This is a genomic window from Roseibium sp. M-1, assembly GCF_054515675.1.
The window spans coordinates 4656334-4713147 of record NZ_CM137257.1; the positions used below are offsets into that span (position 1 = coordinate 4656334).

General features: G+C 62.0%; 51 protein-coding genes (2 of these 51 cut by a window edge). 25 read left to right on the forward strand and 26 right to left on the reverse strand.

Translation table 11 applies throughout. The features are described 5' to 3' along the window. Both ACX3M4_RS21130 and ACX3M4_RS21135 read right to left on the reverse strand, forming a co-directional pair. Positions 1–599: the 5' portion of a multidrug effflux MFS transporter gene (locus tag ACX3M4_RS21130; RefSeq protein WP_459354949.1), read on the reverse strand. 613 nt of this gene lie to the left of the window's left edge; the window shows 599 of its 1212 coding nt (coding positions 1–599); the start codon lies at positions 597–599; its stop codon lies beyond the left edge, outside the window. Position 600: 1 nt separating this feature from the next. After that, complete coding sequence (locus ACX3M4_RS21135) at positions 601–1056, reverse strand: MarR family winged helix-turn-helix transcriptional regulator (protein WP_459354950.1); 456 nt, start codon at positions 1054–1056, stop codon at positions 601–603. Between the two features lie 202 nt (positions 1057–1258). Here ACX3M4_RS21135 and typA point away from each other — a divergent pair, with 202 nt between their 5' ends. From typA to ACX3M4_RS21155, 4 genes are all read left to right on the forward strand, one after another. Then, positions 1259–3082, forward strand: a complete 1824-nt coding sequence (gene typA, locus ACX3M4_RS21140; RefSeq protein WP_459354951.1) for a translational GTPase TypA — start codon at positions 1259–1261, stop codon at positions 3080–3082. 443 nt (positions 3083–3525) lie between these two features. Continuing rightward, complete coding sequence (locus ACX3M4_RS21145; RefSeq protein ID WP_459354952.1) at positions 3526–4440, forward strand: sulfurtransferase; 915 nt, start codon at positions 3526–3528, stop codon at positions 4438–4440. Positions 4441–4825: 385 nt separating this feature from the next. Then, positions 4826–5878: a MaoC family dehydratase gene (locus tag ACX3M4_RS21150; protein WP_459354953.1), complete on the forward strand. Its 1053-nt coding sequence runs from the start codon at positions 4826–4828 to the stop codon at positions 5876–5878. Positions 5879–5991: 113 nt separating this feature from the next. Then, positions 5992–6594: an HD domain-containing protein gene (locus tag ACX3M4_RS21155; RefSeq protein WP_459354954.1), complete on the forward strand. Its 603-nt coding sequence runs from the start codon at positions 5992–5994 to the stop codon at positions 6592–6594. Between the two features lie 183 nt (positions 6595–6777). Here the strand turns inward: ACX3M4_RS21155 and ACX3M4_RS21160 are convergent, their stop codons facing one another. From ACX3M4_RS21160 to ACX3M4_RS21170, 3 genes are all read right to left on the reverse strand, one after another. Further along, positions 6778–8049 carry a L,D-transpeptidase family protein gene (locus tag ACX3M4_RS21160; RefSeq protein ID WP_459354955.1) on the reverse strand — a complete coding sequence of 424 codons (1272 nt, stop codon included), beginning with the start codon at positions 8047–8049 and terminating at the stop codon, positions 6778–6780. A gap of 289 nt (positions 8050–8338) precedes the next feature. Beyond that, the gene (locus tag ACX3M4_RS21165) at positions 8339–9298 is read right to left on the reverse strand and encodes an acetyl-CoA carboxylase carboxyltransferase subunit alpha (RefSeq protein WP_459354956.1); all 960 of its coding nucleotides are present in this window, start codon (positions 9296–9298) and stop codon (positions 8339–8341) included. A 190-nt stretch (positions 9299–9488) separates the two neighbouring features. Then, a complete protein-coding gene (locus ACX3M4_RS21170) occupies positions 9489–10322 on the reverse strand; it encodes a DUF3108 domain-containing protein (RefSeq protein ID WP_459354957.1) in 834 nt (277 codons plus the stop codon). Positions 10323–10664: 342 nt separating this feature from the next. Between ACX3M4_RS21170 and rpmB the strand changes: the two genes are divergently transcribed. After that, positions 10665–10961 (forward strand): 50S ribosomal protein L28, encoded by a 297-nt coding sequence (rpmB, locus tag ACX3M4_RS21175; protein WP_459354958.1) that lies wholly within the window; start codon positions 10665–10667, stop codon positions 10959–10961. A 101-nt stretch (positions 10962–11062) separates the two neighbouring features. Then, positions 11063–11728: a VUT family protein gene (locus ACX3M4_RS21180; RefSeq protein ID WP_459354959.1), complete on the forward strand. Its 666-nt coding sequence runs from the start codon at positions 11063–11065 to the stop codon at positions 11726–11728. Between the two features lie 410 nt (positions 11729–12138). Here ACX3M4_RS21180 and ACX3M4_RS21185 read toward each other — a convergent pair whose 3' ends face one another. From ACX3M4_RS21185 to ACX3M4_RS21200, 4 genes are all read right to left on the reverse strand, one after another. Beyond that, a complete protein-coding gene (locus ACX3M4_RS21185; RefSeq protein ID WP_459354960.1) occupies positions 12139–13146 on the reverse strand; it encodes an esterase-like activity of phytase family protein in 1008 nt (335 codons plus the stop codon). Positions 13147–13374: 228 nt separating this feature from the next. Further along, the gene (gene cobT, locus ACX3M4_RS21190) at positions 13375–15288 is read right to left on the reverse strand and encodes a cobaltochelatase subunit CobT (RefSeq protein ID WP_459354961.1); all 1914 of its coding nucleotides are present in this window, start codon (positions 15286–15288) and stop codon (positions 13375–13377) included. 8 nt (positions 15289–15296) lie between these two features. Beyond that, complete coding sequence (gene cobS, locus ACX3M4_RS21195) at positions 15297–16283, reverse strand: cobaltochelatase subunit CobS (RefSeq protein WP_459354962.1); 987 nt, start codon at positions 16281–16283, stop codon at positions 15297–15299. 66 nt (positions 16284–16349) lie between these two features. Further along, entirely contained in the window at positions 16350–16940 is a 591-nt protein-coding gene (locus ACX3M4_RS21200) for a DnaJ domain-containing protein (protein ID WP_459354963.1), read from the reverse strand. 182 nt (positions 16941–17122) lie between these two features. Between ACX3M4_RS21200 and ACX3M4_RS21205 the strand changes: the two genes are divergently transcribed. After that, the gene (locus tag ACX3M4_RS21205) at positions 17123–17422 is read left to right on the forward strand and encodes a BolA family protein (protein ID WP_459354964.1); all 300 of its coding nucleotides are present in this window, start codon (positions 17123–17125) and stop codon (positions 17420–17422) included. Between the two features lie 224 nt (positions 17423–17646). On the opposite strand, the gene ACX3M4_RS21210 is transcribed toward ACX3M4_RS21205, so the two are convergent. Genes ACX3M4_RS21210 through ACX3M4_RS21220 form a run of 3 tightly spaced genes read right to left on the reverse strand, consistent with a single transcriptional unit; the run spans position 17647 to position 20798 of the window. Next, the gene (locus ACX3M4_RS21210) at positions 17647–18990 is read right to left on the reverse strand and encodes an HlyC/CorC family transporter (protein WP_459354965.1); all 1344 of its coding nucleotides are present in this window, start codon (positions 18988–18990) and stop codon (positions 17647–17649) included. Beyond that, positions 18987–20135, reverse strand: coding sequence for a 3-dehydroquinate synthase (aroB, locus tag ACX3M4_RS21215; protein ID WP_459354966.1), 1149 nt, complete (start codon positions 20133–20135; stop codon positions 18987–18989). Before aroB ends, ACX3M4_RS21210 begins: the two co-directional genes overlap by 4 nt. Positions 20136–20150: 15 nt before the next feature. Continuing rightward, a complete protein-coding gene (locus ACX3M4_RS21220; RefSeq protein WP_459354967.1) occupies positions 20151–20798 on the reverse strand; it encodes a shikimate kinase in 648 nt (215 codons plus the stop codon). A gap of 185 nt (positions 20799–20983) precedes the next feature. On the opposite strand from ACX3M4_RS21220, the gene ACX3M4_RS21225 reads away from it, so the two are divergent. Together ACX3M4_RS21225 and xerD are read left to right on the forward strand one after the other, a co-directional pair. Next, complete coding sequence (locus ACX3M4_RS21225; protein ID WP_459354968.1) at positions 20984–21127, forward strand: hypothetical protein; 144 nt, start codon at positions 20984–20986, stop codon at positions 21125–21127. A gap of 20 nt (positions 21128–21147) precedes the next feature. Next, the gene (gene xerD, locus ACX3M4_RS21230; protein ID WP_459354969.1) at positions 21148–22071 is read left to right on the forward strand and encodes a site-specific tyrosine recombinase XerD; all 924 of its coding nucleotides are present in this window, start codon (positions 21148–21150) and stop codon (positions 22069–22071) included. Positions 22072–22352: 281 nt separating this feature from the next. On the opposite strand, the gene ACX3M4_RS21235 is transcribed toward xerD, so the two are convergent. Next, entirely contained in the window at positions 22353–24311 is a 1959-nt protein-coding gene (locus ACX3M4_RS21235) for a methyl-accepting chemotaxis protein (protein ID WP_459354970.1), read from the reverse strand. A gap of 260 nt (positions 24312–24571) precedes the next feature. Continuing rightward, positions 24572–25540: a threonine dehydratase gene (locus tag ACX3M4_RS21240; protein ID WP_459359479.1), complete on the reverse strand. Its 969-nt coding sequence runs from the start codon at positions 25538–25540 to the stop codon at positions 24572–24574. A gap of 139 nt (positions 25541–25679) precedes the next feature. Here ACX3M4_RS21240 and ACX3M4_RS21245 point away from each other — a divergent pair, with 139 nt between their 5' ends. Together ACX3M4_RS21245 and ACX3M4_RS21250 are read left to right on the forward strand one after the other, a co-directional pair. After that, positions 25680–26495, forward strand: a complete 816-nt coding sequence (locus ACX3M4_RS21245) for a helix-turn-helix domain-containing protein (RefSeq protein ID WP_459354971.1) — start codon at positions 25680–25682, stop codon at positions 26493–26495. 127 nt (positions 26496–26622) lie between these two features. Continuing rightward, positions 26623–28251: an AMP-binding protein gene (locus ACX3M4_RS21250; RefSeq protein WP_459354972.1), complete on the forward strand. Its 1629-nt coding sequence runs from the start codon at positions 26623–26625 to the stop codon at positions 28249–28251. Positions 28252–28257: 6 nt separating this feature from the next. Here ACX3M4_RS21250 and ACX3M4_RS21255 read toward each other — a convergent pair whose 3' ends face one another. Further along, positions 28258–29382 carry a GNAT family N-acetyltransferase gene (locus ACX3M4_RS21255; RefSeq protein WP_459354973.1) on the reverse strand — a complete coding sequence of 375 codons (1125 nt, stop codon included), beginning with the start codon at positions 29380–29382 and terminating at the stop codon, positions 28258–28260. Then, complete coding sequence (locus ACX3M4_RS21260) at positions 29372–30796, reverse strand: lipopolysaccharide biosynthesis protein (protein ID WP_459354974.1); 1425 nt, start codon at positions 30794–30796, stop codon at positions 29372–29374. Before ACX3M4_RS21260 ends, ACX3M4_RS21255 begins: the two co-directional genes overlap by 11 nt. Positions 30797–31486: 690 nt before the next feature. Here ACX3M4_RS21260 and ACX3M4_RS21265 point away from each other — a divergent pair. Then, on the forward strand, positions 31487–33628 hold the full coding sequence (locus tag ACX3M4_RS21265; protein ID WP_459354975.1) for a methyl-accepting chemotaxis protein: 2142 nt from the start codon (positions 31487–31489) through the stop codon (positions 33626–33628). A gap of 107 nt (positions 33629–33735) precedes the next feature. On the opposite strand, the gene rlmN is transcribed toward ACX3M4_RS21265, so the two are convergent. Then, positions 33736–34956 carry a 23S rRNA (adenine(2503)-C(2))-methyltransferase RlmN gene (gene rlmN / locus ACX3M4_RS21270; RefSeq protein ID WP_459354976.1) on the reverse strand — a complete coding sequence of 407 codons (1221 nt, stop codon included), beginning with the start codon at positions 34954–34956 and terminating at the stop codon, positions 33736–33738. A 244-nt stretch (positions 34957–35200) separates the two neighbouring features. Next, positions 35201–35710 carry an invasion associated locus B family protein gene (locus ACX3M4_RS21275; RefSeq protein WP_459354977.1) on the reverse strand — a complete coding sequence of 170 codons (510 nt, stop codon included), beginning with the start codon at positions 35708–35710 and terminating at the stop codon, positions 35201–35203. Positions 35711–35973: 263 nt separating this feature from the next. On the opposite strand from ACX3M4_RS21275, the gene ACX3M4_RS21280 reads away from it, so the two are divergent. Beyond that, entirely contained in the window at positions 35974–36540 is a 567-nt protein-coding gene (locus ACX3M4_RS21280) for a sigma-70 family RNA polymerase sigma factor (protein ID WP_459354978.1), read from the forward strand. Continuing rightward, entirely contained in the window at positions 36530–37249 is a 720-nt protein-coding gene (locus tag ACX3M4_RS21285) for a M15 family metallopeptidase (RefSeq protein ID WP_459354979.1), read from the forward strand. Before ACX3M4_RS21280 ends, ACX3M4_RS21285 begins: the two co-directional genes overlap by 11 nt. 15 nt (positions 37250–37264) lie before the next feature. Here ACX3M4_RS21285 and ACX3M4_RS21290 read toward each other — a convergent pair whose 3' ends face one another. After that, positions 37265–38629 carry an NADase-type glycan-binding domain-containing protein gene (locus tag ACX3M4_RS21290; RefSeq protein WP_459354980.1) on the reverse strand — a complete coding sequence of 455 codons (1365 nt, stop codon included), beginning with the start codon at positions 38627–38629 and terminating at the stop codon, positions 37265–37267. Between the two features lie 93 nt (positions 38630–38722). Further along, complete coding sequence (locus ACX3M4_RS21295; RefSeq protein WP_459354981.1) at positions 38723–39268, reverse strand: RNA methyltransferase; 546 nt, start codon at positions 39266–39268, stop codon at positions 38723–38725. A gap of 165 nt (positions 39269–39433) precedes the next feature. On the opposite strand from ACX3M4_RS21295, the gene ACX3M4_RS21300 reads away from it, so the two are divergent. Then, a complete protein-coding gene (locus tag ACX3M4_RS21300) occupies positions 39434–40408 on the forward strand; it encodes an NADPH:quinone oxidoreductase family protein (protein WP_459354982.1) in 975 nt (324 codons plus the stop codon). Positions 40409–40600: 192 nt separating this feature from the next. Here ACX3M4_RS21300 and xth read toward each other — a convergent pair whose 3' ends face one another. Beyond that, positions 40601–41410: an exodeoxyribonuclease III gene (xth, locus tag ACX3M4_RS21305; protein WP_459354983.1), complete on the reverse strand. Its 810-nt coding sequence runs from the start codon at positions 41408–41410 to the stop codon at positions 40601–40603. A 363-nt stretch (positions 41411–41773) separates the two neighbouring features. Between xth and ACX3M4_RS21310 the strand changes: the two genes are divergently transcribed. Continuing rightward, a complete protein-coding gene (locus ACX3M4_RS21310) occupies positions 41774–42505 on the forward strand; it encodes a glycoside hydrolase family 25 protein (RefSeq protein WP_459354984.1) in 732 nt (243 codons plus the stop codon). Positions 42506–42509: 4 nt separating this feature from the next. Here the strand turns inward: ACX3M4_RS21310 and ACX3M4_RS21315 are convergent, their stop codons facing one another. After that, positions 42510–43001, reverse strand: coding sequence for a hypothetical protein (locus ACX3M4_RS21315; RefSeq protein WP_459354985.1), 492 nt, complete (start codon positions 42999–43001; stop codon positions 42510–42512). A gap of 194 nt (positions 43002–43195) precedes the next feature. On the opposite strand from ACX3M4_RS21315, the gene ACX3M4_RS21320 reads away from it, so the two are divergent. After that, complete coding sequence (locus ACX3M4_RS21320; protein WP_459354986.1) at positions 43196–43630, forward strand: SH3 domain-containing protein; 435 nt, start codon at positions 43196–43198, stop codon at positions 43628–43630. A gap of 233 nt (positions 43631–43863) precedes the next feature. After that, a complete protein-coding gene (locus ACX3M4_RS21325) occupies positions 43864–44412 on the forward strand; it encodes an SH3 domain-containing protein (RefSeq protein WP_459354987.1) in 549 nt (182 codons plus the stop codon). A 46-nt stretch (positions 44413–44458) separates the two neighbouring features. Here the strand turns inward: ACX3M4_RS21325 and ACX3M4_RS21330 are convergent, their stop codons facing one another. After that, positions 44459–44974, reverse strand: coding sequence for a CAP domain-containing protein (locus tag ACX3M4_RS21330; RefSeq protein WP_459354988.1), 516 nt, complete (start codon positions 44972–44974; stop codon positions 44459–44461). A gap of 267 nt (positions 44975–45241) precedes the next feature. Between ACX3M4_RS21330 and ACX3M4_RS21335 the strand changes: the two genes are divergently transcribed. After that, positions 45242–45910, forward strand: a complete 669-nt coding sequence (locus ACX3M4_RS21335; RefSeq protein WP_459354989.1) for a class I SAM-dependent methyltransferase — start codon at positions 45242–45244, stop codon at positions 45908–45910. A gap of 80 nt (positions 45911–45990) precedes the next feature. Here the strand turns inward: ACX3M4_RS21335 and ccrA are convergent, their stop codons facing one another. Next, positions 45991–47286, reverse strand: a complete 1296-nt coding sequence (ccrA, locus tag ACX3M4_RS21340) for a crotonyl-CoA carboxylase/reductase (RefSeq protein ID WP_459354990.1) — start codon at positions 47284–47286, stop codon at positions 45991–45993. Between the two features lie 282 nt (positions 47287–47568). On the opposite strand from ccrA, the gene ACX3M4_RS21345 reads away from it, so the two are divergent. The 6 genes from ACX3M4_RS21345 to ACX3M4_RS21370 all read left to right on the forward strand — a co-directional run bounded on the left by ACX3M4_RS21345 (position 47569) and on the right by ACX3M4_RS21370 (position 54248). Further along, on the forward strand, positions 47569–49566 hold the full coding sequence (locus ACX3M4_RS21345) for a methylmalonyl-CoA mutase family protein (RefSeq protein ID WP_459354991.1): 1998 nt from the start codon (positions 47569–47571) through the stop codon (positions 49564–49566). Between the two features lie 195 nt (positions 49567–49761). Next, positions 49762–51519: a sensor domain-containing diguanylate cyclase gene (locus ACX3M4_RS21350; RefSeq protein ID WP_459354992.1), complete on the forward strand. Its 1758-nt coding sequence runs from the start codon at positions 49762–49764 to the stop codon at positions 51517–51519. 118 nt (positions 51520–51637) lie between these two features. Then, positions 51638–52015, forward strand: coding sequence for a hypothetical protein (locus ACX3M4_RS21355; RefSeq protein WP_459354993.1), 378 nt, complete (start codon positions 51638–51640; stop codon positions 52013–52015). A gap of 143 nt (positions 52016–52158) precedes the next feature. After that, entirely contained in the window at positions 52159–53154 is a 996-nt protein-coding gene (locus ACX3M4_RS21360) for a sodium-dependent bicarbonate transport family permease (protein ID WP_459354994.1), read from the forward strand. A 4-nt stretch (positions 53155–53158) separates the two neighbouring features. Further along, positions 53159–53470, forward strand: coding sequence for a P-II family nitrogen regulator (locus tag ACX3M4_RS21365; RefSeq protein WP_459354995.1), 312 nt, complete (start codon positions 53159–53161; stop codon positions 53468–53470). Between the two features lie 139 nt (positions 53471–53609). Beyond that, on the forward strand, positions 53610–54248 hold the full coding sequence (locus ACX3M4_RS21370; RefSeq protein WP_459359480.1) for a carbonic anhydrase: 639 nt from the start codon (positions 53610–53612) through the stop codon (positions 54246–54248). Positions 54249–54284: 36 nt separating this feature from the next. On the opposite strand, the gene ACX3M4_RS21375 is transcribed toward ACX3M4_RS21370, so the two are convergent. Next, complete coding sequence (locus tag ACX3M4_RS21375) at positions 54285–55226, reverse strand: HD-GYP domain-containing protein (RefSeq protein ID WP_459354996.1); 942 nt, start codon at positions 55224–55226, stop codon at positions 54285–54287. 656 nt (positions 55227–55882) lie between these two features. Beyond that, positions 55883–56814 carry the 3' portion of a methyl-accepting chemotaxis protein gene (locus ACX3M4_RS21380; RefSeq protein WP_459354997.1) on the reverse strand. It continues 784 nt past the right edge of the window, so only the last 932 of its 1716 coding nucleotides appear in the window; the start codon falls outside the window, past its right edge — the gene reads right to left on this strand; its stop codon occupies positions 55883–55885.

Genomic DNA, 56814 nt, shown 5'->3' on the forward strand with positions numbered 1-56814 from the left:
TTCAGATGGTGCTTGCCGGGCAGGGGATTGGTTTCCACCTGGAAGACCATGACAGCCGCCATCAGCAGGGCGCCATAGATCACCATGCACCAGAAGACTTCCTTCCAGCCGAACAGTTCCAGCACGATGCCGCCGATGGTGGGCGAGATCGCGGGCCCGAGCGCCAGCATCATGGCGATGGTGTTCATGATCCTGGCGGAGGCCTGGCCGGTGAACTGGTCGCGCACGATGGCGCGCGAGACAGCTATGCCGACCGCCGCGCCCACGCCCTGCAGCGCCCGGGCGAAAATCATGAATTCGACCGTCGGTGCGAAGGTCGCCAGAAAGCTGGAGACAAGATAGAGGATCAGGAACGCGATGGTCACCGGTTTGCGGCCAAAGGCATCCGTCAGCGGTCCGCAGATGAGCTGGGTGACGGCAAAGCCCGCAAAATAGGCGGTCAGCGTCAGCTTGACGGCGGAATCCGTCGTGCCGAATGCCTCCACCAGCGCCGGCATGGCCGGTGTATAGAGCGCCATGGAAATGGGGCCGATGGCAACAAGCCCGGCCCCCAGAAGCGACGTACGTCTTGCGCTCATGATCGAGCTGTCGGCAGTCATTCTATTTTCCCTTGGAAACCTCCTGCAGCAGGCCGTCCTTCATCGTCTGCAGAAGCTGTTCCAGTATCGGCCTCTTGTCCGCCGGGATGTCCTCCAGCGCCCTGGTGCGCACGGTGTGAAGGGCAATCCCGATCCTTTCCAGAAGCGGGTCGGCCTTCTCCGTCAGCTCGACCAGCTTTGCCCGCTTGTCGCAAGGATCCGGGCAGCGTTTGATCAATCCGGCCTTTTCCAGTGTGTCGAGATATCCGACCAGGGTCATGGGTTCGACATACATGGCTTCGGCGAGAACGGTCTGCCGCTGACCGGGAAGGCGCCAGACATAAAACAGCGTACGCGCTTCCCCGGCGGTCAGACCGGTATCGACCCTGGTTAATTCCGCTTCGAAATTCCGCCGGAGCAACCGTGCCAGATCCACGATCAGCATTGTGACGCCGACATTCGGAGAAGAAAGATCCATCTCACCTCAAAATAGTAAGGTTACCTTACGAATATGGCCCTTGCCGCGATTCTGTCAATCCGCACTTGTGACATTGCATTGCACAAACCCTTCGGGCCACGTATAAAGGCGCCAAATTCGGCAGGGCTGCCGATCCAAGCTGATCAACTTCCAGACAGGTTACGGGTCCGAAAAGGGCCCGTTCTGTCTTTTGGAGCCTCCTATGAACCTTCGTAATATTGCCATTATCGCGCACGTTGACCATGGCAAAACCACTCTCATTGACGTTCTTTTGAAGCAGTCCGGCGCGTTCCGCGACAACCAGCGCACCGAAGAACGGATGATGGATTCCAACGACATCGAGCGCGAGCGCGGCATCACCATTCTGGCGAAGGTCACTTCGCTGGTCTGGAAAGACACCCGCATCAACATCGTCGACACGCCTGGCCACGCCGACTTCGGCGGCGAGGTGGAGCGTATCCTGCATATGGTCGACGGCGTCATCCTGCTGGTGGACGCGGCCGAAGGCCCGATGCCGCAGACCAAGTTCGTGCTCGGCAAGGCGCTGAAGCTCGGCCTGAAGCCGATCGTCGCCATCAACAAGATCGACAAGCCGGAACAGCGCGCCGACGAAGTGCTGGACGAGGTGTTCGACCTCTTCGCCGCCCTCGACGCCAACGAAGACCAGCTCGACTTCCCGGTGCTTTACGGCTCCGCCAAGCAGGAATGGATGGCGCTGGAGCCGGGTGGGCCGCAGGCCGGCATGGACCCGCTCTTCGACATGGTCCTCGACAAGGTCGCTCCGCCGGAAGCAAAGCCGGGCGAGTTCCGCATCCTGGCAACCACCATCGAAGCCGACCCGTTCCTTGGCCGCATCCTGACCGGCCGCATCGTTTCCGGCACCGCCCTGCCGAACATGCCGATCAAGGCGCTTGATCGTGACGGCAGCCTGGTGGAAAACGGCCGTATCTCCAAGATCCTCGCCTTCCGCGGCCTGGAACGCCAGCCGATCGAAAAGGGTGAAGCGGGCGACATCGTCGCGATTGCGGGCCTGACCAAGGCGACCGTTGCCGACACGCTCTGCGCGCCGTCCGTCAACGAACCGCTGCAGGCCCAGCCGATCGATCCGCCGACGCTCTCCATGACCTTCCGCGTCAACGACAGTCCGCTCGCCGGTACCGAAGGTTCCAAGGTTCAGTCCCGCGTCATCCGCGAGCGCCTGATGAAGGAAGCCGAGGGCAACGTTGCCCTGAAGGTGGAAGAAACCGACGAGCCGGACGCCTTTGTCGTTTCCGGCCGCGGCGAACTGCTGCTTGCGATCCTGATCGAGAACATGCGCCGCGAAGGCTTCGAGCTCGGCGTCGGCCGTCCGCGCGTCGTCTATCAGTATGATGAGGCGAACAACCGCCTGGAGCCGATCGAGGAAGTCATCATCGACGTCGATGAAGAGCATTCCGGCGTCGTCGTCCAGAAGCTGCAGGAACGCAAGGCCGACCTTCTGGAAATGAAGCCGTCCGGCGGCGGCCGCACCCGTCTGGTGTTCCACGCCCCGACCCGCGGCCTTATTGGCTACCAGTCCGAGCTTCTGTCCGATACCCGCGGCACGGCGATCTTCAACCGGCTGTTCCACGGCTACGAGCCGTACAAGGGCCCGATCCAGGGCCGCCACACCGGCGTGCTCTTGTCGAACGGCACCGGTGAAGCGGTTGCCTACGCGCTCTTCAACCTGGAAGACCGCGGCCCGATGATGATCGATCCGGGCACCAAGGTGTATCCGGGCATGATCATCGGCGAGCACACCCGCGGCAACGACCTTGAAGTGAACGTCCTGAAAGGCAAGCAGCTCACCAACGTGCGCGCCGCCGGCAAGGACGACGCAGTGAAGCTGACGACGCCGAAGAAGCTGACCCTGGAAGCGGCCCTTTCCTACATCTCCGACGACGAGCTCGTGGAAGTGACGCCGGAATCCATTCGCCTCCGCAAGGCCATCCTCGACCCGCATGAGCGCAAGCGCGCCGAACGCGCGGCGAACAAGGAATCGGCATAAGCCCGATTGACGCGATCAACGAAGAGCCCGGGCAGTGCCCCGGGCTTTTTCATGCCTCACCGGTACCCTCTCGGGTCGTCATCCGGCCAAGCGAAGCGCGAGCCGGGACCGGGGAGGCAGTGCGCGGCGTTTTCCCCAAATCAATCGATAGCCTCCGGGCTCCCGGTCTCGGATCTTCGCTGCGCTGCGTCCGGAAGGCGCCGTGAGGGAGTGCCTCTCGGCAGAACCTGTTTGGCAGAACTTGGCCATTGCCCGGGCTTTCGCCTGAGGAAAATCAGCAAGCGCCTGCCAAGATCGGGGCATTGCTTGGGTCAAAATGTCAGACTTCGCACCAACTTTGGAATGCCATCCCTCGTTCCCTCACTTGGGAGCACTTAAATTCAGTCAGCTATGAACCGGAGGTCCGTCTGCCAGATGGGCTGCCGCTACGGAAAGCCGATCCGATGAAACAGTTTGTTCTTGCCCTTGCCCTGACCGCAGGCCTTGCCACGCCGGCCGTTGCCGGAACGTTCGGCCCGCTGGTGGAAGCCGATGAGCTGGCCGCAGCGCTCGACAGTGCAGAGCCGGTGCTGCTCGACATCCGCAATGCGGGCTATGAGCAGGGCCATGCCGAAGGCGCGCTGTTCGCGCCATACCGCATGTTCCGCGGACCGGAAAAGAACCCCGGCGCCCTGATCGACCTCACCAAGTTCGAAGCCGAGCTGGAAGAACTCGGGCTGGAGTTGGACACGCCGATCGTGATCCTCGCCGAGGGCAAGACCGATACCGATTTCGGCTCGGCCGCCCGGGTCTACTGGACGTTGAAATCAACCGGCTTCACCGATCTGACGATCCTCAACGGCGGTCTCGAAGCCTGGAAGGCCGCGGGCCTGCCGGTGGATGCCAATGTGGAATCCGCCTTTCCGAGCGAGCTTGACCTGAGCTTCAGTTCTGAATGGCTGGCAACGACGGCCGATGTTGCCGCAGTGGCCTCCGGAGAAGCAAAAGCCCTGCTGGTCGATGCCCGTCCGGTGGAGTTCTACTCCGGCAAGGAAAAGCACGAGCAGGCTGCTCGCCCGGGCACCGTGCCGGGCGCGATCAGCCATGCCTATACGGCCTTCTTCAAGGACGGTTCGCCGAAGATTTCTTCCGGTTTCGACCCGGAAGCGCTGAAAGCCAAGCTGGGTGTCGAAGACGACCGGGAAACCGTCTTCTTCTGCAACACCGGTCACTGGGCGGCAAGCGAATGGTTCGCGGCTTCGGAAATTGCCGGTATCTCGAACACCAAGCTCTATGCCGGCTCCGTCGTCGAATATTCGAACGCCGGATACGAGCTGGAGAACACGCCGGCTGCCGAGGGCACACAGGTCACCAACTGACGTCGCTGACGCGGCCAATACGGTGTATGTCCCGAATTTCTAGCTTCCTTAGGAAGCAGAACAATCGCCTATGGCACGCTCCAACTCCCTCTCCCGTTGGGAGAGGGTTGGGGTGAGGGGACAAACCTCTCGGAAACACGCAAATGTCTGCCCCCTCACCCGGCGCCGTCGCGCCGACCTCTCCCAACGGGAGAGGTTATTTGGGGGCTATTCCGCCTCTACATTCAAACGCGATCACCCTTGCTTGGGCGGAAAACCAACCAGCTTGACTGGTCGCCTCGTGCAGAGATGCGGTTGTTATGTCCCATCGGCAAAACGTCTGACTTGCCTGCGTGCCGTGCGGCGGGCTTAATCCTCCCCGGCAAATCAGAACCGGGAGGCAGAGGTGAGCAAGACCAATCGCGGCAATTTCTTCGAGGACTTCAAGGTGGGTCAGGTGATCCGCCATGCGACGCCGCGCACCGTGACCAGCGGCGACCAGGCACTCTATACCGCCCTCTACGGCTCCCGCTTCGCCGTGCAGTCCTCCGACGCCTTTGCCCGGAAGATCGGCTATGCCCATGCGCCCGTCGACGACCTTCTGACCTTCCACATCGTCTTCGGCAAGACCGTGCCGGATATTTCGCTGAACGCGGTCGCCAATCTCGGCTATGCGGGCGGGCGTTTCCTGGCGCCAGTCTTCCCCGGCGATACGATCTCGACGATTTCGGAGGTGATCGGCAAGAAGGAAAATTCCAACGGTAAGACCGGCGTCGTCTATGTGCGCTCCACCGGCTACACGGCAAACGGCACCGAGGTGCTGGACTATGTGCGCTGGGTGATGGTCAACAAGCGCGTTGCCGCCAATCCGGCGCCGGAAGCGGTGGTGCCGGAATTGCCTGCCGCCCTCGACCCGCAATCCCTTGGCACGGCAGTGCCGCTGCTCGATACCGCCGACTGGGACAACGACCTCGCCGGGTCGCCCTACCGGTTCGCCGATTACGAGATCGGCGAGAAGATCGACCATGTCGACGGCATGACGGTGGAGGAGGCCGAGCACCAGATGGCGACGCGGCTTTATCAGAACACCGCCAAGGTGCATTTCAACCATCACACGGAAGTCCATAACCGTTTCGGCCACCGGCTGGTCTATGGCGGCCACGTGATTTCCATCGCAAGGGCGCTCTCCTTCAACGGGCTTGCCAACGCGTTCCATATCGCCGGCATCAATGGCGGGCGACACGTTGGGCCGCTGGCAGCAGGCGACACCGTCTATGCCTGGTCGGAAGTGCTGGACAAGGCCGATATCGAGGGGCGGAGCGATGTCGGCGCCCTGCGCCTGCGGCTTGTCGCCACCAAGAACCGGCCCTGCCACGACTTCCCGGGCCAGGACCACGAGGACAATTACCTTCCGGAAGTCGTGCTCGACTTCGACTACTGGGCGTTGATGCCGAAGTAGGCACCGCCATTCAAATGTTCGCCGCCGCGTCGCCTTCCAGCAAGAAGGCGGCGCGGTTTGTCTTTACGGCGTGGATTGCCGCGCGCACAGTCGGGGAAACGGGAGAGTGCGCCATGAAGACTGTTTCCTTCACCCAGATGAAAGACGGTACCAGGGAAGACTATGAATTCCTGGCCGAGGCCGAGCGGCCCTATCACGCCCTGACGGCGGACAGAGTGCTGGCGGAACTCAAGCGGCAGAACGAGGATACGCTGTCGGGCTACAAGATCACGCGCATGCAACACGGCCTGCAGGCGGCAACGCGGGCACGGCGTGACGGCGCGGATATCGACTGGGTCGTCGGCGCGCTGCTGCATGACATCGGCGACGGACTGGCACCGCAGAACCACGACAGGTTCTCAGCCGAGGTCATCCGCCCCTTCGTGCGCGACGAGGTTGCCTGGGTGGTGGAGCATCACGGCATCTTCCAGATGCTTTATTACGGTCGCCACTACGGCTGGGACGAGAATGCCCGCGACGCGTTCAAGGACCACATCCATTTCCAGGCCTGCGCCGACTTCTGCGAACGCTGGGACCAGTCGTCCTTCGATCCGGACTATGAAATGGATCCGCTGGAGAGCTTCGATCCGCTGGTGCGCCAGGTCTTTTCCCGCAAGGCCTACGATCCGGCGGTCACGCAGGAAGGTGTCTCGAAGGGGCTGCCGACGCCGGAGTGAATTTTCAGGGGGAGGTTTCAGCCCTTATTACGACCTCATCCTGAGGAGGACCGTCAGGTCCGTCTCGAAGGATGGGCCGCTTGCACCTGTATTTGCCGCCCATCCTTCGAGACAGCGCTAACGCGCTTCCTCAGGATGAGGTGGTGGGTTGAAAATCGCGATGGTTCCTGAGACAGGACCCGCTTAGTTCGGCTTGGCGGCCGGCACGATTTCGGTCTGGATCGGGCTGACAGAGGCGCCCTCGTCCGAGGCCTTTGCGCCGAAGGGAACCCAGCGCTTGAAGAACCCGCCGACGGAGCTGCCCTTGGTGTCTTCCTGAGGGGCAAAGGCGGTTTCGACCGCGGTGCCCGGACGCTGTTGTGCTTCCGGCGCTTCTGCTGCCGCGGTTGCGGTTTCAACCGGCTGGGAGGCTGGTGTCTCGGCAGCAGGCGTTTCCGTCTTCGCCGTTTCCACCGGCGGATTGTCGGCATTTGCGGTGCCAAGCGTCTCGGCAATGCGGCTTGAGCGCTCGTCCCAGCGCTTCTGGCGTTCGTCGCGCGCGTCGTAGCGGGCGGCCAGCTGCTGGAATTTCTCGTTGTCCCGGCGCTGCTTGGCGGCAACGGCCGAGGCGAGGCCCGGGGTTACCTGGTAGTCCGGACATTTGGCGCTGGCACGGAAGGGTACGCCCTGGACCAGCGTGGTCGCGTCGAAAACGTATTTCTTTTCGCAGACGGAAACCTGCGGCGGCGTGCCGGCCACCTCGAAATGGTCGTACCCCGTCTTCAGCATCTTCCAGAAGTCAAGATGCTCGCTGTCACGGTGCATGGCCATGTTTTCCGGCGTCATGCGGAAGGGGAAAGCCTGCACCTGGAAGGAGCGCTGGCCACCTTTGAAGCTGTCGCGGGCAAGGGCGTAGATGTCCTGGACCTGCTCGTCGGTCATGGCGTAGCAGCCGCGGGACGAGCAGGCGCCGTGCACCATCAGGTGCGAACCGGTGCGGCCGTGCGAGCGGTCATAGGTGTTCGGGTAGCCCAGATTGAAGGCCAGATGGTAGCTGGAGTTGGGGTTCATCAGCGCGGGCGTGATTTCGTAGAACCCTTCGGGAGCCTGCCGGTCGCCTTCCTTGATCTTGGGTCCAAGCCCGCCAGACCATTTGCAGATCTCGAATTCTTCCAGGAGCTTGTATTTGCCGGTGCGGGTCTGTTTCCAGACTTCCAGCGTGTTCTCCTGCTTGAAGATGCGGATCATGATCGGCGAGGCGGCGCTCATGTTCAGGTCCGACATCTTGCGCTTTACCGCAGAGCTTACCGGTTCGTTCGCCTTGTTGGGGCCGGCGCTGAATTCGTCGGCCTGGCACGATGCCAGGATCCCCGCAGCCAGAAGCGCTGCGCCAAGCCGGGCCGCTTTGCGGCCTCGCTGGCTGCCTGCGCCCTGATGGAGGCCGGCTGACGATGTCAAAAGGCGCCGAAACAACATGATACTATCCCAAACTCGACGGAAAGCGTCTGGCCTGGTTCTGCCGAACCGGCCGTCGCATTTCCTGCGTCCTCGCCCCCGCCAAAGGCTAGGGAATGATGGTTGACGATAAGTTACTGAAACCGGTTTGCCCCGGCGACCCAAATTCCGGTGATAGGAACAAAAACTTTCAATCTGGTCCGAACCCCGTCCCATCCTTGCCTGAATGACGGCAAATTCTGGCCACAGAATGGCAAAAGGGCCGCTTCAAACGCGGCCCCCTGAACTTTTTTCGTGTAATTCCGGCAAATTAGCTGAGAGTTCTGCCGATCGAGATGAATTTCTCGCGGCGCTGCTTGCGCAGCTCGGCCGGGGACAGGCCGTCCAGCTCCTTCAGGGCCGCCTCGATGGCCTTGCCGGCATTGTCGATGACGATCTCGCGCGCCCGGTGGGCGCCGCCGACCGGTTCCTTGACGATGTCGTCGATCACGCCGAGCTGCTTCAGGTCCTGGGCGGTGATCTTCAGGGCCGTCGCAGCGTCCTGGGCCTTGGCGCTGTCGCGCCAGAGGATCGAGGCCGCACCTTCCGGCGAGATCACCGAATAGATGGCATGCTCCATCATCAGCACCTTGTTGGCGGTCGCGATCGCGATCGCCCCGCCCGAACCGCCTTCGCCGATGACGACGGAAACGGACGGTGTGCCAAGGCCGAGGCCGACATCGGTGGAGCGGGCAATCGCTTCGGACTGGCCGCGCTCTTCAGCGCCGCGGCCCGGATACGCACCGGAGGTGTCGACGAAACTGATGAGCGGCAGGCCGAAACGCTCGGCCATTTCCATGACGCGCACGGCCTTGCGGTAGCCTTCCGGGCGGACCATGCCGAAATTGTGCTTCAGGCGGGTTTCCGTATCGTGGCCCTTTTCCTGGGCGAGCACGGCGACGGACTGGCCGCGGAACCGGCCGATGCCGGCGATCAGCGCGGCGTCCTCGGCGAACTTGCGGTCACCGGCGAGCGGGGTGAAGTCCTCGATCAGGCCTGCGATATAGGCGACCGCATGCGGGCGGTCCGGATGGCGGGCGACGAGGGTCTTCTGCCATGGCGTCAGCTTGGCATAGAGTTCCTGCAGCGTCTGCGAGGATTTCGTTTTCAGCCGGTCGATTTCGCTGTCCACGTTGACGGCTTCACCATCTTCCCCGGCGAGCGCCCGCAGTTCCTGGATCTTGCCTTCGATGTCTGCAACGGGCTTTTCGAATTCCAAATAGCTGTGCATGTACTCGGTTACCTGAACAATCCGGCGCCACCTTGGAGACCGGCGGCCGTTCCGGGAAATCTGGTCGGACACGCGTGGCGCGCCTCGATGCGTATGGTGGAGGGCTGTATCAAGAGACGCAAGAGGGCGCAAGCCTCGGCTGCAAGGCTGCGCCTCTTAATCGGCAGCAGGCAGGCTGCCGGGGAAGTCTTCAGTCGGCGGAGGCCTGGTCGCTGCCGGCGCCGTCGATATTCAGCTTGGCGGCTTCCACGACGAGGCGGCCGCTCGAGGAATCCACTTCGATACGGTAGGGGATCAGCACGTTTTCGCGGCCCATCGGTGCGATCCAGACCTCGATGTTGGCCCGGGCCATTTCCTTGACGGAATCCTTCGACGGGCGATGGCCGGCAACGGGAACCCAGCGGGCCTTGCAGACCACAACCGGGCCGTCATAGCCATGGCCGGACACTTCCTTCGTGCCTGCATAGCTGAGCTTGATGTCGAAACGGGTCCAGCCGTCGAAGACCGGAAGCTTGCGCGAGCAGGCCTTGGGGCCAAGGCTGTCGCGGGCCGAGCCGACCGGCATCAATGCGGCGCTCAAGGGGTCGATGGCATTGCGGGTGTGGCGGTTGGTCACCTGGATGCGTTCGGGATTGGGCCGCAGTTGCGGCGTCACGTCCATGGAGCGGATGCTGCCGGATCCCTGGTTCAGGTTCACGGCCATGTCGAAGCTGGCATAGCGCGAGGCCATGCGGTACTTGGACGGCACCACCTTGGAACCGACCAGCCAGCCGGACGCTTCCGCGCCGCCCTTGCCGGTGGTGAAGAGCGTCCCGATACCGGCCGGTTCCATGCTGACCTTGGCCGAATAGGCGTTGCCCTGCATGACGAGGGACAGGGTGCCGCGACCGATCTTGAAGCCGGCAATCGACATGTTATAGAGGCCGTTGACGCTGCTTTTCTTGGCTTCCGCAGGCGTCGTCAGCAGTGCCGCAGCAAGCAGCGGCAGGGCGATCAGGCGCCCGAAAGACGTCAATCCAAACACTTCAAAACCTCCGGACTGCCTGTCAGGCAGCGAACTGCGCCCCCGCGCCATGAGTGTTCCGCAACGGAAAGAATAGCATGAATCTGCGTCGCCGAACGACCCCAATCATTCAAAATTATGGTAACTCACTGGTTAACGCGGCCGGTTGGCGCAAATAAAAGCAGTGAATCTCCGCAAAGCGGGGGAGATGTCTTGACGTTGGCGCGCGCTGCCTTTATAGCGGAGCAACTTTTTCCGAGAAATGCCGGAGACGTTGTCGCCGGGCCTCAGGTCCGCGCCGCTTCCGGTTGGACTTGCTGGGTTCCAGGTAACGGCCCAGCCACGAAAACAAAAGGTGATATCATGGCACGCCGTTGCGAACTCTCCGGCAAAGATGTGATGACGGGCAACAACGTCTCTCACGCTAACAACAAATCCCGCCGCCGGTTCCTGCCGAACCTGTGCAATGTCTCCCTGATCAGCGACACGCTGGGCGAGACCTTCAAGCTGCGCGTCAGCGCCCACGCCCTGCGCTCTGTCGAGCACCGTGGCGGCCTGGATGCATATCTCCTGAAGTCCAACGACGACGACCTGTCCGACGCAGCGCGCAAGATCAAGGTCAGCGTCAAGCGCAAGCAGGCTGAAGCCGCTGCCGCTTGAGTAGCTGCAAGTCCTGCGGCGCAAGGCTGCAGGCTTTAAGGATCGACATTTTGAACGCTCAATCGGTCTCGATTGGGCGTTCGTCGTTATGAGGTGAAGCCATGTCCGACATCCGGGCCTTTTCCGCCGGTCATCATGTGATCGCGATCGTGGCGATGGCCATTGTCGTCGTCGCATCGAATTTCCTGGTGCAGTATCCGGTCGACCATGTCGTCGGCAGCGTCAATCTTGCCGATACGCTGACCTGGGGCGCCTTCACCTATCCGGTCGCCTTTCTGGTCACCGATCTCACCAACCGGCGCTTCGGCCCGGCAGCCGCCCGCAAGGTGGTGATCGCCGGTTTCGTGATCGCCGTCGTGCTGTCGATCTGGCTGGCAACGCCGCGCATCGCGATTGCTTCCGGCACGGCCTTCCTCGTCGCCCAGTTGCTGGACGTCACCATTTTCGACCGCATGCGCCGGCTGACCTGGTGGAAGGCGCCGATCGTCTCGTCCTTCATCGGCTCGGTGATCGACACGATCCTGTTCTTCGGCATCGCCTTCTCGGCCACCTTCGGCTTCATCGATGTCCTCTTCGGCATGGAAGACAGCTCGCTTGCCTTCCCGGTGCCGTTCCTCGGTATCAGCGACGAGACCCAGGTCCTGCTGTGGACTTCGCTCGCCGTCGGCGACTTCTGCGTGAAGATGCTGGTGGCCGTCCTCATGCTGGCGCCCTACCGCATCGTGCTCAGCCTCTTCCGGGCAATGCCGGACGGACGGGCGGCGTGAGGCTCTCTAGTGGTTCGATTCTGACATTTGCATCCTCCTGCTGCTAGCGCTGGAGCAAATGTCAGAATCATAAGAACCGCTAGATAAATATATAATTCTAGTGGAGCTTTTGAATTTGACATTTGAGCATCAGCCTAGCCGCGAGCGGGACTCAAATGTCAAATTCGCTCCACTAGGGACGATGTGATTGAATTAAGGCGCCTTAGGGCGCCTTTTTGTTTTGAAGCTTGCTCGGCGTAAGTCCGCTTGTGCAGGCGAAGCTCCCCTCCCCCTTGTGGGGAGGGGTTGGGGGTGGGGGTAAGCCGCATCGCAAAGTGTGGGTTACGGCTTCGCCGTTTACCCCCATCCCTAGCCCTTCCCCACAAGGGGGAAGGGGACAGATCCGGATACGTGGATGGCGTTGAAAGAAATTATTCCTCCAGCCGGAACCGCAAAAAAAGCGTCCGCTGCAGGATCGAGCGGTTGTTGTCGGAGAGAAGCGTCAGGATGGTGTCGCCGGTTTCGGATTGGTGGACAGCAAGGGCTTCCATGTTGTCGATCTGGTCGTTGAAACCGGCTTCCAGCAGCGTCTCGCCGTCCAGGACCGCGCCGGGCGCAATCTCCGACCCGTTGAAGCGGCGCAGGCGCAGGCCGATGAGGTCGCGCAGGCTGAAGCGGCGTTCCATCAACAGGAAATCACCGCCGGGCAGAAAAGCGGCGTCGGTGGCGTCGAACCGGTCGGTCCGGCGGATGGTGAAGGTCTCAGTCCCGTCCGGGCCGATGATGAAACCGGAGAGGTCGTGGAAGTCGCTGGGAGAGGATTCCGCCACCGCGACGAGCTTGCCCGCAAGCGGGCCATCTTCCGGCGCGGCGGCGAGGGACTCCAGGCCGGTGTTGCGGGGCAGGTCGCGGATTGCGTCCGGCACGGCCACCTCGCCGATCATTTTTTCCTTTCCCGTCGCGACCGGCCAGGGAAAGCGGTAGATCGCGTTGCGGGTTTCCGCGGTGACATAAAGACCCGAGCCGGACAGCGTCAACGCTTCCGTGTCATGGCCCCAGCGGGCATTCAGGGTCTTGCCATCGGCTCCCAGAAGCGGCGCGAAGCGGATATTTTCAAGGTCGCGCGGCTTGCCATCCGGCGCCTGCTCGACCTCCCCGGTCACCCAGTGGCCGTTGTCCGTCACGGCCAGAAAGCGGCTGCCGCCCTCAAGGCTGATGAGGCCTGACAGACCGCCGATCTTGCGGTCGGAGGCCAGCAGTTCCAGTCCGCCGAGAAAGACAAGCTTGCCGAAGCGCGTTGCCGTGGTGCCGATTTGAAAGGTTTCGATGGGCTTTGTGCGCGTTGTGACAGGCTGCCCCTCGCTCAGAAGCGCCTGCGCGGCGACGGGAGCCGTCCAGAGGCCCACAGCAAGGCTGAGCGCAGCCGCTATTTTTGCCACTGCAAGTCTTCTGTCCGGTGCCCGTTCACTCCGCGCGTTCGCCATGGTGCCGGTCCGGCCGTCTAGTGGAGCGAATTTGACATTTGAGTCCCGCTCGCGGCTAGGCTGATGCTCAAATGTCAAATTCAAAAGCTCCACTAGAATCATAAATTTATCTAGTGGTTCTTATGATTCTGACATTTGCTCCAGCGCTAGCAGCAGGGGGATGCAAATGTCAGAATCGAACCACTAGCGGCGGCCGCCGGCGCGCTTGCGCCGCCCGCGTGACTGGGAGGCCAGGATGGCCTCGTCGTCGAAGAGGTTGGCAAGCTGGTCGGTCATCGCACCCGCCAGTTCTTCCGCATCGACGATGGTGACCGCGCGGCGGTAGTAGCGGGTGACGTCGTGGCCGATGCCGATGGCGATCAGTTCCACGGGCGAGCGGGTCTCGATTTCCTCAATGACGTAGCGCAGGTGCCGCTCCAGATAGTTGCCCGGGTTGACCGACAGGGTGGTGTCGTCGACCGGAGCCCCGTCCGAGATCATCATCAGGATGCGGCGCTGTTCCGGCCGGGCCAGCAGCCGGTCATGGGCCCACAGCAGCGCTTCGCCGTCGATGTTTTCCTTGAGCAGCCCCTCGCGCATCATCAGGCCAAGATTGCGCCGGGCACGCCGCCAGGGCGCATCCGCGGACTTGTAGATGATGTGGCGCAGGTCGTTCAGACGGCCAGGCGTCGGCGGTTTGCCAGCGCCGATCCAGCTCTCGCGGGACTGGCCGCCTTTCCAGGCCTTGGTGGTGAAGCCGAGGATCTCGACCTTGACGCCGCAGCGCTCCAGCGTGCGGGCCAGGATATCGGCGCAGGTCGCTGCGACCGTGATCGGCCGGCCGCGCATGGAGCCGGAATTATCGAGCAGCAGCGTCACCACCGTGTCGCGGAAGTTGGTGTCGCGTTCCTGCTTGAAAGCAAGCGGTGCCATCGGGTCTGTGACCGCGCGGGTGAGGCGGGCCGTGTCCAGCAGGCCTTCTTCCAGGTCGAAATCCCAAGCGCGGTTCTGCTGCGCCATCAGCTTTCTCTGCAGCCGGTTGGCGAGCCGCGCAACCGCGCCCTGCAGATGGGTCAGCTGCTTGTCGAGGAAACCGCGCAGCCGGTCGAGCTCGGCCATATCGCAAAGCTCTTCCGCCGTCACCGTCTCGTCGAACTGGGTGGTGAAGACGCGGTAGTCGGTCTCCGGCCGGTTGGAGAAGGGCAGGTCCGGGCGTTCGCTCTCGCCGGGCTCTTCGGAATCCTCCGCCATGTCCTGTTCGGCGAAGTCCTCCATGTCGGCTTCGGCGGCGTCCGTGTCGCCGCTGTCCTCTTCCTCGCCGGAGAGTTCCATCTCCTGCGGGGAAGCTTCCTGTTCGCCGCTGTCGTCTTCGCTGTCTTCTCCGGCTTCCGCCTCGTCGTTGTTGCCCTGGTCCTCGCTCTCGTCCGGATCCATGTCCTGGTCGAGATCACCAAGCTCGTCGCCCATGTCGAGGGATTTGAGGACGTCGCGGAGGCGCGAGGCAAAGGTGTTCTGGTCCTCGACCTCGGCTTCCAGCCGGTCGAGATCCGCCCCGGCCTTGTCCTCGATCCAGCCGCGCCACATGTCGACGAGCTTGCTGGCACTTTCCGGCGGCCTGGCGCCGGTCAGGCGTTCGCGCACCATCAGCGACAGGGCATCCTGAAGCGGGGCTTCCTCGCGGGACGAAATGTCCGGTGCGCCGGACTTGCGGAACCGGTCGTCCAGCATCACCGACAGATTGTCGGCGACACCCTGCATGCGCCGGGCACCGACAGCCTCGCAGCGGGCCTGTTCGACCGCCTCGAAGATTGCTCGCGCATCCGGGCCCTGGGGCATGTTCTTCGCATGCACCGCCTTGTCGTGGCAGGCAATGCGCAGGGCCATGGAATCCGACAGGCCGCGCGTTACCGCGATTTCGCGCGCATTCACCTTGCGCGAAGGTTCGGGCAGGCGGGCCGACAGGCCGCTGAGGCCCGGGCGGTCACCGGAAAAGATGACTTCCAGTTCCGCTTCGCCGGCAATCGCCCGCATGGTGCCGCTCACCGACTGCTTGAAGGGCTCGGTGGAGGGGGCGGGCTTGTTGCCCGGAAGGGAATTGTGACCTGGCCGCGGTGCCATTCGGAACCTCAGCTCATGACGACGTTGACGGAGGATTCCGGCAAGTCCTCGCCAAAGCAGCGCTGGTAGAATTCTGCCACCAGGGACTGTTCCATGTCATCGCATTTGTTGAGGAAGGTCAGGCGGAAGGCAAAGCCGACATCGCCGAAGATCTCCGCGTTTTCCGCCCAGGTGATGACCGTGCGTGGGCTCATCACGGTGGAGAGGTCGCCGTTGATGAAGGCGTTGCGGGTCATGTCGGCGAGACGCACCATCTTGGAGACGATGTTGCGGCCCTCGTCGGTCTGGAAGTGCTTGGCCTTCGACAGGACGATGTCGACCTCGTTGTCGTGCGGCAGGTAGTTCAGCGTGGTAACGATCGACCAGCGGTCCATCTGGGCCTGGTTGATCTGCTGGGTGCCGTGATAGAGGCCGGAGGTGTCGCCGAGGCCGACCGTGTTGGCGGTGGCGAACAGGCGGAAGGCGGCGTGCGGCCGAATGACGCGGCTCTGGTCGAGCAGGGTCAGGCGGCCGGAGGATTCCAGAATACGCTGGATCACGAACATCACGTCCGGACGGCCGGCATCGTATTCGTCGAAGACCAGCGCGACATTGTGCTGATAGGCCCAGGGTAGGATGCCGTCCCGGAATTCGGTGATCTGGAGGCCGTCCTTGATGACGATGGCATCCTTGCCGACCAGGTCGATACGGGAGATGTGGCTGTCGAGGTTGACGCGGATACACGGCCAGTTCAGGCGGGCGGCGACCTGTTCGATATGGGTCGATTTGCCGGTGCCGTGATAGCCGGTCACCATCACGCGGCGGTTATGGGCAAAACCGGCCAGGATCGCGAGCGTGGTCGCTCTGTCGAACAGGTAATCGTTGTCCCGCTCGGGCACATGCTCGGACGGCGCGGAAAATGCAGGAACCTTGAGGCCGGACTTGAAACCGAAAACCTCTTCTACAGAAACCTCAGTGTCCGGCATGGCCATGGCCGCAGTCGTCGTCTCAGTCATCAGTCCTCCGCAATCCCGGGCGGCCGGGAAGGGTCTTTGGGAAAAGCCGGCAGGACCCTGCAGGCTCTAAAGGAAACCGGCTTTTTTCAGAACGTTATACGCCTGAATGATTTCCCGCAGGCGGTCTTCGGAAGACCTGTCACCGCCATTGGCATCCGGATGGTTCAGTTTGACCAGCTCCTTATAGCGCGCTTTGATTTCGGCGCCACGGGCTGTGTAGGGGAGATTGAGCACATCCAGGGAACGTTTTTCAAGCGTTAGTAGCTTTCTTTCGCGCGGCCGGCGCATCTGTTCAGTACGCCGTTGCGCGTTTGCACGCATGTTGGATCGTGCATCGAAGCCGTCCGGACCGTCTGCGGCCTGCTTGTTGACACCCATCTTCCAAGTCGGCCGGTGCCCGGTGAGGCTGTCCTTCTGGTAGGAGCGCACGTCGTCGTCGCCCATGCCGGTGAAGTAGTTGTAGGACTTGTTGTATTCGCGTACGTGGTCGACGCAGAAATGGAAATACTGGCCCTCCCGGTTGCGCCCCTTGGGCGCCCGGTGCATGCCCGGCCGTTCGCAGCCGGGATGGTCGCACACCGGATGACGGTCCTGCTCGACCCGTTCCTTGTCCGGCTTAACGCGAATGCTGTCGAAGAGTTTGGAGTCCAGTTTCATGCGTCAGAATATCGAAGTCCGAGTGAGCACGGGCAAGCCCGCGGGGAGTTGCATTGTCCCGGTATCCAAAGCTAATTTCCGGGCGTCGGATGGCCAGGGCACTGGCAAGCCCGACACTTTATCAGCCGGGGTCGGGCCATGAAAGACTTGACCTTTGAGAATACCCACCCAACGTGAGCCTTATGAGCACAAAACAGACGATTTCCGCAAAGCTGACCGAAGCCTTCTCCCCGTCCTTTCTGAATGTCATCGACGAATCGGAAAAACACCGGGGTCATGGCGGCTGGCGCGAGGGCGGCGAGACCCATTTTCGGGTGCAGATCGCCTCAGCAGCCTTCGAAGGCATGAACCGGGTGGCGCGGCACCGGGCGATCAACGATCTTCTGGCCGAGGAACTGGCCGGCGGTGTTCACGCCCTCGCCCTCGAAATCCGCGCCGACAGCGAACCGGATCCGCGTGCCGCCCGGGTGGCGGACGTCTGACGGGCCTCCAATTCGGACGTAACTTTTCTGAGGCGTGGCCGCGAACCCCCACCCCTAGCCCCTCCCCACAAGGGGGAGGGGGATTTTTCCGAATTTGCCGCGATATCTGAATGCAATCGGCCGGAACCGAACTGTTTGCATCAGCCAAATCGCGAAGCCTTGTTCCCCTCCCCCTTGTGGGGAGGGGCTAGGGGTGGGGGTATCCCACGTTTGTGACTAGCCCTTCAAACTCCGACCTTCGCCGGAACCGGGGCTGCTTGCGCAGGTGCCGCAGCAGCAGGCGATTTCACGCCGGGAATCTGCCCCAGCGGCATGATCCTCAGCCGCGTGATGCGGTTCTTTTCCCGGCGCAGGACCGTGAAGCGGAAGCCGTGGAAGGTGAAGATCTGGCGTTCTTCCGGGATCATCCGGGCTTCGTGGATGACAAGGCCGGCAATCGTCGTCGCCTCGTCGTCCGGCAGGCTCCAGTCGGCGGCGCGGTTGAGATCGCGGATCGGAACGGAGCCGTCGACGATCACCGACCCGTCGGCCTGAGGGCGCAGGCCCTCCAGCTCGACGTCGTGCTCGTCGGCAATCTCGCCGACGATTTCCTCCAGGATATCCTCCAGCGTCACCAGGCCCATCACCTCGCCATACTCATCCACCACGAGGGCAAAGTGAGCCTTATGGCGCAGGAAGGCGTTGAGCTGATCCTGCAGCGAGGTCGTGTCCGGCACGAACCAGGCCGGGGCGGCAATATCCAGAATGTTGACGTTGGCCGCATCGCCGCCGGCGGCGTGCAGGGCGCGCAGCAGATCCTTGGCATGGAGGACGCCGACGAAATTGTCGCTTTCCCCGCGCCACAGCGGCAGGCGGGTGTAGGGCGAGGACAGGACGGCATTCACCAGCTTGTCCGGATCGTCGTCAAGGTTCAGCGCGACCATGTTGGTCCGGTGCACCATGACGTCGGAGACTTCCAGTTCGGCAAGGTCCAGCAGGCCGCCGAGGCGGTCGCGCTCGCCCTTTTCCAGGCCGCCCTCGATATGCTGCAGGTCGACAGCGCCGCGCAGTTCTTCATGCGGTGACAGGATCGACTTGTCGTCGCCGACATTGACGCCGACAAGCTTCAGGATGTTGCGGACGATCCATTCCACGCCGATGACGATCGGGCCGAAAACAGCGACGACGAAACGGACCAGTGGCGACACTGCCAGGGCAAAGCGTTCCGGGTTGGAAATCGCCCAGGTCTTCGGCAGCACCTCGGCAAAGACCAGGACCAGAACAGTCATGACGAGGGTGGCCAGGGCCACGCCGGCATCGCCGAAAAGCGTCAGGAAGACGCTGGTGGCGAGCGCCGAGGCCAGGATGTTGACCAGGTTGTTGCCGAGCAGCAGAGCGCCGATCAGCCGTTCGCGATTGGCAATGAGGACCATGGCGACGCGTGCGCGCCAGTCGCCGGTCTTTTCCATCTGGTGGATGCGCGCCCGCGAGGCAGCGGTCAGCGCGGTTTCCGATCCGGAAAAGAAACCCGACAGGAACAGGAGCACAAAAATGGCGCCGATGGCCAGCCAGAGAGCCGATTCCGTCATGCCTGCAGTTTCTCCCTGAGAAAGTCCGACACCAGCGCCGGGTCGACGCCCTTTTCGACAAAGGCTTCACCGATGCCGCGGGTGAGAATGAAGGTAAGCGTGCCGCGGCTGACCTTCTTGTCCTGGGCGATGATGTCGAGGAATGTCTCGGCCGGCGGCAACTGGCCCGGGATCTCCTGCATGGTCACCGGCAGGCCGACATCCGTCAGGTGCTTGTGCACCCGGGCAACGGTATCGGCGCCAATGAGGCCGAGACGCTCGGAGAATTCATGTGCCAGCATCATGCCGATGGAGACGCCCTCGCCATGGACGAGCCGTTCAGTCTCGTAGGCAACAGCGGCTTCCAGCGCGTGGCCGAAAGTGTGGCCGAGGTTCAACAGCGCCCGGCGGCCGGATTCAAACTCGTCGGCGGCCACTACATCGGCCTTGGCCTGGCAGGAGCGCGCGACGGCCTCGTCCCGCTCCGCACCGCCGGCAAAGACGGCCTGCCAGTTGGTTTCCAGCCAGGTGAAGAAATCGGCATCGCCGAGAAGACCGTATTTGGCGACTTCCGCATAGCCGGCCCGGAAATCCCGGAGCGGCAGCGTGTCGAGAATGGCAGTGTCGGCCAGCACCAGCGCCGGCTGATGGAACGCGCCGATCAGGTTCTTGCCGTGTCTTGAATTGATGCCGGTCTTGCCGCCGACGGAACTGTCCACCTGCGCCAGCAGTGTTGTCGGCACCTGAATGAAGGTCATGCCACGGCGCACGGCCGAGGCGACAAAGCCCGTCAGGTCGCCGACGACGCCGCCGCCGAGGGCAACCACCGCATCGCCGCGCTCAAGGCGGGCGGCCAGAACCTCGTCACAAAGCCGCTCGAACTGGCGGAAGCATTTGGTGCTCTCGCCGGCCGGAACCGTGATTGCCGTGTGCTGCAGGCCGGCGGCCTTCAGGCTTTCCGAAAAGGTCTTCAGGTGAAGGCTTGCGACGGTCTCGTCGGCGATCACCGCCAGGCGCGCACCCGGCAGCACGGCGGCGATTTCAGCCCCCGCGCCTTCCAGGAGGCCGCGGCCGATCTTGATGTCGTAACTGCGCGCGCCAAGATCCACCCGGACGATCTTCTCGTCCCGCCCCAACAACGCCTTTGCCACTACCGTATCTACCATGCCGTCTTGCTTTTTTCAGTTCATTGAAGTCCGCGAAGCGTCTGCGCTGTCGCTGCCGAAGAGATAATCCGCCAGGGTGACGACGATCAGGTCGACCACCGCTTCGTGCGGAACGTCCTTGGAGGTCACTGTCAGGGCCGCCTTTGAATAGACCGGTTCACGGTCAGCCATCAGCTTGCGCATGGTGCCTTCCGGATCCGGGTTCTGCAGCAGCGGCCTGGTCGAGCGACGGCGCACGCGCGCCATCACGGTGTCGAAATCCACCTTGAGCCAGATGGAAAGGCCGTGCTCGGCGATTTCCGCCTGGGTTGCCGCGCTCATGAAAGCGCCGCCGCCAGTTGCCAGAACCTGGGGACCTTCGCGCAAAAGCCGGGCGATCACCCGTTCCTCGCCGCTGCGGAAATAAGGTTCGCCATGTTCAGCAAAGATTTCGGAGACACTCATGTTGGCTGCGCGCTCAATTTCGGTATCGGCATCGAGGAATTCAAGACCGAGCCGTTGTGCCAGACGCTTGCCGACCGTCGACTTGCCGCAGCCCATGATGCCGACCAGAACGATCGAACGCCGGCCAAGGGCGTGCACCAGGCGGTCAAGATCGATGGATTTCGCATCTGTTCCGGCAGCCTCTCTTTCGGATGGCCGCGTGTTGTCGTTTTCTCTCATGGCGGCGTTTTAGCATATTCGGAAAAAAAGACACTGGGGAACGCAAGTTCCGGACAGAACTCCCCGCGGCTTGACGCGGCTTTGCCTTGCAAGCGCTGCCTGCTTGCGGAAACATTCCACAATCCGATTCGCCGGGCAGGCATCGGAGCTTGAACCATTGACGTGCCGACCTGGAGAGATCCGACGTGCCCACCCTGACGCGCCTGCTGCTCGTGCTGATCCTGCTGGGCGCGCTTGGATATGGTGCCATCTATTCGCTGGCCTACCTGGTCCAGCCGCGCGAGCGGGAGATCGAGGTGCGGGTCAAGAAGGAGGGATTCGGCCGCTAGGCCGGGCATCGTGACGGGTCATGGCAACCGGGTTCGATCTTGAGAATTTCCTGGAGATGCTGGCGGCCGAACGGGGCGCCGCGGAAAACACGCTGGCCGGTTACCGCCGCGACCTGGAGGATTTTTCCGGCTTTCTCGGGCGCCGCAAGCTCGCCGACGCACGGCCGGAGGATCTCAGAGCCTATTTGGGCGACCTGACCCGGCGCGGCTTTGCCGAAAGTTCGCAGGCGCGGCGGCTTTCCGCCCTGAAGCAGTTCTACAAGTTCCTCTATGCCGAAGGCAGCCGCGAGGACGACCCGACCCGTACGCTTTCCGCGCCGAAGAAGCGTGCCGGGCTGCCGAAAGTGCTGTCCATGGAGGAAGTGGACCGGCTGATCGAGACCGCGCGCGCCGAAACTGAAAAGCCGCAAAAAAGCACTGCCGCCCGCCTGCGGGCGCAGCGCATGTACACGCTTATCGAGGTGCTCTATGCGACGGGCTTGCGCGTTTCCGAACTGGTAGCTCTGCCGGTGACGGCGGCGCTCAGGGACGCCCGGCTGATCGAGATCCGCGGCAAGGGCGGCAAGGAGCGGCTGGTGCCGCTGTCACACGCGGCCCAGGCCGCCATGAAGGATTATGTAGGCCTGAGGGCAGCCGAAGGGGCGTTTGAAAATAGTCCGTGGCTGTTCCCCTCGCACGGCGACAGCGGTCACCTGACCCGTCAGCATTTCGGCCGCGACCTGAAAGACCTGGCCATCGCCGCCGGGCTCGATGCCTCCAAGGTCTCGCCACACGTGCTGCGCCATGCCTTTGCTTCGCATCTTCTGCAGAACGGCGCGGACCTGCGGGTGGTGCAGCAGTTGCTGGGCCATGCCGATATCTCGACAACGCAGATCTACACCCATGTGCTCGACGAACGGCTGAGAGAGCTGGTCGAAAGCGCGCATCCGCTGGCGCGGAAGTAAGCGTTCTGCGGGTCGCGCAGATGAAGAGGCAAGACCAACCTCTCCATCGTCATCCAGGCCAAGCGTAGCGCGTGCCGGGGCCGGGGAGGCACGAACCTGCAATCCTCATCACTGATACAAGCGATAGGTTCGGGCTCCCCGGTCCCGGATCTTCGCTGCGCTGCGTCCGGGATGACGGTGGAGAGGTTTCGGGTGGAGGTAGATCCGCCTGGCGGAGTACCCGACAAAACAAACCAGGCCCGTTTCCGGGCCTGGTTTGTGTCTTTGCTGAAAACTTCCGATCAGGCGGCGCGGACGCCGGAGAGGAAGCTGGAGATTTCGCTGCGGATCAGGGCGGCCTGTTCGGACAGCGAGGTGGCCAGCTGCTCGACCTGTTCGCCGGTCGCACGGGCATGTTCGGTTGCCGAGCCGACCGCGGTCATGCATTCGGCACCCTCGTGCGAGCGGGTCGAAGCATCGACCACGTTCTTGGCGATGGACTGGACCGCCGCATCCTGCTGCACGACGGCCGAGGCCACGGCAGAGGCAAGGCCTTCCATTTCCGATATGATGTCGGTGACCTGCTCGATGGCGCCGAGCGCATGGTTGGACGACATCTGGATCGCTTCGACCTGGCTGGCAATGTCTTCCGTCGCCCGCGAGGTCTGGTCGGCGAGCTGCTTCACTTCGGCGGCCACAACCGCGAAGCCCTTGCCGGCTTCACCGGCACGTGCCGCCTCGATGGTCGCGTTCAGCGCCAGCAGGTTGGTCTGGTTGGCAATGTCGCGGATGAGACCCATCACCTCACCGATGCGATCGGCGGCACGCGACAGCTGGCTCATCGTCTGGGAGGTGCCCTGCGCGCTCTCGACTGCCTTCTTGGCAACCGTGGTCGAATTGGAGGCCTGGTTGGAGATCTCGTTGATCGACGCGGCCAGTTCCTCACTGGCCGAGGCCGCCGAATTGACGTTCTCTGCAGCAACCCGGACGGCCTTGTTGGCACGATCCGCCTGATGCGAAACATCGTCCGCGGCAGCTTCCACGGCGGCCGAAGTCTGCGTCAGATCGGAGGTCGAGCGGTCGAGGCTTTCCAGTGCCTGGCCGACGGTGCCCTCGAAATTGGCAATCAGCGTTTCGAGACGGGCAACGCGGGCATCGCGCTGTGCGTTTTCCTGTTCCGAGGCTTCTGCCAGCCGCTGGCGTTCGACCGCGTTGTCCTGGAAGACGGAAACGGTGCGTGCCATTGCAGCAATCTCAACACTGCCCCTGGCTTCCGGCAGATCGACATCCACCTGGCCCGAGGCCAGTTCTTCCATTGCGGTACGCAGGCGGTTGAGCGGCGAGGCGATAGAGCGGCCGATGAGCACACCGAACACCAGGCCGGCCACCAGGAAGGCGCCGATCACGCTGGCAACAACAATAGTCGAGAAGGTCCGGACAGTGACGAGGTCCGCCTTCGCGGAAGCTTCTGCTTCGCTGGCAACCGTGCTCAGTTTTTCCAAGCGGAACGGCACGACGTCGAACTGGGTCTCAAGAAGCTCGATTGACTTGTCTTTTTCCGCGACGGCACCGGTGTAGGCATCGAAGGCTTCGCGATAGATGGCCATTTGGGTGGTAATGTCGTCCTTGATCTCGTTCGGCAGGTAGGCCTTTTTGATCAGGCGCTCGTAGCGGCCAAAGGCGACCTCGAAGTTTCCGAGTGCAACATCGTTCCGATCAAGAATGAATTTCTTTTCCGAAATCTGCACGTCGAGCATGACGGCCACGAGCTTCTCGAAGTCGGGACCGCCGCCGAAACGCATTTCCTTCTTCAGGCGCGTCAGCACGCCGTCCGCCGTCTCTGCGAGGGTGCCGCGAAGACCGGATTCGGAATCGAAGCCGATTGTCTTCTGAACGTTGTTGAGGCTTGTGAAGGCAAGTGCCGCGCCGTCGAGCGTCTCACGCACTTCCATGATCTCCGTGCTGAAGGCCGCGGCGACCGGTTTGGACGAGATGTCTTCCAGAACCTGGTGTGCTTGCTCTAGCTTGACGTCGAAGTTCTCGTGGTCCTTCTCGTCGGGCCGGGCCAGGTATCCCTTGCCGATATTGCGCATGCCGTTGGCAATGTCGGAGAGATTGGCGACACTGCGGGCCAGCTCCGCACTCTGGTCAAGCCGGTCGAACGCGCCTGCGACTTCCTTCTGGCTCCACCCGAAAACACCACCGATTGCCAGGAGGCCAACAGCGGTCAAAAGGCTCAACGACAGGATTTTCAACTTCACGGAAAGCCCGCCGATGCGAGCTAAAACCGAATGCCCAAACGTTTTCATGGATCACATGGTCCCCAGCCGGACTGTTTTTTTGCTGAGGCAATGATGAGGTGGAGAAGTTAAAGAAGCGTCCCATTTTCTGAAAATTCGAGCAAATGAAGTGCCAATACTTTGGTCAAAAGTAATACTTAAAGCTCTATTTCGAAGGCAAACTGGTGAATTGGCGTGCAAGCAGCCTCATCGTCAGAAGCTGCAAGGCACCGGCCCACCTTTCAGGTTACCGGTGTCCTGCCGGCGAGGATCCAGGCAAAGACCGGAAGGTCGATGTTGCCGCCGGTCAGGATCAGCGCGATGCGTTTGCCGCGGAAGCGCTTCCGCTCCCGCAACAGCGCTGCCAATGGCGCAGCGCCGGCGCCTTCGGCAATATTGTGGGTGTCCGTGAAATAGACCCGCACGGCTTCGGCGATCTCGTCTTCGCTGACCTGGATCATCCCGGCAGCGCCATCCAGCATGACCTTGAGGGGCTCTGCCTGCGGGTCACGGCAGGCGACGCCATCAGCGAAGGTGCGTGCGGTCGCGCTTGGGCGAGGTGCGCCCGCCTCAAAGGACACGGCGAAAGCGGGAGCATTTTCTGCAACAACGCCGATGATTTCCGTCTTCAGGCCAAGGAGATCACGCACGCCGATCAGGCCGCAAATGCCGGACCCCATCCCGACCGGCACGAGCACGGCGTCGATATCGGCGTGATCAAGAAAGAGTTCGTAGGCATAGGTCGCGACACCCGTGACAAGGTCCGGATGGAACGACGGCACGAAGGCATAGCCGTGCGAGTCGCGAAAGGCCGCTGCAATGGCCCGGCTTTCGTCAAAGTCTCGGCCACCGGTGACGACCTCGCCGCCGAAGGCCGCCATCGCCGCGTTCTTTTCCGCCGAATTGCCTTCCGGAACGAATATCCGGGCGGGAAGGCCCGCGCGGGCAGCGCCAATGGCCACCGACTGGCCGTGATTGCCGCGGGTCGCCGTCACCAGGCCCCTGGGCAAGGCGCCGCCGCGCTGCAGGCGATCGACATAGACAAGGCCGCCGCGCGCCTTGAACGAGCCCGTCGGTGTGTGGTTCTCGTGCTTGACGATGACATCGGCGCCTGTGCGCCTCGCCAGGAGCGGCCAGCGATAGGCGGGCGTCGGCTTGACTGTCCTGCCGACCGTTTCGGCGGCGTCTTTCAGGTCCTTCAGTGTAAACAGCATCGTGGGGCTCCCCTGGAAACAAGTAGCCCTTTCATGCAGCGAAAGAGGGGAGGCAGGCTTTCAAGAATCCGCTGTGAAATTTTCGGTGGTGAACCGCCGGGGATGCGGCACGGCCGGCGGAGTGCTAGGGTGCGGCATGATTTCAGGTGTTGATGGGCATAAGTGGCCGGGTCCTGCCTTGCAGGCGATCCAGGGAGCCGGCTGGCGGGCGGAACTGCTGCCACGGGCTCCCTATGAGGCGCGGTACACGCCTGAAGGGCCGATCGTCGGCTTCGCCTTCGATCCGCAGACGGGCGATCATGCCTTTGCCAGCGACAGGTCGCAGGCGTTCGAGGCAAGGCCCAACGGCTTTGCCTATCTGCCCGCCGGATGCGATGTCTATTCGAGGTCCGGAACGGGCGGTGAATATCTGCGCATCGCCTTTTCAAGGCTCGCGGGTGAAAAGACACCCGCGCAGCGGTTCAGCTCCGTCGTTGACCCGGCCGCCACGAAGGCTGCACATCGCCTGCGCCGTGAAATCCTGCTGCAGGACAAGAGTGAACCGCTTGTGGTGGAAGCACTGGTTCAGGATCTCGAAAGCGCGGCGATGCGACTGCTTTCGGGCACGGCGTCTGATGATCCGGCCGGACGATGGATGACACCGCGCCGTTTGAACCAGGTCGAGGCGCTCATCGAAGCGCGCTATGCCGACGCTCTGACCGTTGCGGACCTGGCCGATGCGCTCGGCCTCTCGGTGGATTTCTTCTCCCGCGCCTTTCGCGCCGCCACGGGACGCGCGCCCCGGGCCTATATCATCGACCGGCGTATCCGGCATGCGCGCGAGATGTTGCAAGGAACCGACGCGACGCTGGCCATCATTGCCTGTGCCAGCGGCTTTGCCTCCCACGCCCACATGACGCTGCAATTCAGGCAGCGCCTCGGTCTTTGCCCGAGCGATTTCCGGGGCCGGTGACTTCCGAAGGCATGGGTAAAAGTCCGGTAATCAGACCCGCGCGGCTGCCTCGGGCAAGGTCTATTGCGCTGCAGCATTCGCCGCCCTAAACTCCGCTGCCCAATTTTGAAGCACCGGACGCCAGACTATGCTGCAGCCTGCCAGCGACTATGACACGCTGAAATCCCGTTTTACCTGGTCTCTGCCAGCCCGCTACAACATGGCGGGTGCCGTCAGCGACCGGTGGGCGGCGGAAGCTCCGGACCGGCTGGCGATCCGCCAGGTGCTTGGCGATGGCGGAAATCGGGACTGGAGCCATCTGGCCCTCAACCGGGCGGCCAACCGGTTTGCCAATGCGCTGCTGGCCAAGGGAATTGCGCGGGGTGACCGGGTCGCGCTCCTGCTGCCGCAGATCCCCGAAACCGCCATTGCCCATCTCGCGGCCTACAAGATCGGCGCTGTCGCCGTACCGCTGGCCGCTCTTTTCGGCCTCGACGCGCTCAGCTACCGGCTTGCCGATTCAGGTGCGAGGGTCCTGGTGACGGACAGCGCGGGCCTTGCCAAGCTGGCGGAGATCCGCGACGGCCTGCCGGGCCTGGATCTGGTCGTCTCCGTCGATGGGCCGGACAGCGGCGTCGATGGATTTGACGCTCTTCAGGAGGCTGCGTCCGACCGGTTCGAGACGCTGGCGACGACGCCGGACGATCCGGCGCTGATGATCTACACTTCCGGTACCACCGGCCAGCCGAAAGGCGTCTTGCACGGTCACCGCGTGCTGCTCGGCCATATGCCGGGGATCGAGCTGTCGCAGAACTTTCTGGGGCGGGAGGGCGATCTTCTGTGGACGCCTGCCGACTGGGCGTGGGCGGGCGGCCTGCTCAACGCGCTGTTTCCCTCTCTGGCGCTGGGTGTTCCGGTGGTCTCGAATGCCTCGAAGAAATTCGATCCGGATTTCGCCTTCCACCTCATGGAGAAGCAGGGCATCCGCAATGCCTTCATCCCTCCGACCGCACTCAAGATGCTGCGCGCGGTGGACAGTCCCGCGACCCGGTTCAAGCTTGTCCTGCGCAGCGTCGGCTCGGCCGGCGAAGCGCTGGGCCGGGAAACCTATGACTGGTTCGCTGCCGAGTTCGGCTTTCCCGTCAACGAATTCTACGGCCAGACCGAATGCAACGCGGTGCTGGGGTCGGCCGCCGAACTTGGTGTCAGCCGGTCAGGGGCCATCGGCAAGGCAACGCCGGGACATGAGGTCGCGATCATCGACGACGCGGGAAATCCGCAGCCTGCCGAAACGCTCGGCCAGATCGCGATCAAGCGCCCGGATCCGGTGATGTTCCTGGAATACTGGAACAAGCCGGAGGCAACGGCCGAGAAATTCATCGGCGACTGGATGGTGACCGGCGATCAGGGGCTGATGGACGAGGACGGCTATGTGCATTTCATCGGCCGCGACGACGACATCATCACCTCCGCGAGCTACCGCATCGGACCGGGTGAGATCGAGGACTGCCTGTTGAAACATCCGGCGATTTCCCTTGCCGCCGCCATCGGCAAGCCGGATCCCCTGCGCACGGAGATCGTCAAGGCCTATGTGGTGCTGAAAGACGGCCAGGAGCCGGGCGCTGCGCTGGAGGATAATATCCGCGGCTTCGTGCGCGAGCGGCTGTCGGCGCATGAATACCCGCGGGAGATCACCTTTGTCGATGCGCTGCCGATGACCACCACAGGCAAGATCATCCGCCGCAAGCTGCGCGACCTGGCGAAGGCGGAAGGCTGAAATAGCCTAGCCCGTCAAGCGCCGCTTGAGCGCGCGCGCGCCGCGGCGCAACGTTTGCTCAAGATCGAGATCCGTACGGCACAAGGCCCGGTTCAGGATTTCCATGCGGCCATAGGTCAGAAGTAGCGTTCCTGTTTCCAGCCGGCCGCGCCACAGCGGCTCGATCATGGTATGGCCCGGAATGGCAAGGGAATCGGCGCCGCGAAAGCCGGGGCTCGCCAGATTTGTCTTCAGTGTTTGCAACGCGATCTGTGCTCCCGGCGAATAGCGGGCATAGGCCTCGTCGAAGGCGATCTTCCAGGAAAAGACCTTGCCGCCGTCGCAAATGAGCACAAGGGCGGCCACAAGAGTGCTGCCGGCCCAAAGCTGATCGATGCGTACCCCGTTCGTCCCGGCCCGGTTGGCAATTGCCTGGCGAGAGAAGGCTGCCGTTTCCGGCACGCTGAGGAGCGCCGTGCCGGAGCGGCCCTTCCAGCCGCCGGCTTCCAGATGCAGGAAGGCTTCGAATCCCTGGATGACGTCCGCACCCTCCAGGCTTTTGAAGCGGGTTTTGCCGTGATCGCCGAGCCGTCGCAGCAGGCGGCGCATTTCCTTGCCCCGCTTGCCGCTGTCGGCGGCGGCCAATTGGGCCTTCCCGTTCGCGTCGGCGCCATGGCTGGCGCGCTCCCCCTTTGCAAGCACCATGGTCCTGCCGGGCGCGGCCGCCGTCAGCCGCGCCGCCGACTGCGAGTGGAGCGGCAGGTAGGGAATGGCGAGCGTCCCGCCGGAGGCGGCTGCCTCAATAAAGACAGCGACCGTCTCACGTGACGCCTCGGGATGGATCAGCGGCGTTCCGAGCGGCGCATATTCCGTTGCCCAGGTCGTGGTGACGGGCATCAGTAGCCCCAGGCGCCTGCGGCCGACGGGAGCGGCCGCCAGCCAGCGTCCGGTGTTGCGTTCCCGAACCGCCACAATTGAGACCTTCGGCCCGCCCATGTTCTCCAGAAAGGGCCGCAGGAAGTCCGGCCCGAAGAAGGGATTGGGACTTAGGGCGGCCGCGCCGAGCGCGCGCCAGGCCTCGAAGGAGATATCGCCGCTCAGGGGATCAAGGGAAAGAACTTCCGTTTCCGATGTCGTGAGATCAATGGTCAACCGGCCGGTTCCTGGACGCAAAAAGCAATGGCAGCACAAATGTCGTGATATTGAGTTTGCGCCTGGCGGCCAGCGCAAGGGCAGTCGCCTCAAAAAGAATGGCAAGGCTGGTGGCGATGGCAGCTCCCGCAAGGCCCAGGATCGGGATCAGGATCAGATTCAAAACCACATTGAGGAAAAAGGTGCCGGCATAGATGCCGGCGCAGCTGTTCTGGTGCCCGGTCATGGTCAGAAGCGCATCCGCCGGGCCGACCGAAGCGCGGGCAAGGACGCCGATCATCAGGAAGGCGATGAGTTCGACCCCGTTCTCGAAACCGCTGCCGAAGAGGGAAAGCAGGAGCGGTGCGATCAGCAAAAGTCCGGCTCCGGCGGCCAGAGAGGGCCAGAACGTCCAGTGGGTGGCTTTTTCCATGTATCTGGCAAGTCCCTCGGTATCCTGGTTGTGAATGAAACCGGCAAAGCGGTGCGCCGAGGCTGCGCGGACGGCAAAATAGACGAAATGGACCAAAGCCAGGGTTCTGGAGGCGGCAAAATAGACGGCAACTTCATCCGGGTCCCGGAAGAAGCTGACCATGATGACGTCGGCGCTGGTGATCAGCTGCAGAAATCCGTCCACCATCAGCATGGGCATGGAGATGACGAGCCACGATTTCAGTTCCACCGTTCGCGGTCCAGCCGGAATGACCGGTGACAAGCGCCGCCGCAGATGCAGATACTGGTAGAGGGCAACAAGGGCGGTGGCCGCAACCGCGGCGGCGCTTGTCGTCAGCGCATCGGCCCGAAAGCCCGCCAGCACCACCAGGACCAGCAGAAGCAGGATGGCCAGTGGCCGCCAGATATAGGTCGGCAGCATGGCCAGCGACGGCCAGTCGTAGCTGCGGGCAATGCCGTCCTGAACCAGGCCGAAGGCAAAAAATGGCAGTGCCAGAAGAACGATGGCAAGCGGCTGGACGTAATAGGGCTCGATCAGCGGCCGGAAGAGGAAGATGAGGCCGATCCCGATTGCCGCCGCCGCGGTGCCGAGGAAAAAGGCGAGCTGCCGGCTGGCTCGCAGGAAACCACGCAGACGGTCGAAATCGCGTATCTGGCGGTACTGCGGCAGGAACCGGCTGGCGGAGGTGGAAAAGCCGCCGCAGGCCATTACGCCGAGCACGATCACGAAGGTCCAGGCAACTGAATAGATGCCGTAGTCATGCGCTCCCATGAGGCGCGCAAGGACGATCTGTGTCAGATAGGCAAGGGCTGCTCCGGCGATGCGGACCATGAAGGTGGACACCGCCATGCGCCCGGCCGCATGCCGCTCCGTGCCGCCATCCTTCAGAAAGTCGGCAAGTTGATCGGCCCCTTTCCCCAAAACCTGAGGCCAGGCAGCGCCCTGCAGACGCTTCGTCCAGGTGATGGGGGAAAAACGCACTTACCGGTCCCTTGTGAACAAACTTCCGTATTTGTGACATGAGGGACTTAATATTCTATGGCGAACCTCGCTGCCGCAACCAGCACCTATCACTCCTGCGTTATCGGTTCGAAGCACGGCGCCAAGGTCATTGAAATCACGGGATATTCATTCCGCCAAGTTGAAAAGGTTCCTTTGCGGAAAATCCCGCGTGGCTTGACAAGGATCGGCGAATAGGAACAAATAGTGAACATAGCACGATTCGCCTTCAACACCTTGACCCGGCCGAGTGCGATCAAGGTCATTTGCGGGCGGTTTGTGATCTCCTTGCGGATGTTGAGGGTTGCCTCCCCTTCGGTCCGCACATTGGTCCGGTCCCTGCTCCCGCCGCCAATCGCAGGGACCGGACAGTTTTTCACTCTGTCCGAATCACGGCTCCCTGCCTTGCGTGGAAGGGTAATTTACGCAACGTAAGAAAGATTCCGTTTGTTCGAGGCGAAGAATCCAATCAAGAGTAGTATTTTTTTGTTCTTGTTCCTTGGGTTTAAAAGGCATGTGATTAATTACAAGGAAATCTACTGAAGGTTTGAAGGTTACTGTTTTCCACTTTATCAATTGTTTCTTTTTTGGAATAAATTGCTTCCAATTTAACTAACAGTAAATCGGCAAGCCCTACCGTTTGGTCAACGGAATCTACTTCAGGAGGGCGCCATGAAGCCCCGCTTCTCAAAACTGAGCTTCCGGCTTCCCGCGATCATCGCTGGCTGTTCGGTCTTTGCCGCCCTGTGTGTCGGGGCACTTGCCTATTGGGCGAGTTCGACGGACATGGAAAAGCAGGCCGAGGAGCGGCTATCAGCGATGGCAACATCCAGAGCCAACGACCTGTCGCATTACCTGGAATCGATCGTTCAGGATCTGAAGGTCAATGCGGAGAGCCCCTTCGTGATATCCGCGCTGGCGGAATACAAGGAGGCCTGGGCTGCCCAGGACGGCGATGACAAGGCCATTCTGCAGAAGGCCTATATTCACGACAATCCGCATCCGACCGGTCAGAAGGATGCACTCATGAGTGCGGGAGACAGCGTCTACGATCAGGCCCATGCCCGCTATCACCCGTGGTTCCGCACCATGCTGAAGACCCGCGGTTACTACGACATCTTCCTCTTTGCCGAGGACGGTTCGCTGGTCTACACCGTTTTCAAGGAACTCGATTACGCAACGAACCTGGCAAACGGCGAATACAAGAACACCGACCTCGGCAACGCTTTCCGTAGCGCACTAAACGGCGCCAAGGGCGAGATCCATTTCTTCGACTTCAAGCCCTATGCGCCAAGCGCGGATGCGCCGGCGAGCTTCATGTCCACACCGATTTACGACAACGGCAAGCGCACGGGCGTTCTGGTGTTCCAGATGCCGATCGACAACATCAATTCGGTGATGGGTGACTCGACCGGGATGGGACAAACGGGCGAGGCAATTCTGGTCGGAACCGACAAGCTGTTCCGCAACGATTCCGCCAAGACGCCGGACCAGAACGACATCCTGAAGGCAAGCCTTGAAGCCGATGTGGTCAATGCCGCGCTGGCTGGCAAGGCCGGCATCGGCAACCTGGATAATTTTCGCGGGACGGATTTTCTGGCTGCCGCGGTTCCCCTCGAGTTCTTCGGCGCAAGCCTCGCGGTCGTTGCGATCGAAAGCCACGATGAAGTGCTGGCGCCGGTCGTTGCCCTGCGAAACCAGATCGCTCTGATCTGCCTGGCAATCTTCGGCACGATGATGCTGATCGGCTGGCTGGCCGCCCGCTCGATCGTCAATCCGATCCGCAGCCTGGTTCAAAGTGCCATGCAACTGGCGGGCGGCGATGTCAGCGTGAAGTTTGACGAGGCGAAGCGCAAGGACGAGATCGGTGAGATCGCGGGGGCGATTGCAGGTTTCCGCGACGGTGTCGCCGAGCAGGCCCGGCTCGAAGAGGCGCGCAAGGAGGAAGAGCATCAGCGCATGGTACGCCAACACCGGATCGAAGCGCTGATCGAGGAATTCCGGGCTCAATCCTCGGAAATGCTCGGAGCTGTCGATACGGCGATGGGCGACATGCAGCAGAATGCCACCTCGATGATGTCGGTGGCCTCGGGCGCTTCGGAGGAAGTCAACAGTGCGGCCGCGGCGACTTCCCAGGCGTCCGGCAATGTCCAGCTGGTCGCGGCGGCGACGGAGGAACTCTCCTCCTCGATCTCCGAAATCGGCCAGCGGGTGGAGGAAACAACGCGGGTCATCGCCGATGCGACGAGCCAGACCCAGTCGAGCACCCGCACCATGGAGATGCTGTCGACCGGGTCGGCGCGGATCGGCGAGGTCATCGGTCTTATCCAGGCGATTGCCGAGCAGACCAACCTCCTGGCGCTGAATGCCACAATCGAGGCAGCCCGGGCCGGAGAGGCCGGCAAGGGGTTCGCGGTCGTGGCGGCAGAGGTGAAGGAACTGGCGACCCAGACTTCCAAGGCAACCGAGGAGATTTCCAGCCAGATCGCTGAAATCCAGTCGGCGACGGAGCAGGCGGTCGCGGCCATAGAGGGCATCGCCGCGATCATGGTGAAGGCGAACGAGAACACCACCTCGATCGCGGCCGCCGTGCAGGAACAGGATGCAGCCACAGGCGAAATCAGCCGCAGTGCGTCGGAAGCCTCGGAAGGGACCCGGGCAGCAAGTGACAACATGTCCAATGTCAGCACGGCCGTCGAAACCACGGCATCCTCGGCCCAGTCGGTCGATCAGGCAACGCGGCAGGCGACGGACAAGCTGCGGGCGCTCAATTCCGCGGTGAACGAGTTCCTGCAGGAAGTCGCGGCCGCCTGAGGCCGCGCCACCGGATAGCGAAAGAGCCAAGACAGAAACGGCGGCCAGGCGGCCGCCGTTTTCATGTTCGTCAAAAATGAAGTCCGGGGAAGTCCCCGGTCAGGCGCTCAGGACGCGGCGAGAGCTTCCCGGTCCTTCTTGCGCATGCGTTCGGATGCCGATTTCAGCTGGCCGCAGGCGGCGAAGATGTCGCGGCCGCGCGGGGTGCGGATCGGCGAGGCATAGCCCGCCCGGTTGACGATGTCGGCGAATTCCTCGATCCGCTCCCAGTCGGAGCATTCGTAATCGGTGCCCGGCCAGGGATTGAACGGGATCAGGTTGATCTTGGCCGGAATGCCCTTGAGCAGGCGTACAAGATCGAGCGCATCCTGGTTGCTGTCGTTGACGCCCTTCAGCATCACATATTCGAAGGTGATGCGCTTGGCGTTGGAAAGGCCCGGATACTGGCGGCACGCTTCCAGCAGGGCTTCCAGGTTCCATTTCTTGTTGATCGGCACCAGCACATCACGCAGGTCGTCGCGCACCGCGTGAAGCGAAATCGCCAGCATGCAGCCGATTTCGTCGCCGGTGCGGAAGATTTCCGGCACGACGCCCGAGGTCGACAGGGTGATGCGGCGCTTGGAGAGCGACAGGCCGTCGCCATCGGAGGCGATCAGCAGCGCCTTCTTGACGTTGTCGAAATTATAGAGCGGTTCGCCCATGCCCATCATGACGATGTTCGTCACCAGACGGCCTTCGGAGGGAACGATCGCGCCCTGGGGCGTGTCCGCATGCGGGAAGTCGCCCAGCCGGTCGCGGGCAATCAGGATCTGCGACAGGATTTCTTCGGCCGTCAGGTTCCGCACCATCTTCTGGGTGCCGGTGTGGCAGAAGGTGCAGGTCAGCGTGCAGCCGACCTGTGAGGAAACGCAAAGCGTGCCGCGGCCTTCTTCGGGAATATAAACGGTCTCGACCTCGACCGGACGGCCGGCGCCGCGCGGTGGAAAGCGGAACAGCCACTTGCGGGTGCCGTCGACAGAGATCTGCTCGGTGACGATTTCCGGCCGGGCGATGGTGAAGGCCTCATCCAGCTTCTGGCGCAGGTCCTTGGCGATATTGGTCATCTGCGCGAAGTCGGAAACACCGCGGACATAGAGCCAATGCCAGAGCTGGGAGGCACGCATGCGCCATTGTTTCTGCGGCACGCCGATGGTGCCGAGTGCTTCGCCAAGTTCCTCGCGGGAAAGGCCGATCAGGGTCGGCTTGTCCTCGCCTGCAAGCTGGTTTGCTGCGGCGGAAACTGTCTGCGCGTTCGCATTGTCCCGCGCGATGTCGAGCGTAATCGCCATGTCGTGATCCGTGGTCTCGTCCGGCAATGTCTTCAGGCGTCTTGTCTCACAAGCATACGCACTTGCCGGGCACCTGTCCTGCAGGTCTGAATTCAAGCGCTCCCAAAACCACAAAAAGCGCCGAAAATCAAGTTTGACGACGCGCAGGGGAGCCATGCGTGGGCAGCAGGGACCACGCAAATGCCCGGCGGGCCAGGCTGGCCCGGCCGGGAAAGTCGCCAAAACGGAAGAGGAACAGCGCCGCTTAACGGCAGGCGCTGTTGGCTTCGTCGATCGCCGCGGTCACGCCCGACAGCGAGAACTTGTAGCTTGTGCGGGTGCCGCGGCTGGATTCGCCGCTGACGCTCATGTCGCGGCCGGCTTTCATTGCCGCTACGAGCTGAGCCTCGGTTGCCGCATTTTCCACCCAGGCGCCGTCATTGTTGGTGAACAGCGTGAAGCCCTTGCCGTCGATATCGACCGTTACGGAGGACTTGTCCTTGAACGGATAGCCGACCAGGAGACTCGGTTCGGTCGAAACACCTTCGGCCGGCCGGGTCGTCACGAAAAAGAAGACATCGCCGTGGTTGCGGTCGCCCGGCAGAGACGTTGTCGGTTTGGTCAACGCGTAGCACACCTTGCCGCCACCGCTCGAAAGCGAATAGGCAGCCCAGTCCTTGTGCTGCTTCAGAAGCGTCGGGGTTTGTGCGAAAGCCGCTGCACTCGAAACGGCAAGACCTGCGATGGCCAGAACCAGCGATTTTGCTTTCATCATCTCCACACCGTTTGGATTTGAGTTTCCGTCAAATTTTGTTCAATTGCCATCTGACATATAAACCTTGCTTTAATGATAACTTAAAGCGGGTTACGAAAGGGTTGAAGCCCGGCAATCGTTTTTTCCGTGTTTTGGCGCGCACGCCTCCCTTCCGCTGTCACGGCTAAAGGCGGCAACAGTGTGGCAGAGGTGGTTGACCCCTTCCCAATCAGCGCTTGCCGCTCTAATGATTGGAGCCTGTCCGGCAGGGAGTTTTTTGGTCTTTGGCGCAAGCGCAGTCCTTTTCCGATCTTATCGTCAGGGTCGCCACCGAGCGGGACAAGGCGGCTTTTGTCGCGCTGTTCGATCATTTCGCGCCGCGCCTGAAGGGCTATCTGATGAAGCAGGGGGCGGACGAAGCACTGGCAGAAGAGATCGTCCAGGATGTCATGGTGACACTCTGGCGCAAGGCCGACCTTTTCGATCCGAAGAAATCCGCCGCCAGTACCTGGCTCTACCGGGTTGCCCGCAACCGGCGCATTGACCGGCTGCGGCGGCAGAAGACCGCCGAACTCGATCCCGACGAACCGGCCCTGCAGCCAACGCCTCTGCCCGATGTCGAGGACGAAATGGATGCGCGCCTCAGGGAAACGCGGGTGCGCGCCGCGCTGGCCCAATTGCCCGAGGAACAGAAGGCCGTGGTCCGATTGGCCTTTTTCTCCGGCCTCTCCCACAGCGAGATTGCCGACGAGACCGGTCTGCCGCTCGGCACGGTGAAGTCCCGCATCCGGCTTGCCTTCGGCAGGCTGCGGCAACTGATCGAGGCCGACGAGGCCGTCGATGTGGATTAGACGGATCCTGCCGGCTCTCCTGGTCCTGGGCACATGTGCCATGGATGCGAGCGCAGGCGATCTGCCAGACGGTTTTGTCTATCTGCGCGATGTCGCACCGGATATCCGCCAGGACATGCGGTATGCCTCCCGGCAGAATTTCATGCGCAAACGCCTTCCCGGATATGACGCTGGCGAATGCGTCCTGACGTCGGCTGCGGCAAATGCGCTCGCCCGTGTTCAGGCCGCCGCAGCGCGCTCGCAACTGACCCTGGTGGTGTTCGATTGCTACCGGCCGCAGCGCGCGGTCGATGCCATGGTCGCCTGGGTGCGTCAGGGCAAGGGAACGGATCCTGCCTATCACCCGAATGTGCCGCGCTCGCAACTGATCGCTGAAGGCTATATCGGTGCCAAGAGCAGCCATGCCCGGGGGTCAACCGTTGATCTCGGCTATGCCTTTTCCGGAACGAATGTCCTCGGGGCAGAAAATGTCTGCGACCGCCGTGACGAGCAGACGGCCGATTTCGGAACGCCCTTCGATTGTTTCGATCCGGCAAGCCGGACGGCATCGCAGGCCGTTGCCGGGCAGGCAAGGGAGGCGCGGAAATCTCTGGTCGCGCTGATGCGCCAGCAAGGGTTCAAGAACTACCCCGGCGAGTGGTGGCACTTCACGCTCCAGGGAGAGCCTTTTGCGAACCGGTCCTTCGATTTTGTCATCGAACCGCGTTGACCCGGCGGTCGTATTTCAATCGGCAAAGATCGGGACAAGTTCGGAGAGTGCCGTGTCGGCATATTTGGAGCCGGCGAAGACCGAGCCGATTTCCAGTTCCAGCCAGGTCGCTTCCAGCGGCGCGCCGAAAGTGAAGCGGCTGGCGCGCATGTCGTCGGGCAGGTCAAGGTTCTGGCTGCTGCCGTCGGACAATCTCAGAATGACCGTCTTCAATCGCGCGTTCTTGCGATAGATGTCCCGGTTCTTGGCGTAACCATTGACGACCTCGAACCCGGCCAGGCGGCGCGGGCGGTCGAAAGCGATAAGAACTCTTTGTCCTGCACCTGTACCCGTCACCCCTTCGACCCAGGCGGTCGCAAGATTGCCGTCGGACAGGTTCCCCGGTCCGTAGCGGTTGCCGTATTGCGGGTCGAGTACGGAGCTGGCACAGATCCGCAGGCGGCTGCCGGCAGCCACCGCATCGCTGCAGGTGCCACCGCTGTAGCTGGGAACCGGCAGGGCCGCCGGTTCCGCGCGGCTGGGTGTCAACGAGGCCTGGCTCGTTGCCGGCGCGTCCATCGACATGGAGGATGTTTCCTGGGAGGGCTGAGGCGAGGTCTGGGGTGAGGCCGTCTCGCCGCCGCTGCGGCCGCCGAAATAGAATTCGCCGATCAGGGCCTCGTTGAGCCAGGGCAGCTGGCGCTCGCCGGTCGAGGAATAGACGGCCTCGCGCACCTTGCCCATCAGGTGGCGGACCTCAAGATCCGGCGTGCCGATCAGCCCGGCAAGGGCTTCGGTGAAGGGGCTGTTGTTGCCGGAGCCGTCCAGGGCAACGTTGCCCGGCGAGGTGGCAAAGGCGATCATCATGCCGGCGGCGTTCGCCTCGAGCCGGGCGAGGCCGTTGTCGGCGCCGCGGGCGAGCGAGCGGGGCAGCGGATTGTTGCGGCAGGCATCGAAAAAGACCAGCTTCAGCCGGGCCCCCGAGGCCTCCATGATTTCCAGGAGGTCGTCCGCCTTCAGGGCCTGTGCGGGCAAGTCGGTCGAGGCTTCGATTTCTGCATCTACCGGCAGCAGCCAGTTGCTGCCGTTCACCTGGACGCCGTGGCCGGCATAGAACACCAGCGCGACATCGGCATTCTGGGCCCTGCGGCCGAAATCCGTCAGGCCGTCCCAGAAGTCCCGCCGGTCCCCGTCGATGATGCGGACGATGTCGAAACCAAGGTCGTCCAGTTTGGCGGCGATCAGGTTGGCGTCGTTGGCCGGGTTGCGCAGGGCAGGCATTGCCCGGTAAGCGCCGTTGCCGATGACAAGGGCCACCTTGCCTGCCGCCATCGCCTGGGCCGGCAGGAAAAGTGCAAGGATCAGTGCCAGTCCCGCGATTGTTTTCAAAATTCCCGTCATGCAACGCCTCCCGCAACCTTCAAAGAAAAGCGTCCGGCGCGGCGGAAAGCAAGGCGGTATTTGGATGTTTCCGTTCCTTGATTTTTGCCCGGTTCAGGTGCCGGGAACCTTGCGGCCCGTACGCATGACCGGACCGCCGCTGACATGTTTCGGCCGTTCGATCTTCGGCGCACCGGCGGTGATCGAGCGTTCCATATAGCGGCCGAGTGCCCGGTGACGGTCATACATGACGATCGCCCCGGCCATGGCGACGTTGATGCAGAACTTGGTCGGAATCTTCACCACATGATCGCAGCGCGCCAGCATCTGAGGCGACAGCGAACCGCGCTCGGGTCCGAGCACATAGGCCGCCTGCAAGGGGTGTCCGAAACTCGGTAGGTCGATGGATTCGTCCGTCAGCTCGATGCCGACCAGCTGGCAGCCCTTGGGCAGATCCATGGTGTCGACGCTGTCCCAAGTGAAGACGGGCAGGTGCCCCGGGCTCTTGGAGGTGTCGGACGGCGGTGCCTTGCGCAGTTTCTGGTCCGCATCGACCGTGAAGAAGAAGCTGGCACCGAAGGCATGGGCCGAGCGCATCAACGTGCCGAGATTCATCCGTTTGGAGAGGCCCTCGGCCCCGACTGCAAAATAACCGCGCATCAGATTGTCCATTTCGATCTTTCGGGCCTCATAGCCCAAATCGGCCAGGATCGAAAGTTTCGCGGTTTATCCGGAATGCCAATTCTCCCGCCGGGCCACAGTTGCTAGTGTTCCTGCAAAGTTGCGCTCCAGGGCGGCCTGTCTGTTTCGAACCACGAGGTTTCCGTGAAAGCTTGTCTGTGCACCTCCTACGGTCCGCCGTCCGATCTCGTCATTAAAGACATTGCCGAGCCCATTGCCGGTCCCGGCGAGGTGGTGGTGCGGGTAAAGGCCTGCGCGCTGAATTTCTTCGATACGCTGATCATTCGCGGCAAATACCAGTACAAGCCCGAGATGCCGTTTTCGCCGAGTGCCGAGTTCGCCGGCCTCGTCGAGACGGTTGGCGAGGGTGTCACGGAATTTGCCGCCGGCGACCGGGTCATGGGCTACATGCGCTGCGGCGCGGCGCGCGAAAAGGTGGCGGTGCGGGAGATCGACCTCGTGCGGCTGCCGGAAGAGGTCGGCTTCGAGACCGCGGCGGGACTGTCGGTCACCTACGGAACGACGCTCCATGCCTACCGCGACCGCGCCGCTTTGCAGGCGGGCGAAACGGTCGCGGTGCTCGGAGCTTCCGGCGGTGTCGGCCAGGCGGCCGTGGAAATTGCAGATCTTCTGGGGGCAAAGGTCATTGCCTGCGCTTCCTCGGAAGAAAAACTCGCCTTTGCCCGCTCGCTCGGGGCGGAGCTGACAGTCGATTACTCTCGCCAGCCGCTGAAAGAGACACTGAAGGAGCTTACGGGCGGGCGCGGCGTCGACGTTGTCTATGATCCGGTCGGGGGCGACTTGTCGGAGCAGGCGCTCAGGGCGACTGCCTGGGAAGGCCGCTTCCTGGTGATCGGCTTTGCGGCCGGCGATATCCCCAAGATCCCGCTCAACCTGGTCATGCTGAAGGGCTGTGACATCCGCGGCGTCTTCTGGGGGGCAGCGCTGGAGCGCGACCCGGAAGGTCACCGCGCCAACATGGCGGAACTGCTCGACTGGGTGCGCGCAGGCAAACTCAAGCCACATATCCACGCGGTCTACCCGCTGGAGGAGATTGCCGCGGCGCTGGAGGAGATCGCCGCGCGGCGGGTGCAGGGCAAGGTGATTGTGAGGCTTTAGAGGGCGTTCTGCACGCGGCGGTCCGGGAGTATGCCGCCGATCCTTCGAGACGCCGCTGACGCGGCTCCTCAGGATGAGGTGGCAAGGGAGGTGAGCTTTCCGAAAACAGGAAAAACCTCATCCTGAGGAGCTTGGCTTTGCCAAGCGTCTCGAAGGATGGGCTCCTTGCTCAAACCCCTTGCGAAACCCGCCTCAGACAGAAAATTCTGCGATCACCGGGGCATGATCAGACGGTTTTTCCCAACCGCGGGCATCGCGCAGGACCGTCGTGCTTTTCACGTGCGGGACCAGCGGCGGAGACACCCAGACGTGGTCGAGGCGGCGGCCCTTGTCGGCGGCGGCCCAGTCCTTGGAGCGGTAGCTCCACCAGGTGTAGAGCTTTTCTTCCATCGGGGTGAAGTGGCGCATGGCATCCAGCCAGCCACCGCTTTCGCGCACCTTCTCGAAGAGCTCGGTCTCGACCGGGGTGTGTGACACCACTTTCAGAAGCTGCTTGTGCGACCAGACGTCGTGTTCGTACGGGGCAACGTTGAGATCGCCGACGAGGACAGCCGGCCGTGCGGTCTCCGCGTCTTTCAGCCAGTCCAGCATCTCGGTCATGAAATCGAGTTTGTGGCCGAATTTCGGGTTGATTGTCCGGTCCGGCTCGTCGCCGCCTGCGGGCACATAGAAATTGTGCAGGCGCAGGCTGGAGCCGTTGAAGGGGACGTCCACCGCCACGTGGCGGCTGTCGCCGATGGCGCAGAAGCCGCGCTTTTCGACATTGGTGAGCGGCAGCCTGGAGAGCGTCGCGACGCCGTGGTAGCCCTTCTGGCCGTTGATCGCCATGTGGGTGTAGCCGGCCTTGCGGAAGGCTCCTTCCGGGAAATTGGCGTCCGGGCACTTGGTTTCCTGCAGGCAGATCACATCCGGCGATACCTGCTCGATCAACTGCTCCACAATCGGCATGCGCAGGCGCACGGAATTGATGTTCCAGGTGACGAGCTTGATCCGGTCTGTCATGGGAATTTTGCCAAGGCTGTTTGAAGGGTCCGCCAAGTCATAAGGATTTGGCGGCTGCATGCAATCGAATTCAGGCCGCTTCCCGGCCATTTGATGCACCGGTTGCGTCGTGGCATGGAAAACGCGGCTCGAAGGCGATGGCCGATGTGACGGCGGCCGGAAACGCCCCTCAGTCCGGCTCAATTCATGGGAAAACGGCGCAGCCCGTCTTTGATCTGCCGTATTCCCGCCCTAATCGGAATTGGGAGCAAAAGTCTGTACGTGTTTATGCGTGGAAATCGTCAAATCGTCTACGCTCCGTTAGGAAATTCCGCGCATTTTGGGCGCGGATGAAAAGCCTTTCTTAACCCTGTCGAGGATGTTGTGCTGGTCGCGGTCAAGCAATTCTGTTCGGTTTTCGGATTTCTCTTTCTGAGCTCCTGTGCGTCCTACGACTTTCCCGATCCAACGCCGGAGGACTTTGCCGTTCACGGCATCGATATCTCCCGCTGGCAGGGGGATGTGGACTGGGAGGCCGCGCAGAAGGGCGGGGTTGCCTTTGCCTGGATCAAGGCGACGGAGGGCGGCGATCATGTCGATCCGCGCTTCGTGCAGAACTGGGTGGCTGCGCGTCAGGCGGGGGTTCCGCGCGGTGCCTACCATTTCTATTATTTCTGCCGTCCGGTCGAGGAGCAGATTTCCTGGGTCAAGGAGATCGTTCCCGTTGATCCGCAGGCTTTGCCGATCGTGCTCGACATGGAATGGAACGGGCACTCCAAGACCTGCCGCGACCGGCCCGAGCGGTCGCAGATCCTCAGGGACATGAAGGTCTTCCTGGACGAGATGGAACAGCACTACGGCAAGCGGCCGGTGATCTATTCCTCGGTCGATTTTCACCGCGACCGGCTGGTGGGCGCCTTCCGCGGCGAACAGTTCTGGCTGCGATCCGTTGCCAATTATCCGAACAACATCTACGAGCAGCGCGACGACTGGGTATTCTGGCAATACACGGCCGAAGGCCGGGTTCCAGGCGTGAAGGGCGACGTCGACCGGAATGCGTTTTTCGGCACCAAGTCGCAGTTCCGAAGCTGGCTTAACGGCAATCTGAAGCGATAGAGCGTTACTCGATCGCGATCTGGTGGGCGACGTCCCGGCCGTTGCTCACCGTCACCTGCGTGAAGCCGATCAGCTTGCAGAAATCCAGGAAATTCAGCTCTTGCGGCTGGTCCGATCGGGCAAAGAGTTCGGTTGAACGGGCAAGAGAAGTGAGCGAGGCGAGCAGCGCCCGCAACTGGTAGAGCGTGTCGTAACGCCCGTCTCCGGTGGCGACGATGATGAGTTTTTCAAGGTCACCACCCTTGGCGAAGAGATGGTAGCCCGGCGCATAATTCTGCTTGGCCTGCTGCGAGGCAAGTCCGATGACGAAAGCCGCGCGGGACCGTTCGGCAGCATCGGCTGCGATGGTCAGCCTTGAGACATAGACCTCGTGCGATTGCGGCTCGGGGTAGTAGTAGCCAGCGTGGGAATCGGCCGCCTTTGCGGGAAGAAGCGCCGCAGGCAGCAGGGCCGCCGTCAACAGGACGGCTGTGCAAAAGTTCAAAAGTCGTGACATGCCAGATGTTCCCCCAAATCGTGGCTATCAGGCAGCCGAATTCTTCCAGGTGCAAGGAAAATTCAGTCAGGCCGCGCCTGGTTGGGACTGAACCATTTCGCAATGACGGCAGATGAACCAGGGGAACGCTATATTTCTGCCATGATGCGCACCCACATCTGAAGCAGACAGGGCGCAGTTTTGGAGTTTTGAGAATGGTGACCCGCTTCTCACTGGTGCTGGCGGCTGCAATGATGGTTCTGCCTGCCGCGGCCGAGGCCGCCGGACCGGCCATTGCCTACACGACCGCAAACCTCAACATGCGCGCCGGACCCGGCACGAACTATCCCGTCGTTGCAACAGTACCGCAGGGCGGCGGCGTTACAGTGTTCGGTTGCACCCCCGATTACGGCTGGTGCGATGCCGCCTTTGCCAATGTGAAGGGTTGGGTATCGGGCAGGTACCTGAGTTATGGCGGCAACGGTGCATATTACGGCCGCCCGATCCCGTATGCCGGCGGCTATATCGGCGTTCCGCTCTACCAGCGCGACTACCCGGTCTATTCCGGCCCGCCCGTCGTGGTGCAGCCGGTCCGGCCCGTTCAGCCCTATCCTTACCGGCCCTATTATCCACGTTATCCGCGGTACTAATTCGGCCTTTCCGGACAGTTGATCTCTTCAGGCGGAAACGTCGGATGCGGTGGTGAATGGAGAACCTGTTTCTTCGTTCGTCCGATGCCGGGTCAGGTCCTCTGGACGGTATTTTCAGTCTCCAAGGTCAATGACGCAAGCTGGGCGCAAGCTGCGAGCGCCAGAATCGGCGTGCGGCAGACGACGGCTGCCTGATTGCCGTCGGCGCCGGATGCTAATTCGGAGACCAGACCATGTTGATCCGCTTTTCGCTGGCCTTGGCCGCAACCGTGCTGGCGGTTCTGCCGGCCGTCGCACAATCGCGCCCGGCGATCGCCAATACCACTGCAGATCTGAACATGCGCACGGGACCTGGAACCGGTTACCCGGTGATTATCACCATCCCGCGAGGAGGCAACGTGACCGTCTCCGGCTGCACGGCCGATTTCAGCTGGTGCGATGCGGCTTTTGCCAATGCCAAGGGCTGGGTGGCCAGCAAATACCTGCTTTACGGCGGCGGCGGCGCCTATCAAGGCCAGCCGATGGCAACTGCCGGGACCAATGTCGGAGTGAAGCGCTACGACCGGGAGTATCCGACCTATTCGGCGCCGAGTTACCAGGGCGGGCCGGTCTACAAGGGCGATCCGCCCGATGAGCCCGCGCCCGGTCCTGTCTATTCGGAAGTTCAGGTCTATGAAGCACCGCCGGTCGTGGTCGCTCCTGTCGGGCCGGTGATGATCCGGCCCTTCTGGGATTCCCAACCCGGCTACCCGCCGCGGTATTTCGAACACCAGGTCTACTGAAGCCGGGCTTCCGTCTCGTTTTCGCGCCCGTTCTACTGCGCGGGTCTTACTGCGCGGGTCTAGGTCCAGCCATGACCAGCGACCAGAACACCTTGTGCTTGGCATTGGGGGCATAGGTGGTCGCGATGCCGAACCGCGTCGCGTCTTTCATCAACAGAACCTGATTGTGCTTGGGGCTTTCCCTCCAGCCGGAAAAGGCTTCTGCAAGGGTCCGATAGCCTGCGCTGACATTTTCGGAGGCCGCCGACCTCGGTTCGCCGATCGAGGCCATGCGGCTGGCCAGCTGCTGGTTCGGGGCGAGCGAAGCCTGCACGGAGCCGGCCGCCGCCATGGCATCGGCCTGCGACTTGGCGATGGCCGAGAGCTGCGGGTCGACAATCACCGGCGACAGGCCATTGTTGACACGGTACTGGGAGAACATCTGCGCCGCGGTTGCGGTATCCACCTGGCCGTCGACCCTTGCCATGTCCTCATAGAACGGCGGGGTCTGTGTGCGCTCGCTCACGCAGGATGCGGCGGCAAGCGCCAGGGCACCAGCGCCGAACATCTTGAGCCAGGTCATGTTTTTCCAGATCTGCGACAACGATTTGCTCCCCACCGGTATGCGTGTCCTGTTCTTAGGCCATGATTCGTCCGTATCGGTAAGGTGATGAGGCGACATCGCAGCGGAATTGCGGCATAGGCGATGACTTCGAGGCTGCGTGACAGCCTCCGCACAGGTTTTCCTCAACCGGATTGCTCTTGAAGGACGTCAATCACGTAACATATAAAGTTACATGATTGTAATGGTGGCGGTGGCCGGATTTGTCCGCATTCCAGAGGAATTCCCATGACTGCATTTACCGAACCCGCAGATGTCTCCGGTTATCAGGACAGGACGGCTCGGCTCGTGCCCGGGCTGCGCGACCTGCACAGGATGGCAGCCCTTCTCCTCAGCGAGCGTGTTCCGGAGACAGCAGATATTCTGGTTCTGGGTGCCGGAGGCGGGCTTGAGCTGAACGCTTTTGCCACGTTACGGCCGGGCTGGCGGTTTCTCGGTGTCGATCCGTCCGCCCCGATGCTGGAAATGGCCCGGAAGACGCTGGGGCCGCAGGCCAGCCGGGTGAGGTTTGTCGAAGGCACGATTGACGATGCGCCGCGTGGGTTCTGCGACGGTGCCTCCTGCCTCCTCACGCTCCATTTTCTGCCGGAAGAAGAACGATTGCGGACATTGCGGGAGGTTCACAGGCGCCTGAAACCCGGAGCTCCACTTGTCGTGGCCCATCACAGTTTCCCGACTGGGGAAGGGGACAGAGACAGGTGGCTTGCAAGGTACAGGGCCTTTGCTGTTGCCTCCGGTGTCCCTTCGCCTGAAAAGGCGCAAGCGGCCATGAAGGAAAGACTGCCGGTGCTTTCTCCGGAACAGGATGCGGACCTTCTGCGGCAGGCCGGGTTTGCCGGCGTCGAACTCTTCTATGCCGGTCTCACCTTCAGGGGATGGGTTGGATACCGCAACTGAAGCGGAAAAAACCAGCCCGTCGGAACGGGCTGGCAAGGCTGCATGAGGCTTTTTGATTAGCCTTTCAGGGAGCTCTGAAATTATCGGTTGGAGGCTTCCAGCACGTCCTCGAAAGTCCGGAGGCCGGTCGTCGGCGCGCAGACAAGCACGGACATGTTGCCGGGGGCGTGCTGGTTCTTCCACATCTTGGTATGGGCCTTGGGGATCTGGTCCCAGGGAAACACTTCGGACATGTACGGATCGATGCGGCGTTCGATCATCAGCTTGTTGGCTGCCGATGCCTGCTTCAGGTGGGCAAAGTGCGAGCCCTGCAGCCGCTTCTGGTGCATCCACATGTAGCGGACGTCGAAGGTGCAGTTGAACCCGGAGGTGCCGGCGCAGATCACGACCATGCCGCCCTTCTTGCAGACCAGGGTCGAGACCGGGAAGGTCGCTTCGCCCGGATGCTCGAAGACGATGTCGACGTTGTTGCCCTTGCCGGTGATGTCCCAGATCGCCTTGCCGAACTTGCGGGCTTCCGCGAACCAGTCGGCATATTCGGGTGAGCCGACCTTCGGCAGCTGACCCCAGCAGTTGAAGTCCTTGCGGTTGATGACGCCCTTGGCGCCGAGATCCATGACGAACTGGCGCTTGTCCTCGTCCGAAATGACACCGATGGCATTGGCGCCGGCCGCGGTGATCAGCTGGATGGCATAGGAACCGAGACCGCCGGACGCGCCCCAGACCAGCACGTTTTGTCCGGGCTTCAGCTCATGCGGGTGATGGCCGAACAGCATGCGGTAGGCGGTTGCCAGCGTCAGCGTGTAGCAGGCGCTTTCTTCCCAGGTCAGGTGCTTTGGCCGCGGCATCAGCTGCTGGGCCTGAACGCGGGTGAACTGGGCGAAGGAGCCGTCCGGCGTCTCGTAGCCCCAGATGCGCTGGGACGGAGAGAACATCGGGTCGCCGCCGTTGCATTCCTCGTCGTCGCCATTGTCCTGGTTACAGTGGACCACGACCTCGTCACCGACCTTCCAGCGCTTGACCTTGTCGCCCACGGCCCAGACGATGCCGGAGGCATCGGAACCGGCGATGTGATAGGCGGCGCCGTGGCCATCGAAGGGGCTGATCGGCTGGCCGAGACCGGCCCAGATGCCGTTGTAGTTGACGCCGGCAGCCATCACGAGAACCAGAACCTCGTTGCTGTCCAGCTCCCAGGTCGGCACGACCTCGAGCTGCATCGCCTCTTCCGGCGGGCCGTGACGCTCGCGGCGGATTGTCCAGGCATACATGTTCTTCGGGACATGACCGAGTGGCGGGATCTCGCCGATCTCGTAAAGATCTTTCACCGGAGCGTCCTCTCGCGTTCGGTTGTCGTTGGCTTCGGCTGCTGCTGTCATTCTTCCCCTCCCAGGGCGTATTTGGCCTTAGAATTTCGCATTTGCACAAGGCATAATCGGACAAATCCCCGATTTTGCGCAACTATTGTTCAAAAACGGGCATCGTTCTATACGACTATTGCTTAACTTGCGTTTTGATGCCAAGCATATTTTGCATTGCACATAGGGGTTTCGCAGTCGCGTAATCTCCTGCACACTGCTGACCGTTTGGGAGAACGGGCCGACGCAGTGCTGCTGAAAAAAGAAAAACAGGCAGTCAAAAGGCCTTAGGAGGACTATCGTATGAGTGGACCGGGTGAGAGCCGACCGGAGAGAGACCGTCCCTGGATTTTCCGGACCTATGCAGGTCACTCGACCGCAGCAGAATCGAACAAGCTCTACCGTGGCAATCTTGCCAAGGGTCAGACCGGCCTTTCCGTCGCCTTCGATCTGCCCACGCAGACGGGGTACGATCCGGACGATCTTCTGGCGCGCGGCGAGGTCGGCAAGGTCGGCGTGCCGGTGGCTCATCTCGGCGACATGCATGCGCTGTTCCGGGATATCCCCCTGGAGCGCATGAACACCTCCATGACAATCAATGCGACCGCGCCATGGCTGCTGTCGCTTTATATTGCCGCGGCCGATGAGCAGGGGGCAGACCGCAAGCTGCTCAACGGCACCACTCAGAACGACATCATCAAGGAATATCTCTCCCGCGGCACCTATGTGTTCCCGCCGGCGCCGTCGTTGAGGCTGACCACGGACGTGATCGCCTGGACCTATTCCAACATGCCCAAGTGGAACCCGATGAATGTCTGCTCCTACCATCTGCAGGAAGCAGGCGCGACGCCGGTACAGGAGCTGTCCTTCGCGCTGGCGACAGCGGTCGCGATCCTCGATTCCATGAAGGCGAGCGGCGCCATTCCGGACGAGGACTTTCCGAAAGCCGTCGGCCGGATCTCCTTCTTCGTCAATGCGGGCATGCGGTTCATCACGGAGATGTGCAAGATGCGCGCCTTCACCGAACTCTGGGACGAGATCTGCCGTGACCGCTACGGCGTCGAAGACGAGCGTTACCGCCGCTTCCGCTATGGTGTCCAGGTGAACTCGCTGGGACTTACCGAACCGCAGCCGGAGAACAACGTCTACCGCATCCTGATCGAGATGCTGGCGGTGGTGCTTTCAAAGAACGCCCGCGCCCGCGCCGTGCAACTGCCGGCCTGGAACGAGGCGCTTGGCCTGCCGCGGCCTTTCGACCAGCAATGGTCGCTTCGCATGCAGCAGATCGTCGCCTATGAAACGGATCTTCTGGACTATGCCGACATCTTTGACGGCTCGGCGGAAATCACCCGCAAGGTGGAAGAGCTGAAGGCCGAAGCGCGCGAGGAGCTGGCCCGGATCGATGCCATGGGCGGCGCGGTTGCCGCGATCGATTCAAGCTACATGAAGCGTCAGCTCGTCGAAGCCAATTCCGCCCGTCTTGCCGCCATCGAAGCGGGCGAGCAGGTGGTCGTCGGCGTCAACAGGTGGGTCGAAAGCGAGCCATCGCCGCTGGCTGCCGGCGAAGACGGCGGCATCCTGAGCGTCGCCGAAGATGTCGAGGAAGAGGCGGTCGAAAAGATCAAGGCCTGGCGCGATGCCCGCGGCAGCGCGGCAGTCGAGGCCGCCCTGGCAGAGTTGAAGGCCGCTGCCCAGGAAGGCCGCAACATCATGGAACCGTCGATTGCCGCCGCGAAGGCGGGCGTGACCACAGGCGAATGGGGCCGGACCCTGCGCGAGGTCTTCGGCGAATACCGCGCTCCGACCGGCGTCGGTCAATCCGCCCGGGATGGGGCAGGCGATCTGGCGGAAGTCCGCCGGAACGTCGAAAGCGTCTCCAAGGTTCTCGGCCGGAGGCTGAAATTTCTTGTCGGCAAGCCGGGCCTCGACGGCCATTCCAATGGCGCGGAGCAGATTGCAGTCAGGGCGCGCGATTGCGGCATGGAGGTCGTCTACGAAGGCATTCGCCTGACCCCGGCGCAGATCGTCAATGCCGCCGTGGAAGAAGACGTGCACGTCATCGGCCTTTCCATCCTTTCCGGATCCCACCTGGCGCTCGTGCGCGATGTCATGGACCGGCTCCGATCCTCCGGCGCGGACGACATTCCGGTGGTTGTCGGCGGCATCATCCCCGAGGAAGACGCGGCCCGCCTGAAGGCCATGGGTGTCGCGGCCGTCTATACGCCGAAGGATTTCCAGCTCACCGATATCATGGCGGATGTCGTCGGCATCGTCGGAAGCCGGGCGGAAAAGGCCGCCTGAGGCCGCCTGAAGACCTCTTTCATGTAGAACCTGCCCGCGTGCTCGACATGCGGGCAGTTCAATTTCCGGACGAATAAAATTTACTTAGTATTCAATGCGTTGTAGCTGCGGCAGATGCTGCCCTGCTTCAATATTTATTTAGTTTTTGTGGTTAAATGTTGCTGCCTATGACTGGAATACGGTGGTGATTGCGGCATGGCGTTCAAGCCAGCGGAAAGACTCTCCCGGATTTTTCTTCTGTACCGGGACGGCACGAGCCTTCGGCAGCAGATTGCGTGCCTGGCCGCCGGGCTGTGCATCCTGTCGGTCACAATAGCCGCCGTCGGCGCATCCTACATCACCCGTAACGAAACCATCCGCGAAAGCCGCGCGGACCTGACCCTGATCGCCCGGACCATGGCGCAGCGGCTCGATCAGACGATGTTCGACCGGTACCGCGAAGTGCGCAATCTGGCGGAGATGGAGTTGCTTCGTCCCGTCTGGACACGCGATCCGGACGCCATCCGGCAAATCCTCGATCAGTTGCAGACCAGTTTGCCGCAATATGCCTGGATCGGCTTTGCCGCTCCCGACGGCACAGTCGTGGCGGCAACCAAGGGCATGATTGAAGGCGTTTCCGTCGCCGAGCGCCCCTGGTTCATGAACGGTCTGAAAGGACCGGCGGTCGAGGACGTGCATCCAGCCAAACTGCTTGATCGCCTGCTGCGGACGTCGCCGGACCAGGCACCTTTCCGCTTCGTCGATGCGGCCATGCCCGTCCGCGATGAAACGGGGGCTCTCGTCGGTGTGCTCGGCGCCCATATGAGCTGGACCTGGGCGGAAGATACCCGTCACGACATTCTGGAAAACAACCTCGGCAAGGAAGGGCTCGAGCTTTTCGTGCTTGCCAGGGACAACACCGTCCTGTTGGGAGATCAGGCTGCCGGCGCGCCGGGGCCGGAAGATGCGGGTGAGTTCGAGGCAAACGATCCTGACATGCTGGTCGCGGTGGTGGAAACGTCGGGCCTTGGCGATTATCCGGGTCTCGGCTGGAAGATCGCCGCCAAGCAACCGCTGCAGGTCGTGTCGCAGCACGTTTCGGAGCTTTTGCTGAACATATTCCTGATCGGTCTCGCAGTTGCCTTTCTGGCGGCAATCGTGGCCTGGCAGGCGTCGAAAACCGTATCGAGGCCGCTGCTTGATCTCGTCAATGCACTTGACAAGATCGGCCGTGACGAGACTGAAACAACGGTGCCGCGCCAACAGGGATTCCGGGAACTCGCTCAGGTTTCCGCATCCGTCCGATCCCTGTTGCGCCGCTTGGGCATTGTCGAGGAAAGCAAGAAGTCCGCACTCAGCAAGCTTGCGGATCTGCGGGACGAATACAGCCGGCAGCTTCGTTCCAGCGAGGAACGGAACCGGCAGCTGGGGGCCGATATCCATAACCTCAGGGCGCTTGCGGAAGTGGATCCGCTGTCGGGACTTTTGAACAGGCGCGCCTTTCAGCCGTTCCTGGACGATACCTGGGCCAACTTTCGGCGCCATAAGCGACGTTTCAGCATCCTGATGATCGATGCCGATCACTTCAAGGCGGTGAACGACCGTCATGGTCACCGGGCCGGGGACGACGTCATTCGGGCCATCGGCAAGGTCATCTCTGATGAGATCAGGACGACGGACAAGGCGGCCAGGTTCGGGGGCGAGGAATTCATTATTCTTCTGCGGGAAAACGATGCTGCCGGGGCGTGCATCCTGGCGGAACGGGTGCGCAGAAAGATCGAGGACCTCACGATCGTTTCCGGTGCCGAGGAGATTTCGGTCACGGTCAGCATCGGTCTTGCGGTTGCCCTGGCCGAGGACCGCGATGCCGAAGATACGGTCGCCCGGGCCGACAGGGCGCTCTACATTGCCAAATCGTCCGGCCGCAACCGCGTCAGTGTCGATCACCTCGCCGACAGGTCCCAATCCGCCTAATCGATTGCCATTGGTGAAACAACGGATTAACCTTGCGTAAAGCTTTGTTAACCCTTTGTTGAGACAGTCGGAGGGTTCCGCCAGAAGGCGGCAATTCTCTGATGGCCAGGAGGCCGGAATGGCGACGATCGAAAGGCCGCAATCGGCCCAGGTCGTGGCGCATGCGACAGAGTATCCCGCGGACAGAGACGGTGACGGCACCGGCTATGACCGCAGAAAAAAGCGTGACACCGCAGAGCGCCACGAAAATATTTCCGGAGGGTCCGAGGACAATCCGGCGGTTCTCATTGACGCGCATCACACAGTCAACCACGTTCTGGACGGCGTTGCCGCCTATCGGGCCGCCGCGCTGCAGGTCATGGAACCCGGCATCGACCATGGGCCAGTGCATCCCCTGCGCGGTCCCATCAACCGGCTGCCGGCGGAAAACATCCGGCATGCCTATGAAGATCACGATGACGGCAAGACACCGCACGAGGTGAACCTGGCGACATGATCTTGGCCAAAATGCCTAGACGGATACGTTTTCTCCACCCAAGCTCTTGATCTCTACGGGTCACAAACCATATCGCTGCCCGTTGCGTGTTTGTGCGTATGCTTCCGAGCGAAGATGCGGACTTTCCTGGGGGCTCATTGAAGATGGTGGAAACGGTAGTTCATCTGGCGGCGCAGAACCTGCTGTCGCCGATCATCCTGTTTTTTGCGTTGGGGGTGGCGGCGGCGCTTGTACGCTCAGACTTGTCCTTTCCCGAGGCGGCTGCAAAAGCCCTGTCGATCTATCTGCTTTTTGCCATCGGCTTCAAGGGAGGGGTGAGCGTCAGCGCGCATGGCATCGATGCGACGCTCGTCTGGTCGCTCATCGCAGGCGTGTGCCTGTCCTTTCTATTGCCGTTTGCGGCGTTCGGAATGTTGCGGGCCATGACGCGTCTGGGAACGCTGGATGCCGCCGCCGTTGCCGGCCACTACGGCTCGATATCCATCGTGACCTTCGTTGCGGCAACCTCGGTGCTGCAAAGCCAGAACATTGCCGGCGAGGGATACCTCGTTGCCGTTGCAGCCGCCATGGAAGCTCCGGCCATCCTGTCCGCCCTCTGGCTCGCCGCCCGTTTTGCCCTTCCGGGCGAGCGCGACAATCGCGGCGGGGGGACGCAGGGCCTGTGGCGGGAAATTCTCTTCAACGGCTCCATTGTTCTGCTCGTCGGTTCCTTTGTCATCGGCTTCGTATCCGGACCGAAAGGCCTTGCCGACATCGAAAGCTTCATCGTTTCGCCCTTCAAGGGTGTCCTCTGCCTGTTTCTTCTCGACATGGGTCTCGTGGCCGGACGGGGCCTCAGGGCGAGTGCACACCAGCTCCGCCCCGGACTGATCCTGTTCGGGATCCTGATGCCGATTGTGGGCGCGTTTGCCGGCGCGGTGACCGCCACCCTGATCGGCCTGTCGACGGGCGGCACGGTGCTCTTCATGACGCTGGCGGCCTCCGCTTCCTATATCGCCGTGCCGGCGGCGATGCGCGTGGCGCTGCCGGAAGCAAATCCCTCGATCTATCTGACGATGTCGCTCGGCATCACGTTCCCTTTCAATCTCACGCTCGGCATTCCGCTCTATCTGAGCGCCGCCCAGGCGATCGGAGGATAAATTCATGAAGACGACAAGCGCCAAGCGGGTCGAGATCATCATCGAGGCCCCGATGGAAACCCGGCTCACCGACGCCCTCGATCGGGCAGGCGTAACCGGATACACCATCCTGCCGGTTCTCGGGGGAAGCGGCCGGTCCGGACGCTGGAGCCGGGAAGGTCAGGTCTCGCGGGCAGGCGGCATGGTGGCCATTATCTGCATCATCCGGCCGGAACGTCTCGACAGTCTTCTGGAGGCTGCCTTCGACGTCGTCGAGCGGCATATCGGCGTGGTGACGGTGTCCGATTGCGAAGTCCTGCGGGCCGAGAAATTCTAGAGTATGCCGGGGCCGAAAGGGATCCGTTTGACCGATTTTCCTTTTTGCGGACGAGGTGCTAAGTAGCGTCGAAATTCCGGTCCGGCAAAAGGTCGGCTCAGTTTCCAGGAGACCCGATTTGACATTCCCCGCGCACCTCATGGAAGGCTACGGCCGTTATCTCAACAAGGGCTTCGTCCGGTACAAGGAAACGCACGAGCGCCTGGCCGTTTATGGCCAGACGCCGGATGTGATGGTGGTTTCCTGTTGCGACAGCCGGGTCACGCCGGAAGGCATCTTCAATGTGGGTCCGGGCGAATTGTTCGTGGTGCGCAACGTTGCCAACCTGGTGCCTCCCTATGAGGACACCGAAGGCCAGCACGGCACCAGCGCGGCGATCGAATTCGCTGTCAAGGGACTGCAGGTCAAGCATATCGTCGTCATGGGCCATGGCCAGTGCGGCGGCGTGAAGGCGTTCCGCGAGAACGCCAATGCACCAATGGCAACCGGCCAGTTCATCGGCCGCTGGATCAAGCTTCTGGAGCCGGCGGCAATCGCCATGGCCTGCATGCCCATCGACAAGGCGGACGATCCGCAGCTTGCCATGGAATATGCCGGCATCCGCCAGTCCTTGAAGAACCTGATGACCTTCCCGTTCATCGAAGCTGCCGTTCAGGAAGGCGGGTTGCAGCTGCACGGGTCCTGGTTCGACATCGGTTCGGGCGAATTGCGCGTCATGGATACCGAGACCCAACGCTTCGCGACCATCGGGGCCGAGGCAGTGACGGCGGCGGAGTAACCCGCGGGAAAACTGACCGGTGGGCGATATCGCCGGTCAGGCGAAGCTTGGCTGGGCTTTCGAACGGCGAATGTTTCCGAATTCGGAGCTCAGCACCATCTTGCGGAACTTCTTCAGGAGCCCGGAATCCAGCTTGCCCTTCATGTCGAACATGATGGCCAGGGCCTGACGCTGGCTGAGAGCCTCCTTGTAGGATCTTTTCTCGGTCAGGGCGGAGTAGATGTCGGTAATGGTGATCATCCTGACACGCCGGGAGATCTGGTTACCGCTCCAGCCATCCGGATAGCCGGAGCCATCCAGCATTTCGTGGTGGCGAAGGGCGATGTCGACCACCTGTTTTGGTACTTCATCGCGGCTCAGCAGGATCTCCTGGCTGAAGAGCGGGTGCTTGTCGATGAGCTCCCGTTCCTGCACTGTCAGTTTCCCCGGTTTGTCCAGAATGCTCAAGGGGATCCTGACCTTGCCGAGATCATGCACCAGGGCGCCTAGCCCCAGCAGGATCTGTTCGGCTTCCGTCAGGTCAAGCGTCTTGGCGAAGGAAATCGTGTGGGCGGTTACCATCATGGTATGACGATAGGTGTGGCTGTGGTGGCACTGGACCGCGTTCAGCCACATGTCGATGCCGTCCGTTTCGAGCGACGCCTTGATATCCACGGCGCTGCCCGCAAGCCTGCGCATCGGCAGCGGTTCGCCGGACAGGGCTGCGGTAGCCATCATGTCCAGGGAAACACAGGTTCCTTCGACCGACTTGACGATCTTTTCCGGTAGATGTGCAGGCAGGTCCGGCTTGGAATACTCACCGAGGATTTCACGGACCTTGCCGTGCAACGCGGTGAACCGTTCCTCACGGTCGAGCAGTTCGAAGAAACCGAATTCGCGCGCCTGCAGAACTTGCGCACGGCTTTTGAGATCGACCAGTCCGAGGCGCAGGAATTCGGCACGGTCCTTGGCGCATTCCTTCAGGACGCCGAGTTGCACATGATCCAGATTCTGAAAGTCAACAATCAGAAGATCGCCGGGTTTCAGAGACTTTGACCCGATTTTTGAAAATGCGATGCGTTTGGCAGGGTAGAAGGTCGCAATTCTCGCGAATCGCGGCGTAAAGTCTTTGAAATCTGCTGCTGCGATGTAAATCTGAGCCATTCGCAATCGACATCTGCAAGAACTACTTGAGGTGAAGTCTGATGAGAATTTCTAAATAAAGACTTAGGAAAACCTGTGATGGTACTGTGGGTTGTGTTGCAGTGCAGCAAAGCGGGTGGGCCAGTTGTCAAGTATTCGCTGCCGGAAACGGTACGTCATGTCCCTCCAGGAGGAACTCCGGGTACCCTCGGCGGCCAACATGGTTTTACAGGGTGAAGGGGCGGCGCGGCGCAGCCTTCTAAGTCCGTTCCTCCCCGGCGCTTTCCTGTGTTGGTGCCGGAAAAAGAAATGGCGCGGGAAGATCCCGCACCCAATTCCGTTTTAAATCCGATATGCGCACAATGAGCACGTCGCGAAAATCTAGGTTCCGGCTTTTCGCAAAAAGACGTGCGTCAAAAAGGAGTTAAAGCGGGTCGCGTGAATTCAAATGAACGCGACGCGCTTTAAAGTGCCCGAGCCTGAAATGTGCGTTCTCCTGAACGCACGAAGTTCTAGGCCGCGGCGACGCCGTTCAGGAAGGTTTCCACTTCCTGCCGCAGTTCTTCTGTCCGTGTGGCAAGCAACGCGGACGCGTCCAGAACCGACTGTGAAGATTGCGACGTCTGGTTCACCGTTCCCGAAAGATCGGACATGCGTGATGACACGAAAGTCGTCCCCTCCGCCGCCTTCTGGGCATTCTGGGAGATTTCACCGGTTGCCGATCCCTGTTCGCTCACTGCGGAGGCAATCGTGTTGGTGTAGGAATTCACCTCTTCCATGATAGTGGTGATCTCGGCAATGGCGGTAACCGACTCGCGGGTCGCTTCCTGGATGGCCGTGATCTGTCCGCTGATTTCCTCGGTCGCCTTGGAGGTCTGGGTCGCCAGTTCCTTCACTTCGGCGGCAACGACGGCAAAGCCCTTGCCGGCTTCGCCTGCGCGGGCAGCCTCGATGGTTGCGTTCAGTGCGAGCAGGTTCGTCTGCTCGGCAATGGCCTGGATCAGGGTCACCACTTCGCCGATCTTGGAAGCGGAGGCTGCGAGGCCTTCGACTTTTTCGTTGGTGATGCGCGTGCCCTCGGTTGCCCGGCTGACAACATCGGTAGTCTGCGCAACCTGCCGAGAAATCTCGCCGATCGAGGCGGACAGTTCCTCCGCCGCGCTCGCGACGGTTTGGACGCTTGAGGTAGCGTCATCGGCTGAATTGAGGGTCTCGACAGCACTGTCGGCGCCCTGGCTGGACAGATCCGACAACCGGCTTGCGGTGCCTTCGAGCCCGTGAACCGTGTCATTGACCGAGTTCAGAACGTTGGAAACGCTTGTCCGGAACGCTGCGATCATGGTCTGAATGCGGTTCTGGCGATCGACGGCCTCTGTCTCGGAATTGCGCTGAGCGTCGGCAAGTTCCAGCCGCTCGACGGCGCGTGTCCTCAGTGTGCCGACGG

Coding starts and splice junctions, on each gene's coding strand:
- ACX3M4_RS21135 (WP_459354950.1), bottom strand. CDS start 1,056: ATGGATCTTTCTTCTCCGAATGTCGGCGTCACAATGCTGATCGTGGAT.
- typA (WP_459354951.1), top strand. CDS start 1,259: ATGAACCTTCGTAATATTGCCATTATCGCGCACGTTGACCATGGCAAA.
- ACX3M4_RS21145 (WP_459354952.1), top strand. CDS start 3,526: ATGAAACAGTTTGTTCTTGCCCTTGCCCTGACCGCAGGCCTTGCCACG.
- ACX3M4_RS21155 (WP_459354954.1), top strand. CDS start 5,992: ATGAAGACTGTTTCCTTCACCCAGATGAAAGACGGTACCAGGGAAGAC.
- ACX3M4_RS21160 (WP_459354955.1), bottom strand. CDS start 8,049: ATGTTGTTTCGGCGCCTTTTGACATCGTCAGCCGGCCTCCATCAGGGC.
- ACX3M4_RS21165 (WP_459354956.1), bottom strand. CDS start 9,298: ATGCACAGCTATTTGGAATTCGAAAAGCCCGTTGCAGACATCGAAGGC.
- rpmB (WP_459354958.1), top strand. CDS start 10,665: ATGGCACGCCGTTGCGAACTCTCCGGCAAAGATGTGATGACGGGCAAC.
- ACX3M4_RS21180 (WP_459354959.1), top strand. CDS start 11,063: ATGTCCGACATCCGGGCCTTTTCCGCCGGTCATCATGTGATCGCGATC.
- cobT (WP_459354961.1), bottom strand. CDS start 15,288: ATGGCACCGCGGCCAGGTCACAATTCCCTTCCGGGCAACAAGCCCGCC.
- cobS (WP_459354962.1), bottom strand. CDS start 16,283: ATGACTGAGACGACGACTGCGGCCATGGCCATGCCGGACACTGAGGTT.
- ACX3M4_RS21200 (WP_459354963.1), bottom strand. CDS start 16,940: ATGAAACTGGACTCCAAACTCTTCGACAGCATTCGCGTTAAGCCGGAC.
- ACX3M4_RS21205 (WP_459354964.1), top strand. CDS start 17,123: ATGAGCACAAAACAGACGATTTCCGCAAAGCTGACCGAAGCCTTCTCC.
- ACX3M4_RS21210 (WP_459354965.1), bottom strand. CDS start 18,990: ATGACGGAATCGGCTCTCTGGCTGGCCATCGGCGCCATTTTTGTGCTC.
- aroB (WP_459354966.1), bottom strand. CDS start 20,135: ATGGTAGATACGGTAGTGGCAAAGGCGTTGTTGGGGCGGGACGAGAAG.
- ACX3M4_RS21220 (WP_459354967.1), bottom strand. CDS start 20,798: ATGAGAGAAAACGACAACACGCGGCCATCCGAAAGAGAGGCTGCCGGA.
- xerD (WP_459354969.1), top strand. CDS start 21,148: ATGGCAACCGGGTTCGATCTTGAGAATTTCCTGGAGATGCTGGCGGCC.
- ACX3M4_RS21245 (WP_459354971.1), top strand. CDS start 25,680: ATGATTTCAGGTGTTGATGGGCATAAGTGGCCGGGTCCTGCCTTGCAG.
- ACX3M4_RS21250 (WP_459354972.1), top strand. CDS start 26,623: ATGCTGCAGCCTGCCAGCGACTATGACACGCTGAAATCCCGTTTTACC.
- ACX3M4_RS21265 (WP_459354975.1), top strand. CDS start 31,487: ATGAAGCCCCGCTTCTCAAAACTGAGCTTCCGGCTTCCCGCGATCATC.
- rlmN (WP_459354976.1), bottom strand. CDS start 34,956: ATGGCGATTACGCTCGACATCGCGCGGGACAATGCGAACGCGCAGACA.
- ACX3M4_RS21275 (WP_459354977.1), bottom strand. CDS start 35,710: ATGATGAAAGCAAAATCGCTGGTTCTGGCCATCGCAGGTCTTGCCGTT.
- ACX3M4_RS21285 (WP_459354979.1), top strand. CDS start 36,530: ATGTGGATTAGACGGATCCTGCCGGCTCTCCTGGTCCTGGGCACATGT.
- ACX3M4_RS21290 (WP_459354980.1), bottom strand. CDS start 38,629: ATGACGGGAATTTTGAAAACAATCGCGGGACTGGCACTGATCCTTGCA.
- ACX3M4_RS21295 (WP_459354981.1), bottom strand. CDS start 39,268: ATGCGCGGTTATTTTGCAGTCGGGGCCGAGGGCCTCTCCAAACGGATG.
- xth (WP_459354983.1), bottom strand. CDS start 41,410: ATGACAGACCGGATCAAGCTCGTCACCTGGAACATCAATTCCGTGCGC.
- ACX3M4_RS21315 (WP_459354985.1), bottom strand. CDS start 43,001: ATGTCACGACTTTTGAACTTTTGCACAGCCGTCCTGTTGACGGCGGCC.
- ACX3M4_RS21320 (WP_459354986.1), top strand. CDS start 43,196: ATGGTGACCCGCTTCTCACTGGTGCTGGCGGCTGCAATGATGGTTCTG.
- ACX3M4_RS21325 (WP_459354987.1), top strand. CDS start 43,864: ATGTTGATCCGCTTTTCGCTGGCCTTGGCCGCAACCGTGCTGGCGGTT.
- ACX3M4_RS21330 (WP_459354988.1), bottom strand. CDS start 44,974: ATGACCTGGCTCAAGATGTTCGGCGCTGGTGCCCTGGCGCTTGCCGCC.
- ACX3M4_RS21335 (WP_459354989.1), top strand. CDS start 45,242: ATGACTGCATTTACCGAACCCGCAGATGTCTCCGGTTATCAGGACAGG.
- ccrA (WP_459354990.1), bottom strand. CDS start 47,286: ATGACAGCAGCAGCCGAAGCCAACGACAACCGAACGCGAGAGGACGCT.
- ACX3M4_RS21345 (WP_459354991.1), top strand. CDS start 47,569: ATGAGTGGACCGGGTGAGAGCCGACCGGAGAGAGACCGTCCCTGGATT.
- ACX3M4_RS21350 (WP_459354992.1), top strand. CDS start 49,762: ATGGCGTTCAAGCCAGCGGAAAGACTCTCCCGGATTTTTCTTCTGTAC.
- ACX3M4_RS21355 (WP_459354993.1), top strand. CDS start 51,638: ATGGCGACGATCGAAAGGCCGCAATCGGCCCAGGTCGTGGCGCATGCG.
- ACX3M4_RS21360 (WP_459354994.1), top strand. CDS start 52,159: ATGGTGGAAACGGTAGTTCATCTGGCGGCGCAGAACCTGCTGTCGCCG.
- ACX3M4_RS21365 (WP_459354995.1), top strand. CDS start 53,159: ATGAAGACGACAAGCGCCAAGCGGGTCGAGATCATCATCGAGGCCCCG.
- ACX3M4_RS21370 (WP_459359480.1), top strand. CDS start 53,610: ATGGAAGGCTACGGCCGTTATCTCAACAAGGGCTTCGTCCGGTACAAG.